Source organism: Chitinophaga sp. MM2321 (assembly GCF_964033635.1).
Taxonomy (GTDB): Bacteria; Bacteroidota; Bacteroidia; order Chitinophagales; family Chitinophagaceae; genus Chitinophaga.
In genome coordinates this window covers 1153427-1211097 of record NZ_OZ035533.1, presented here as the reverse complement: position 1 = coordinate 1211097, position 57671 = coordinate 1153427, and the positions used below count along the sequence as shown (strand labels likewise).

General features: G+C 45.1%; 31 protein-coding genes and 1 CRISPR repeat array (2 of these 32 running past the window's edge). Of the genes, 13 read left to right on the top strand and 18 right to left on the bottom strand.

Annotated elements, in window-relative coordinates:
- Positions 1–5280: a CRISPR direct-repeat array (repeat unit 30 nt; unit sequence ATTTCAATTCCTCTATGGTACGATTAAAAC) (it extends 1573 nt beyond the left edge of the window).
- Between the two features lie 723 nt (positions 5281–6003).
- The 3 genes from ABQ275_RS04545 to ABQ275_RS04535 are packed head-to-tail and all read left to right on the top strand — an operon-like array spanning position 6004 to position 8893.
- A complete protein-coding gene (locus tag ABQ275_RS04545; protein WP_349317089.1) occupies positions 6004–6960 on the top strand; it encodes an ROK family protein in 957 nt (318 codons plus the stop codon).
- Between the two features lie 8 nt (positions 6961–6968).
- Positions 6969–8111, top strand: a complete 1143-nt coding sequence (locus ABQ275_RS04540) for an MFS transporter (protein ID WP_349317088.1) — start codon at positions 6969–6971, stop codon at positions 8109–8111.
- Between the two features lie 20 nt (positions 8112–8131).
- Positions 8132–8893 carry a sugar isomerase domain-containing protein gene (locus ABQ275_RS04535; RefSeq protein ID WP_349317087.1) on the top strand — a complete coding sequence of 254 codons (762 nt, stop codon included), beginning with the start codon at positions 8132–8134 and terminating at the stop codon, positions 8891–8893.
- Positions 8894–8925: 32 nt separating this feature from the next.
- Here ABQ275_RS04535 and ABQ275_RS04530 read toward each other — a convergent pair whose 3' ends face one another.
- The 8 genes from ABQ275_RS04530 to ABQ275_RS04495 all read right to left on the bottom strand — a co-directional run bounded on the left by ABQ275_RS04530 (position 8926) and on the right by ABQ275_RS04495 (position 21417).
- Positions 8926–9696 (bottom strand): cellulase, encoded by a 771-nt coding sequence (locus ABQ275_RS04530; RefSeq protein WP_349317086.1) that lies wholly within the window; start codon positions 9694–9696, stop codon positions 8926–8928.
- A 20-nt stretch (positions 9697–9716) separates the two neighbouring features.
- Positions 9717–12218, bottom strand: a complete 2502-nt coding sequence (locus tag ABQ275_RS04525) for a glycoside hydrolase family 9 protein (RefSeq protein WP_349317085.1) — start codon at positions 12216–12218, stop codon at positions 9717–9719.
- 24 nt (positions 12219–12242) lie between these two features.
- Positions 12243–13349 (bottom strand): N-acetylglucosamine-6-phosphate deacetylase, encoded by a 1107-nt coding sequence (gene nagA, locus ABQ275_RS04520; RefSeq protein ID WP_349317084.1) that lies wholly within the window; start codon positions 13347–13349, stop codon positions 12243–12245.
- Between the two features lie 9 nt (positions 13350–13358).
- Positions 13359–15059 (bottom strand): RagB/SusD family nutrient uptake outer membrane protein, encoded by a 1701-nt coding sequence (locus ABQ275_RS04515; RefSeq protein ID WP_349317083.1) that lies wholly within the window; start codon positions 15057–15059, stop codon positions 13359–13361.
- 18 nt (positions 15060–15077) lie between these two features.
- Positions 15078–18746, bottom strand: a complete 3669-nt coding sequence (locus ABQ275_RS04510) for a TonB-dependent receptor (protein ID WP_349317082.1) — start codon at positions 18744–18746, stop codon at positions 15078–15080.
- A gap of 167 nt (positions 18747–18913) precedes the next feature.
- Positions 18914–19912 (bottom strand): FecR domain-containing protein, encoded by a 999-nt coding sequence (locus tag ABQ275_RS04505; RefSeq protein WP_349317081.1) that lies wholly within the window; start codon positions 19910–19912, stop codon positions 18914–18916.
- An 88-nt stretch (positions 19913–20000) separates the two neighbouring features.
- Positions 20001–20597, bottom strand: coding sequence for an RNA polymerase sigma-70 factor (locus ABQ275_RS04500; protein ID WP_349317080.1), 597 nt, complete (start codon positions 20595–20597; stop codon positions 20001–20003).
- A gap of 157 nt (positions 20598–20754) precedes the next feature.
- Positions 20755–21417: a GntR family transcriptional regulator gene (locus tag ABQ275_RS04495; protein WP_349317079.1), complete on the bottom strand. Its 663-nt coding sequence runs from the start codon at positions 21415–21417 to the stop codon at positions 20755–20757.
- Positions 21418–21731: 314 nt separating this feature from the next.
- Between ABQ275_RS04495 and ABQ275_RS04490 the strand changes: the two genes are divergently transcribed.
- From ABQ275_RS04490 to ABQ275_RS04450, 9 genes are all read left to right on the top strand, one after another.
- Positions 21732–23042, top strand: coding sequence for a GH36-type glycosyl hydrolase domain-containing protein (locus ABQ275_RS04490; RefSeq protein ID WP_349317078.1), 1311 nt, complete (start codon positions 21732–21734; stop codon positions 23040–23042).
- 237 nt (positions 23043–23279) lie between these two features.
- Positions 23280–26354: a TonB-dependent receptor gene (locus ABQ275_RS04485; protein ID WP_349317077.1), complete on the top strand. Its 3075-nt coding sequence runs from the start codon at positions 23280–23282 to the stop codon at positions 26352–26354.
- 56 nt (positions 26355–26410) lie between these two features.
- Positions 26411–27913: a RagB/SusD family nutrient uptake outer membrane protein gene (locus ABQ275_RS04480; protein WP_349317076.1), complete on the top strand. Its 1503-nt coding sequence runs from the start codon at positions 26411–26413 to the stop codon at positions 27911–27913.
- A 187-nt stretch (positions 27914–28100) separates the two neighbouring features.
- Positions 28101–30986 (top strand): glycoside hydrolase family 38 C-terminal domain-containing protein, encoded by a 2886-nt coding sequence (locus tag ABQ275_RS04475; protein WP_349317075.1) that lies wholly within the window; start codon positions 28101–28103, stop codon positions 30984–30986.
- 18 nt (positions 30987–31004) lie between these two features.
- Positions 31005–32879 (top strand): class I mannose-6-phosphate isomerase, encoded by a 1875-nt coding sequence (locus ABQ275_RS04470; RefSeq protein ID WP_349317074.1) that lies wholly within the window; start codon positions 31005–31007, stop codon positions 32877–32879.
- Entirely contained in the window at positions 32860–34179 is a 1320-nt protein-coding gene (locus ABQ275_RS04465) for an MFS transporter (RefSeq protein ID WP_349317073.1), read from the top strand. Before ABQ275_RS04470 ends, ABQ275_RS04465 begins: the two co-directional genes overlap by 20 nt.
- A 33-nt stretch (positions 34180–34212) precedes the next feature.
- Positions 34213–34830 carry a pentapeptide repeat-containing protein gene (locus tag ABQ275_RS04460; RefSeq protein WP_349317072.1) on the top strand — a complete coding sequence of 206 codons (618 nt, stop codon included), beginning with the start codon at positions 34213–34215 and terminating at the stop codon, positions 34828–34830.
- Between the two features lie 116 nt (positions 34831–34946).
- The gene (locus ABQ275_RS04455) at positions 34947–36356 is read left to right on the top strand and encodes a PLP-dependent aminotransferase family protein (protein ID WP_349317071.1); all 1410 of its coding nucleotides are present in this window, start codon (positions 34947–34949) and stop codon (positions 36354–36356) included.
- Between the two features lie 95 nt (positions 36357–36451).
- Positions 36452–36973 carry an N-acetyltransferase gene (locus tag ABQ275_RS04450; RefSeq protein WP_349317070.1) on the top strand — a complete coding sequence of 174 codons (522 nt, stop codon included), beginning with the start codon at positions 36452–36454 and terminating at the stop codon, positions 36971–36973.
- Between the two features lie 246 nt (positions 36974–37219).
- Here ABQ275_RS04450 and ABQ275_RS04445 read toward each other — a convergent pair whose 3' ends face one another.
- The 6 genes from ABQ275_RS04445 to ABQ275_RS04420 all read right to left on the bottom strand — a co-directional run bounded on the left by ABQ275_RS04445 (position 37220) and on the right by ABQ275_RS04420 (position 49868).
- Positions 37220–38944, bottom strand: coding sequence for an FAD-dependent oxidoreductase (locus ABQ275_RS04445; protein ID WP_349317069.1), 1725 nt, complete (start codon positions 38942–38944; stop codon positions 37220–37222).
- A gap of 160 nt (positions 38945–39104) precedes the next feature.
- On the bottom strand, positions 39105–40796 hold the full coding sequence (locus ABQ275_RS04440) for a RagB/SusD family nutrient uptake outer membrane protein (RefSeq protein WP_349317068.1): 1692 nt from the start codon (positions 40794–40796) through the stop codon (positions 39105–39107).
- 3 nt (positions 40797–40799) lie between these two features.
- The gene (locus ABQ275_RS04435) at positions 40800–43865 is read right to left on the bottom strand and encodes a TonB-dependent receptor (RefSeq protein ID WP_349317067.1); all 3066 of its coding nucleotides are present in this window, start codon (positions 43863–43865) and stop codon (positions 40800–40802) included.
- A gap of 108 nt (positions 43866–43973) precedes the next feature.
- Positions 43974–46106, bottom strand: coding sequence for a hypothetical protein (locus tag ABQ275_RS04430; protein ID WP_349317066.1), 2133 nt, complete (start codon positions 46104–46106; stop codon positions 43974–43976).
- 270 nt (positions 46107–46376) lie between these two features.
- The gene (locus ABQ275_RS04425) at positions 46377–47111 is read right to left on the bottom strand and encodes a GDSL-type esterase/lipase family protein (protein ID WP_349317065.1); all 735 of its coding nucleotides are present in this window, start codon (positions 47109–47111) and stop codon (positions 46377–46379) included.
- Between the two features lie 39 nt (positions 47112–47150).
- Positions 47151–49868 (bottom strand): GH116 family glycosyl hydrolase, encoded by a 2718-nt coding sequence (locus ABQ275_RS04420; RefSeq protein ID WP_349317064.1) that lies wholly within the window; start codon positions 49866–49868, stop codon positions 47151–47153.
- A gap of 169 nt (positions 49869–50037) precedes the next feature.
- Between ABQ275_RS04420 and ABQ275_RS04415 the strand changes: the two genes are divergently transcribed.
- Entirely contained in the window at positions 50038–50565 is a 528-nt protein-coding gene (locus ABQ275_RS04415) for a PH domain-containing protein (RefSeq protein ID WP_349317063.1), read from the top strand.
- On the opposite strand, the gene ABQ275_RS04410 is transcribed toward ABQ275_RS04415, so the two are convergent.
- The 4 genes from ABQ275_RS04410 to ABQ275_RS04395 all read right to left on the bottom strand — a co-directional run.
- A complete protein-coding gene (locus tag ABQ275_RS04410; RefSeq protein ID WP_349317062.1) occupies positions 50562–51488 on the bottom strand; it encodes a DNA glycosylase in 927 nt (308 codons plus the stop codon). The genes ABQ275_RS04415 and ABQ275_RS04410 overlap by 4 nt on opposite strands.
- A 57-nt stretch (positions 51489–51545) precedes the next feature.
- Positions 51546–52811: a glycosyl hydrolase gene (locus tag ABQ275_RS04405; protein WP_349317061.1), complete on the bottom strand. Its 1266-nt coding sequence runs from the start codon at positions 52809–52811 to the stop codon at positions 51546–51548.
- Positions 52812–52894: 83 nt separating this feature from the next.
- Positions 52895–57079, bottom strand: a complete 4185-nt coding sequence (locus ABQ275_RS04400; protein ID WP_349317060.1) for a two-component regulator propeller domain-containing protein — start codon at positions 57077–57079, stop codon at positions 52895–52897.
- An 87-nt stretch (positions 57080–57166) separates the two neighbouring features.
- Positions 57167–57671: the 3' portion of a hypothetical protein gene (locus ABQ275_RS04395; protein ID WP_349317059.1), read on the bottom strand. Its footprint extends 98 nt past the window's final position; only the last 505 of its 603 coding nucleotides appear in the window; its start codon lies off the right edge, out of view; it ends in the stop codon at positions 57167–57169.

The following is a 57671-nucleotide window of genomic DNA, read 5'->3' as shown; positions in this document are numbered from 1 at the left end:
AAACCAACCCCAATATTTCAATTCCTCTATGGTACGATTAAAACGAAAATGGAAAGGTGGAAAGATTGCCGGGTTTGTTTTATTTCAATTCCTCTATGGTACGATTAAAACCCTAATGCCATATTAAGAAACCCCATTGGAGATATTCATTTCAATTCCTCTATGGTACGATTAAAACTTTTTTGGGGGAGAGGGAAAGAGTTTAGTTTTATTTAATTTCAATTCCTCTATGGTACGATTAAAACAACTTCAGCTCACTGATCATTTTGGGTTGGAGCATTATTTCAATTCCTCTATGGTACGATTAAAACATGGAATTGCGGTTGTTGCCGGTGATCGGATACTTGATTTCAATTCCTCTATGGTACGATTAAAACCTGAGGTAAAGATATATCCGCTGGCAGATTCATTTTTCATTTCAATTCCTCTATGGTACGATTAAAACGCATATTTGTTCGGTCGATGGATGCCCTAACCAATATATTTCAATTCCTCTATGGTACGATTAAAACTCGGGTCTGTTACTGGTGCTTCTGTTGGCTATACTTATTTCAATTCCTCTATGGTACGATTAAAACTGTGCATCTTCTTTCGAAAGAGGGCGTTTACTGCACAATTTCAATTCCTCTATGGTACGATTAAAACAGGGCTGTACGTTAATGCAGTATCTATGTTTCGCCCATTTCAATTCCTCTATGGTACGATTAAAACTTGTTTAACGTGCATATATGTTTGTAGTTTGAAGTTTATTTCAATTCCTCTATGGTACGATTAAAACCCAGATGGTATTCAGATTTCAATATAAACGCATTAGATTTCAATTCCTCTATGGTACGATTAAAACTAATAATAACTCCGCTTCTCCTGTCCATCCTTATATATTTCAATTCCTCTATGGTACGATTAAAACCATGCTCTTATCTTTAACGCGGATACTACAAGTATATTTCAATTCCTCTATGGTACGATTAAAACACAGGTAAGCAACGGCTCAACGGCCTTAGAAAACCCGATTTCAATTCCTCTATGGTACGATTAAAACCATTGAGAGTAATGTAATATCCTTTGTGCCACACCGATTTCAATTCCTCTATGGTACGATTAAAACTTTGCTCGCAATCAAGCCTTTTTAGTCGAAACAAGATTTCAATTCCTCTATGGTACGATTAAAACTTGTGAATATGCAGAAGCAGGAGAGTACCCGGCCCATTTCAATTCCTCTATGGTACGATTAAAACAAAGGTCCTGCTGTGGATATACCGGTAGGTTCTCTATTTCAATTCCTCTATGGTACGATTAAAACTGCTGCTATGCATGCTCCTAATCTTGCAACCGCTATATTTCAATTCCTCTATGGTACGATTAAAACGAGTGTGTGCCTGGAGATTCTTATTCTCTTAGCTGATTTCAATTCCTCTATGGTACGATTAAAACTTTTCGAAACTACGCCAGCCCTAAATGCAACATTCATATTTCAATTCCTCTATGGTACGATTAAAACCATTTCGGACTTTATAAGCTCCGCGTCTTCGTGTAATTTCAATTCCTCTATGGTACGATTAAAACAGCTAAATTCCGATCGGGACTGGATTACATAATGGTATTTCAATTCCTCTATGGTACGATTAAAACAATGTTCACCTACTTATATCATTCATCTATTGCCGGATTTCAATTCCTCTATGGTACGATTAAAACAATAGCAATATCCTTCCGGTACAGATTTGGGGAATTCCATTTCAATTCCTCTATGGTACGATTAAAACATAAGGTTATCGCCTGCTATATCCGTCTTGTTAGGCAATTTCAATTCCTCTATGGTACGATTAAAACAGCAGGCTTACCGGTTCGGTACGCTCATCGACTGCAATTTCAATTCCTCTATGGTACGATTAAAACGGCGATGGAACTGGATCTAACAGTTTACCTTCCAAGATTTCAATTCCTCTATGGTACGATTAAAACTATGCTGTTGTTATAAGCAAGCGGGCCGAAGAACTACATTTCAATTCCTCTATGGTACGATTAAAACTAAAATTGGCAAGGACAAACTAACAACGATTAACGTATTTCAATTCCTCTATGGTACGATTAAAACTGCACTGATTCTTCTTCTACAACGGATTTAAAAAGATTTCAATTCCTCTATGGTACGATTAAAACTAAAATTGGCAAGGACAAACTAACAACGATTAACGTATTTCAATTCCTCTATGGTACGATTAAAACTGCACTGATTCTTCTTCTACAACGGATTTAAAAAGATTTCAATTCCTCTATGGTACGATTAAAACCCAATAGCGGGCCTGAACATCGAACTCGGAACCTCGATATTTCAATTCCTCTATGGTACGATTAAAACCTCTAACTGCTAAAGGCTTTATGTCTCTAAAAAAATCATTTCAATTCCTCTATGGTACGATTAAAACTTCGATCAAAATGACACGTCCTAAGAAAAACGTGTTATTTCAATTCCTCTATGGTACGATTAAAACGGATTAGTATCCATATTTTGGTCGCGGTAGTAATCTATTTCAATTCCTCTATGGTACGATTAAAACCATTAATTGCAAGCTCTCCCGACGCGTTTATTGTATTATTTCAATTCCTCTATGGTACGATTAAAACTCCCAACGCATCAGCCAACTCCTTAAGTGTATCCATATTTCAATTCCTCTATGGTACGATTAAAACGCCCGCTGTGTCAGCACCCTGGAACAACTAAGTGCTGCATTTCAATTCCTCTATGGTACGATTAAAACAGAAAATGTACGGTCAACAACGTGCTGATGCACAATCATTTCAATTCCTCTATGGTACGATTAAAACTGAAATATAAATCTCCCCGAATAGGCTCTTTCTCCCCATTTCAATTCCTCTATGGTACGATTAAAACCTCGGATAGCTGGATAACAAAAACTTGCCCTGGATCCCATTTCAATTCCTCTATGGTACGATTAAAACTTCAAACCTAAAAGGAACGTTTTTGATCTATCTCAATTTCAATTCCTCTATGGTACGATTAAAACAAAACGATTTCAAGCTCGTCCGCTTCTTCACTTGAAATTTCAATTCCTCTATGGTACGATTAAAACGGCGGTATAAAATGATTCTGCCACACGCGCATCTCATTTCAATTCCTCTATGGTACGATTAAAACATACTACGAGCGTCAACTGGACCAGATGTTAAATAAATTTCAATTCCTCTATGGTACGATTAAAACATTGTTTTGGAGGTTCAAGCAATAGCGCCCAATGGGATTTCAATTCCTCTATGGTACGATTAAAACGCCTTTCCGGAGTGTTCCTTGATGAAATGCCAATACAATTTCAATTCCTCTATGGTACGATTAAAACATGCTACAGAGAAACAAACAAGGCTTAACGAAGAATATTTCAATTCCTCTATGGTACGATTAAAACTCGTTAAGCTTAATGTTAAGGGTATCGACTTCTGCCATTTCAATTCCTCTATGGTACGATTAAAACTTTTTTGGAATAAAAACAAAGAGTTTAGTTTTATTTAATTTCAATTCCTCTATGGTACGATTAAAACGCCTGATCCCGTTGCATCACCTGTTGCCGTTATGGTTATTTCAATTCCTCTATGGTACGATTAAAACCGCATTAAAGCGCATAGCAGGAGTACCTTCAGCCATATTTCAATTCCTCTATGGTACGATTAAAACGTCCCGTCCGGGCAAAAACGTCTTCGACCTAAGTCAATTTCAATTCCTCTATGGTACGATTAAAACAAAGCTATAAAACTGACAGAAAAGGAAAGGGAACTTTTATTTCAATTCCTCTATGGTACGATTAAAACTGCAGCTTATCAAAAAGTCTATCAGGATTATTATCGATTTCAATTCCTCTATGGTACGATTAAAACACCTCTAAAGCTGCTGCTCAAGCTACTTCTATCAAATTTCAATTCCTCTATGGTACGATTAACCCCCCCCACAATTGGGGAAATTAATAGGGGACCTTCTTATTTCAATTCCTCTATGGTACGATTAAAACCAAAAATTGTAGTGAAGCGTAGCGAAACGAAAAAAAATTTCAATTCCTCTATGGTACGATTAAAACCGCTGTAGAGCGAGGCGTCCATTTCAGCTAAGAAGGATTTCAATTCCTCTATGGTACGATTAAAACGTGATATATTTAACGCTTCGGCAATATCTACATCATTTCAATTCCTCTATGGTACGATTAAAACACTGCCACGCCGATAAGCGCCAGTAAAAAAGAACCACATTTCAATTCCTCTATGGTACGATTAAAACTAAGAGTAAGGCAGAAGAAAAGCGTCTGAAGGAGCATTTCAATTCCTCTATGGTACGATTAAAACAGTTACTGTTACCTGGATGCTTGCTAGTTACCTATAATTTCAATTCCTCTATGGTACGATTAAAACGCATTCCACTTTCCACGTACAGTAGTGCCATTGGTCAATTTCAATTCCTCTATGGTACGATTAAAACTATACTGGCAACGCGCTTCTGCGAATTTGTTATATCATTTCAATTCCTCTATGGTACGATTAAAACCGCTCGCTGTAACAATTACCTGCATTGCTTCACCTCTTATTTCAATTCCTCTATGGTACGATTAAAACGCTACGGAGGTCCGCGCTACTGAGGTCCGCGCCCTCTCATTTCAATTCCTCTATGGTACGATTAAAACCTTCCCTGCATGCGGCCCGATCTTCGATTAATATCTATTTCAATTCCTCTATGGTACGATTAAAACAACAAAACTCACTCTATAATTACAAAATATTATCTAATTTCAATTCCTCTATGGTACGATTAAAACCAGCACTATTAACACCAATACCGGCATGGTCGGAAGATTTCAATTCCTCTATGGTACGATTAAAACCATTCCACTTTCCACGTACAGTAGTGCCATTGGTCAATTTCAATTCCTCTATGGTACGATTAAAACGTTGATAGGGCAATCGAATCGCTTGCAAAAGATGGCCATTTCAATTCCTCTATGGTACGATTAAAACCCTGGGTTGCAGCTACGAACATAGTCCCGGAAAACGATTTCAATTCCTCTATGGTACGATTAAAACTCGGCACCGCTATCACCGACGCCGTAGGGATTACCCATTTCAATTCCTCTATGGTACGATTAAAACCCAGTAGACACCGGTTTTTCGTGTCGGTTACCACCGCATTTCAATTCCTCTATGGTACGATTAAAACTCAGAGACGCCGCCAATCGAATCCTTACAGTCCTGATTTCAATTCCTCTATGAAAATCATAATTACCTCTTTCATTTTTAAACCCACAAACAACCGGAGACAGAGGTTGTAATACCAACTTCTGCATACCATCATTATCCTTTGTTTCGGGAATAAAAACAGGTGACAACACCTCTACCCGCGAAACGAAGAATACGGTCCTACTTCGACGATCAGCAATCTCTATTTCCTGATGAAGAAACAACCCCTTTATAAAATTTTCTGCTGCCTGGGGTAAATAGAATGAAATGATCAATTCTGCCTCACAAGACAATAAACATAAGCGATCCCCATTTATTTTAAATGGCGATTTTATATCAGAACAGGAAAACAACTTAAAGGACTTTAATGAATCCGGCTGCGAATATCCTCTGTCATGGAGGAAAGCAGCATATTGCTCATCCGCACGATCCAAAATCTTATAAATAACCGCTGAAAGTGGGTACTGATAATTTATAGGAATCAAATTTCCTGGTTGGGACGTGGTAATTACGATTTTAAACCTCATAGGGATTACTGCTTCATGACGGTATAGGTAACGATCCAAAAAGTAAGAATAATTTCCAATTTATCGAGAAACAAATATAAAACACGTAGAAATACGGTGTATTAAAAGTGTTTATACTTATTAAAGTAAATCAACATGTGCATATAATCCACCTCCCCAACAAACAATTTTAAAAACACCTCCCCACTAGTTATACCACCCCATCACAATTGTATAGATATAACAAACGAACTACCAACATATGGCTGTATTAGCAATGGATCTGGGAGGCACCAAACTGGCCGTGGCTGTCTTCTCCCCAACAGGGATACTGTTATCAAACGAGGTGGTTGAACTGGATAACCGGCAAGGAAATGCTGTAGGGGCGTTGATTACAGGAATGGCGCAGCAGGCGATAGCGGCGCAGCAAGCCACGGATATGCCGGTACAGGCAATCGGGATCTCTGTTCCCGGTATCAATCATCAGAAAGAAGGTACCGTATGGGCTCCGAACATTCCTGGCTGGGATGCGTACCCTTTATTAAAGGAAGTGAAACAGGTAAGCGGAAACATTCCTGTTATTATTGAAAGCGATCGTGCCTGTTATGTATTGGGAGAGCAATGGCAGGGAAATGCGCATGGATGTAAGGATGTTATTTTCCTGGCTGTCGGCACCGGTATAGGTGCTGGTATATTAGTGAATGGAAAGGTATTGCGCGGTGCGCATGATATTGCAGGTGCTATTGGCTGGATGGCACTGCAACAGCCTTTCCGCAGCCAATATGTTGATTGTGGTTGTTTTGAATACCATGCCTCCGGTGAAGGGATAGCAAAAGTAGTGAAGGCGTTGCTGGCAGCGGAGCCTTCCTACAATGGCGTGTTGCGGCAACAGCCAGTTGAACAGATCAGTGCCCGTGACGTATTTGCGGCGTATGATAAAAAAGATGTACTGGCTACTACCGTGATTCAGTCGTGCATAACGTACTGGGGTATGGCAGTCGCCAATCTTGTCAGTCTTTTCAATCCTCAAAAAATAATTTTCGGCGGCGGCGTATTTGGTCCGGCTACTGCATTGATTCCGGCTATTAAAGCAGAAGCATTGAAGTGGGCGCAGCCCATCAGTATGCAACTGGTAAGTGTGGAAGCGACCGCACTCAATGGCAGTGCAGGCATTTATGGCGCAGGATTCCTGGCATTACAAGAAAGCAGACCTTCTTAACGGATACTATGAATAAACATAAAATGGTTTTCGCCGGGGCTTGTGTGGGCATGCTGCTGTTTGGTATAGGGCTCATCACGCTGGGTGCTGTAGTGCCTGAACTCAAAGAAAAGTTTCAGCTGAATGATATGGCTGCCGGTGCCATGTTCTCCATACTCCCGCTGGGTATTTTAACCGGATCGCTCGTATTCGGTCCCTGCTGCGATCTGTACGGCTACAAGCTGATGCTGGTACTTTCCGGTATCCTGATGTTCATTGGTTTTGAAGGTATCGCTTACGCACCAACGTTGCTGCTTTTAAAAGTATGTATTTATCTTTTCGGATTGGGTAGTGGCGCTATCAACGGCGCTACCAATGCAGTAGTGGCAGATATAAGCAGTAAGGACAAAGGTGCTGACCTGAGTTTACTGGGTGTCTTTTTCGGTATTGGTGCGTTGGGTATGCCCGTTGTATTAGGGGTGCTGGAAAACCGTTTTCCTGTTCAAAGTATTGTAGCTGGTGTGGGTGGTCTGGCACTGGCAGCAGCCCTGTTGTTTGCGCTGATCCGTTTCCCGCCACCTAAACAGGCGCAGGGATTTCCAATTGTGCGCAGCCTGCAACTTATTAACGACAAGGTGTTGCTACTCATCGCATTTTTTCTTTTTTGCCAGAGTAGCTTTGAAGCGATCATCAATAACTGGACGACCACCTATCTCATGAAACGGTTATCGGTGGCACCCGGCGAAGCCCTGTATGCGCTCTCCTTATATGTAGCCGGCATGACGGTGATGCGGTTGCTGACAGGCAGTATCTTCCGCACTGTCTCCATAAAAAAAATATTGTTTGCCTCCTTTATCATGCTCTTTTGTGGTAGTGTGTTACTGGCAATGGCGCATTCATTTGTATTGGCTGCAGCCGGGCTAATACTCCTGGGTGCGGGTCTGGCCGGAGGTTTCCCGGTGATGCTGGGTATTGTAGGACACCGGTATACAGATCTCTCTGCGACTGCCTTCAGCTTTGTATTGGTGATTGCCTTACTGGGCAATACACTGGTAAATTACAGCATGGGCGTAATCATACAACACTACGGCATTCAGCAGCTCACCAATGTAGCATTGGGCGAGGTGACCATTATGTTTCTATTAAGTCTGCTTATACTAAAAAAGAAATAACCTCCTAAAACGAATAGCATATGTTAGCAAAACAATGGCTGGATAATGCCAGGAATGTAATGACCCGCATCGAGGAAACACAGATGGATAACATCCGTAAAGCAGCCGAAGTAATGGCGGCGTCCATTGAATGCGGCCGGTGGGTACACACTTTTGGTTGCGGGCATGCCACGCTGCCCATTGAAGAAATGTATCCCCGCATCGGTGGCTTTGTGGGCTTTCATCCCATGATAGAGTTGCCGCTTACTTTCTTTACCCGTATCACCGGGGAAATGGGTGTACATCAGTTTGTATTCCTGGAACGGGTGGAAGGATACGGCGTAGAGATCATGAAGGGATATAATTTCGACAAACGGGATACCATGTGGCTCTTCTCTCATTCCGGTATCAACAACGTGAATATAGATGTAGCTATTGAAGCACGCAAGCACGGAATGAAAGTGATTGCATTCGGATCTGCTGCTGAAGCGCAGGGCAAACAAACCCGTCATTCCAGTGGCAAAACTATTTTTGATGTAGCGGATATTGTGGTAGATACCTGCGCTCCTATCGGGGATGCATCGGTAACGCTGCAACATCACCAGGATAAAATAGGTCCCGTTTCTACTATGGCATTCATTACCTGTGTATGGATGACCGTTACCACAGTGGCAGAAATACTGGCCGACAAAGGCGTTAAACTGCACATCCACCCTTCGCATAATGTACCGGGCGATGATACGGCCAAACAACGGCTGGAAGCTGCCTTGACCGCTTATAAAGAAAGGATTGCAGGCGTATAGTTTATTATTTTGTTGCCCGCGGCAGCAGGCGCTTATTGCAAATGCTGCCGCGCCCAGGCAATCATCAATTCATTTTTGTCAGCATGCCAGGCCTTTTTATATAGTTCTCTCACAACTTCCAGCCACCTGACTTTCTTGTTATCCTTATTTCCCACAGGTTCTTTGCCACCATTGGCTATATAATCTTCGCGGCTGGTGCTCACAATTCTGGCGTACTGCCCTGTCTGCGGTTTGATATCATCGTTCGTCAGGTGCAGGTAGTATTCAACCTGTTCGGGTGTTGCCGTGCTGTTCTTCGCCTGGTAAATGCTGTCACGGATATATACCGTTACGCCATCTTTAAACACATACGGTTCCTGAAAACTAACAGTATACTGATCTTCATATACCAGTCCCATTACCGGGAACTGTGCACCGGAGGCCCGTCTTACTGCATCAAAAAGCTGGTGTGTGTATTGGTAATCTACACTGTTCTTCACGGCCCAGCAGGTGGTCACGATCCACATAGCGAGTTTTTCCGGCGCAGGATTCAGCAGGTATACTTTGGCCGTTTTAGGTGCGTGTGTATAAAGATCATTACCGGTTTTATATTCGTATAGGCGTACGGGATAGCCTTCCCATCCCGGCAGTGAATCGGTTTCGGCTAGTAAGGTCTGTGCCATATAACTATGGGCAAGCAGGTCGGTTGTTTGTTGTACCAGTACCGGCAGACTATCCCGCAGGTAAGCCGCCGGAATTTCATTATCCTGTGCTGCTGCGCTCAAAGGCAGCAACAGTATACATCCGAAGAAAAATATTTTCATATTACAGCTTAAAAGTACTGCTATTGCAGTAACTGGTTAATGCGTACGAAATGATATCCTTTACCTTTCAATGCGGTGATCAGTTCATCCAGGCGATTGTAAAATTTATCGGTACGTTCGGGATCAGTGCCGATATGCAACAGTAACATAAAGCCATTCAATCCGTTTGGATGACTGGTATCATACTGCATAATCGATTGATATATTTCTTCAGAAGAACGATAACTTTTGTTCATAGATGGTGTGGTATAATCCGCATTGGAACGGGTCCCCGGCGTGAAGTTCACGAGTTGCAACCCTTCTTCCTTCGTCCATTTTGCAATGGTGTTGTTATGCCATTCATAAGGTGGTAAAAAATAAGGGGCCGCCGTTTTTTTGATACCAAGTGCTGCCATCTTGCGATAGTTGGCGGCAAGATCGCTGCGGAACTGATCCTGTGTTATCAGCGTGCTGTCGCGGTTTTTCCAGTCGCAATACAAGGGATGCTGATCGGAATGCGGCCCCAGGTAATGCCCGTCTGCTTTCAGTTGTTTGAGCAGCGGTTGAAACCGGGGATTGGCATAAAATTTTCCGGTGAGAAAAAATGCGGCGGGTACTTTTTGCTGCCGCAATACCTGGCGAATGACAGCACCGCCATCACCAAATTCATCACCGGTAAAAACCAGCGTCAGCTCCTTGCGGCTGGTATCACCACGGATCACAGCGCCTTCCACATAAGTACGTGATTTCCCGGAGGTATGTTTACGTCCTTCATTATCTTTTGCTGCCAGCAGGTATACCAGTGAAGCCGTACCATCCATCGTTGGTTCATTGGTACTGTAGTCACCAAAATCATCGTGATATACAGCCAGGTCGCTTTGAAAGTCTGCATAAACATCGGGCTTAGATAAACGGATACCAAGAAGATTATTGTAGATGTTCGTATATACAGGACCGTCTACCAGTCCCCCATCAATCGGGTAGTGTCCCAGGTGGGTGAAAGCCGAATGCGGATCTTCCGGAGTGTCGCCATGAGCGGGCAATCCATATACCATACTGGTACCCCAGGGATTGCAGCCAAACAGCCAGTCGAAATTGGCCTGTTCCAGTTCTGCGTAGGCATTGCTGCCGGTCAGTTGCCGGTACCAGTAGCACTGAATAGCAAAAGAAGTAGTGAGATTATTACTGCACCAGATAAAAGGAATGTAGCGGTAAAATGCATTGGTCTTTGCTTTCTCCCAAACCCGGTCGATACCGGTTTTGTAATAACCGGTAACCGTTTGCCGCTGCGTCTTGTTTAGTTCTTTGGCCAGTTCATAGTGTCCAAGATTGATGAATGGATACCATTGGTAATGATTAGCGGTATCCCTACCGAGCCAGGGTGTTACTTTTTCCTGCGCGGCATAATCCAACGCCTGCTGCCGGTATTTATCGGTACGGGTAGTACGATATAACGATGCTGCCGCCAGCTCCATATCATCTACCCAGTTATCTTCTGCATAAATATAGGGAGAAAGCACAGAGGCCGTCTGGCAAACACCCGGCTGCTTTACGCCCATCGCATACGCCGACAACGCCCTTTCCTGCAAGGTATGTGCATAAGCCGGATCATTCTCTTTCAGCAATGTATATCCCAATGCAAAAGCACTGGAAAATTTACCGGCAGTAGATGCTACCCCGGTAGCTTTGTTCTTGTATTTCCCTAATCCCTGCGGTTGCCCGGTACAGAAATATACCGGTCGCTCAAAACCTTTACCATAAAAATCATCTTCTTTTGGAAGGCGCATTCCGTGATGGTCACGATCATCCGCTATCTGGTTAAACATCCAGTTTTCACGCGGATGCATTTTCAGCAACCAGTCCAGTCCCCAGCGGGCTTCATCCAATACATCTGCTACATGGTTGCTGCCTTCCAGTCCGTTTGCAGCATAGTGATCTGCAAATACACGTGGAAAATCGCGGTAAGCGGCCAGCAGGTGGTAGGTGGCATTGGCGGAAGTGGTGGAATATTGCAGGTAGTCGCTGGCATCATGCCAGCCACCTGCTACGTCTATGTGTGTACTGTCGGGCATAGGGCCATACATCGTATAGCCGTCATGGGTATGACAGGAATCTTTCAGAAACGGGTTAAAGAAGCTGCGTTGCTGCCGCATATACCGCAGGGCAAAATCAGCTGTACCGGCATATACGTCGTCGGCTATACGAAAAACAGGCGATTTCCATTCACCCGTCTGCAAATAATATACACCAGGGCGTTTGAATGCCGTAAAATCAAGCCGCGCCGTCTGATTAAATGGACCATACTTTCCGAATGATTTACCGGTACGACCGGTAAACACCACTTTCGCTGTAGCGGAATCCACCAGTTGAAAAGTGGCAGGAACAGCGGCGTCCTTGCTTCCCCATACAGCTACCTTTATACCGCCGGGCAAGTATCCCAGCTGGTTGATCCTGATCCAGGAAGCAGGCGTAGCAAGGCTTTCAAAAGAACATATCCCCGTGAGCAGCAACGCGCTGAAAATATATCTTAACAGGTATTTCATCTTCATAAAATTTATAACATCCGGTCAGCTCATATGCACACCATCCATATAAACCCCATTGATTTCAAAATTGCGGTTAAAGATGACAAGGTCGCCACGGCATCCCGGCTCAATCTTTCCCCGGTCTTTCATCCCCATAAGGTTAGCCGGATAAGCAGTGGCCATGCGTAACGCCTCATCCAGCGGGATATTGGCGTGTTCCACACAACGCTGCACTGCCCGCAGGAGCGTTAACCGCGATCCCGACAAGGTACCATCCGGTAAAGTAAAACGATCTTTCTGCGCCACATGTATATAAGCGCCTGATGTATTTGTTTCTACAGCATCTGTGATAAGGAACAATCTTTCTCCCAGCAACTTTTTACTGATCATAAGGGTGTTATCATCCACATGAATGCCGTCTGCAATAATACTGGCATATACGGAGGCAGCCCTGAAAGTAGCGCCCGGCAAGCCTGTATCGCGGTGATGTACCGGCGACATAGCATTGAATAAATGCGTCACGGTACGGATGCCATTCATGAAGCCTGCTGCTGCCTGCTCAAAAGTTGCGTTGCTATGCCCCGCAGATACCACCACGCCCCGCTCCTGTAACAACCGGATAATAACCGGATCACACATTTCAGGCGCCACCGTCATCATCTTTACCACGCCATTGGCCGCGGCCAGCAAGGCTTCCACCTCTTCCCGCTTCGGGCGTTTGATATACGCGGGAATATGCGCGCCCTTTTTCTCCGGGTTGATATAAGGCCCTTCCAGGTGCAGTCCCAACAATGCCGGGTGCGGGTTTTCCCGTGCTACCTGTATGGCTTCCATAAATATCTCCATGGAGTTGGTGGCTAATGTCAACAGGAAACCGGTGGTACCACTTTTTATCAACGCCGTTGTCATAGCGGCCAGGGCAGCTGCTGATGGCTTGTTGGAAAACAGGTAACCACCGCCGCCATAGATTTGCAGGTCTATCAATCCGGGTGCAATAAGCAGGTCAGTACAATCTTTTGTTTCCACATCAGCGGGTACATCCGCGGGATCTACCAGCGAATGCACCCGGCCCTGTGCAATCAATAATGTTTTACCGGTAACAACCTGTGCGCCGGTGAAAATAGTTCCGTTTGTGAAGGCAGTGAGCATATGATATTTTTAATTCCACCCCGGGTTCTGTTTCAAGTCTACCCCCTGGTCTTTGTACAGTTTAATCTGATCCAAAGGCAAAGGATCCAGGTACACTTTCGGGTCACTAAAGATACGTTGAGATCCGGCTTGTACCGCCGGCATGATATAACCTTCTGCTGCATTATTTTCCAACACTACGTTCAGCTCCGGTGGATAGTCCGATTTTTTGATCCAGGCGCCCAGGTTGATATCCTTGTTGGCTTTGGTATCGGTGTACGCCAGCTTGCCCCAGCGCCGAAGGTCATCATACCGGATGCCTTCCATCATCATTTCTATGCGGCGTTCCCGGCGGATCTCCCATATCATGGCGGGTACGGCAGGATCGCGGCGCGGATCGTCGTATACCGTTCCGTTTACGGCCGGTAACACGCCCACTACCTGCAACGGCGGAATATTGACTCCCGCCCTGCTTCTCAACTGGTTAATGGAACGGTCCAGATCAGATTGGGTGACCGTACCCAACTCGGCGCAGGCTTCTGCATAATTCAGCAATACTTCTCCATAACGGATCACAGGCGCATCTGTAGGATTCAATAAAGACGTGCCTTCCAGCTTATCCTTGATATCATCATTCAGAAATTTCAACACGGCATAACCGGTAGTAGAAGGCTGGCCAATCAATCCATTCAAACGTAATACCTGCACAAAAGTCCCGTACATACGCGGGTCCCTGTCTGTCATTACATCGGCTATCTGCTTATCTCCTTTGTACAACGGTGATATACCCACCGGCAAACCATCTTTACAGAGATAAGATTCAACGGCATTTTTGCTGGCGCCTGTTTGTCCTTCAGTATTCACATAGCTCATGAGACAATGGGTCAGCAAGCCCGTTTCATACCGGCGATAGAGGATCATTTCAGGATTACCGCCCAGATCCAGGGAGCTGAACAGCGCACGATAATCCGGTCCTACTGCATAGCCTCCATCCGTCATTACTTTATCGGCCGCCCACTTCGCGGCTTCCAGGTATTCCTTTGCTTTGGCGCTATTGTTATCACGGTATTTCATCCAGGTGCCTTCAAATAAAAATACTTTTGACATAAATGCCAGCACCACATATTTATTCACCGTCAATCCTTTTTCGCCATCACTTGCACGCACATTTTCGGCGGCGAATTTAAAATCTGCCAGCACACTATCCATTACTACCGCACGCGGATCCCGCGGACGAAACAACTCCTGCGTATCGTTTTCGTCCAACACCTTTCCATACCAGGGCATATCTCCAAACTTTCTCACCAATGCCGAATATTCCATTCCCCTGAAAAAACGGCCCACTCCTTCCCAGTGTTTGATGGCTTCTTCTTCCATCGGTACCAGGTGAATCCTATCGATGAACAGGTTCGCTTTTCTTACGTTGGTAAAGCTCCAGCCGGTGCTGGTGGCAGGAACATTCTGTGTAAACTGCGAAGGTGCGGTGGGCGCAAAGTCATCATTGAGCGACTGCCCAGAGAAATACTTACCCCACGTCCATCCTGAACCATAACCCGTAAAATAGATCGGGTAAAAACCCCACGCAAATGTTCTTACACTCTGTTCATTGGCCCAGTATTCAGGGTCTGTCATTTTATCGGGCGGAAGCCTCGTCAGAAAATCATCCACCTTGTTCTTACATGCACCTGCCAGCAGTAAGAAGAACAGCAACAAGTATATTTTCTTATCCATCCTGATTTTTTTTAGCTGTTAAAAGGTTACCTGTAAACCACCTGAAAATGTCCGGCGGTAAGGATAAACACGTCCAAATCCGCCGGGGTCATTATCCAGCTGCGACTGACTGAAATCAATTTCCGGATCAATGGGTGCCTTCAGGTGATCAAATTCAAAAAGATTTTCTCCGCTGAAATAGATGCGTACCCGCTCCAGGTGCATCCTGTTGGTCACCTGCTTCGGTAGTGTATACCCTACCGTTATATTCTTCATTCTCAGGTAAGCCATGTTCAGCAAATACCTTGTTTGCGGCTGATAGTTCCACCGGTTGATCGATTCATCATAAGATGCCGGGCGGGGATAAAATGCACCGGTATTTTGCGGGGTCCAGTAGTCCATTCCATTTTTATACCACGCTTCGCTGGCATTAAATCCGGGAAAAACAAGCGGACCACTTCCCCAGAACTCGCGTTTGCCTACGCCCTGGAAAAACAGATCCAGATCAAACCCTTTCCAGTCGGCACTGACACGCAACCCATACATGTAACGGGGCGTTGAATTACCGATGATCCTTTTATCACCCGGATCATCTACTGTATTGGAACCATTGAAGATGACGGAATCACCATTGAGGTCTTTATATTTCACATCTCCGGGACCAAAGAAAAAGGGTGCTTCTTCCATTTTCTTTTGAGAAGCAACGCCGGGTTTATAGATCCAGTGCCCGTTTCCATCCTTGCCCTGGAAATCATCTTCCGTAAATAATCTATCTGTTTCATATCCCCATATCTCTCCTACTGTCATGCCTTCATAGTAAGTACCATTCGCTTCTTCGATGGTACCCGGCAACGACCTTGTTTTGCTGGAAAAGCGGGTGATTTTTTCTTTTACATCAGATAAAGATGCGGTTACACCCAGGTGCAGGCCATTGTTAAAAGTATGATTGAAATCCACTGCCAGTTCCCATCCTGTTCCCTGCATCTCGCCATAATTTCTTACGGGCGAAGTAGCGCCAAAGGAAGAAGGAAGTGTAACACCGGGAGAAATCATATTACTGGTAGTACGTTTGAACCAGTCGAATGTAATCCCTACTTTATCATCCAGCAACCGTGCATCTGCGCCTACATCAATTGTTTTGATGGTTTCCCAGGTAAGCACCGGCGAGAGTACGGTAGGCGTACTTAAAGTAACCTGGTTGCTGGCGGGCAATAACCAGTTGGAATTGGAAGCACTCATGATAGACAGGAAACGGTTAGTACCTACTACCTGGTTACCGATAGCACCATAAGATCCCCTTACTTTAAAGAACGATAATGCAGGACGGATGGCGCGCATAAAAGACTCTTCACTCAACACATAACCTGCGGATACAGATGGAAAGAAACCCCACTGCTGATCACGCGGAAACCGCGATGAGCCATCATACCGGCCGTTTACTTCCAACAGGTATTTATCTTTGTAAGCATAATTCAAACGACCGAAAAACCCAAGGGTAGACCAGGCATTATTGGTGCCATCTACAAACTGGTCGCCGGTAGCTAACTGTAATTCACCTTTATCCGGTGACAACAAGCCCCTGCGTTCGGATGACTGGTCTGTATACTCATACAGCTCTATATCACCACCAGCTATTATTTTAAAGGAATGATCCTGAATATCCTTTTTGTAAGTGGCAAATGCTTTGCCTGTATTCACATTACTCCATGCAGAAAAATACCGTGCCTTGTTATACGAAGTATTCTGGTATTGTGTATACTCCAGGTCTTCGCCATTAAATGCCCAGAAGTTCCAGCCCATGGTGCCGCCGCCTGTCTGATGCAGATGCCTGTTGGTAGAAGAATAAGTGTAGTCTGCATCAATGGTCAATCCGTCTATTACCTTGATAGTACCGCCTACCGATAACCGGGAGAGATTATTTTTATCGCGGTCCAGTTTTGCCTGTTCCACATCGTTGGGTGTACCCCTGAATTTTTTCCCTTCATAGGTACCATAAGGATAGGTAGCGGGCCACCGGTAGAGATAAAACCAGGGACTGTAGGTAGCACTGCCGAAGTTGAACGGGCTCACATTTTCCGAGTTGGAGATCAGTACTTTGCCGCGTATATCCAGCCATTTATTCACGGTAGAATTGATACCGAGGTTCAGGTTATAGCGGGTATATTTATCAGGGTTTACTTTGATCACGCCTTTCTGTCCGAGATAGCCCAGGCCCAGGTTGTAGCTAGTGCTGGCACTGCCGCCGCTTACATTTATATCATGTTTTTGTTGTGGCGACCAGTCGCGCATATACATTTTGCCGGCATCCCAGGGGCGGTAGAAGAAAAGTTTACCACCGAGAATGTCAAAGTCGCGGCCCTTCACCATTTCATCGCCCAGGTCTTGTCCGCCGTATTGTTTTTCCCAGTCTTTTATTTTTTCAATGGATGCTTCGTTATACCACATTCCTAATACACCAAATTGTTTGGCATCAGGATCGGCCCTGCGTAGTGCGGTGAGCGTGGCTTCCGCGCCTTCAGCACCGGAGGCTATTTTTGGCAGCACCGTAGGCTTGGCCCATGAAATATTATTGGAGTAAGTGATGCGGGCGGGCGTTCCTTTTTTACCTGTTTTTGTGGTGATGAGTACTACTCCGAATGCAGCACGTGTACCATAAATAGAAGAAGATGCCGCATCTTTCAGGACGGAGATAGACTCAATATCTTCGGGGTTGATCATCTGTAAACTGGGTATCTCTACGTTATCTACCAGTATCAAAGGTTTGGCGCCGGCGGAACCAGTGTTGAGCGAGCCATGCAATCCTCTCAGCCTGATCCTGGGTTCCTGTCCCAGGTCGCCGGAGATCGTGGTGATCGTTAATCCCGGTACCACACCTTGCAGACCACGCGCCACATCGGTGATAGGCCGCGAGCCCAGGTTTTTTCGTACATCCACGGTCGTTACAGCGCCGGTAAGGTCCATTTTCTTCTGTGTGCCGTAACCTACCACCACAATGTCATTCAGACCGGTCACATCTACCTGCAGGATGATATTGAGCGATGACTCACCGGTTACCCGTACTTCCTGTGTTTGAAAACCTAAAGAAGAAAAGAGGAGCACCGCCCCCTTTTCCACTGTGATGGTATAGTTGCCTTCCGCATCAGTAGATGTGCCTTTATTACTGCCTTTAATACGCACATTCACACCGGGTAAACCTTCTCCGCTTTTCGCGGTGACCTTACCTGAAACCGGTAACGGTTTTGATTGTTCCCGGTCTACCAGCGGTAATGCCGGGGTTTTCAGTGCAGGCGGGTTATTGTTTTTTAACAGGATGATATGGAGGTCATTCTGTTTGAACAGAATTTGCCGGGCATCGAGCAAGTGGTGTAAAATTTTATCTACCGATGTTTCTCTCACCTTTACGGTGACCCGTTCACCGAGCCATAGCTGGTCGGGGTTGTAGACAAAATTAAACCGGGTAGCTGCTTCAATTTTCTTCAGTACCTCTTTTACAGGTTCGTTCTCTACGGCAAGGCTGATCCTGACATCCTTCAGCGTTTGCGCATGGGATGTATGTGCTTCCAGGGTGGCAGAAAGCAGGCAGACGAACAGGGTAACCAGAGATGAGTAGCGCATAAGCTTTAGCAGGATTCGGAGAGAGGACTGTCTGAAAGGCATGAACGCCGCATGCCTGCCGGGCATACGCTCCCCTTTTGTAAAAATTTGCATAGTTTTACATGGGTTTTATTATTTTTTGGAAGATAGAACTCGCCTGAACCGCCCTGTTACAGCAGGACGGTTCTTTTTATTTCGCCTGATTATAAACATGTGAATGATCAGCGCCCATCATGGCGGCTTAGCAGGAAGCAGTAACATAGTATATCTCTTTTGGTTGTTTAATGACTATTGTCCGGGCAGCCTTTTCCGGTAAGCGTAACGGTGGTTTGTTTTTCGTTGATGGTATACCGTATATTATTCACCGTGCAGATTACATCCAGCAGTTTTTCCAGGCTGGTGTTGTCATCAAAGCTGGCGGTGTAGCGGCAATTGCACAGGGCATCATCTTTGAACAGGAATTGTACACCGTACCAGCGTTCCAGCTCTTCTGCTATTGCCGACATTTTTTCTTCGTCAAATTTTATCTTACCGGTTGTCCAGGCTACGCAGGCAGTGGTGTCTACCACTGTTTTGGCAAATGCCTGCCGGCGTTTATTATAGTTGATCTGCTGTGCCGGCAGCAAAACGTCCAGTACTTTCAGTGAGTCGGTTACCCTTACGCTGCCGCTTATAACGGTAACGGCTATATGTTCCGCATCGTCGTAAGCGTCAATATTGAAAGAAGTTCCCAATACGGTGGTGGTTAATCCGCCGCTGTGTACCAGGAATGGTTTTCCTGCATCGGGATGGATCTCAAAGAAAGCTTTTCCTTCCAGGAAAACTTCCCTGTTTTTTCCGTCAAATTTCTCCGGGTAACGGAGCTTGCTGGCTGCATGTAACCATACAACGGAGCTGTCCGGCAACGTAACCTTTACCTGTTGGCGGATGGCGGTTGTTTTTTCCAGGAATGCCAGCGGTTGTACACGCGACTGCTGCCAGCCATAGGCCAGTAATGCTATGCCTGTTATGAGAGCTGCGGCCAGTTTCCACCATTGGTAACGCCGCCGTAACGGTATCACGGGGGTGGTTGCTTCACTTGGGAAATAGAGCGGCGTGTGTGCATCACCGGTATCCGGCTGCCACTCTGCCTCTTCCCAGCTGCGCGACAACAGTGATCTGATCTGCGCTTCGTCGGGAAGCGTATTCACCAGGGTAAAAAATGCCTGTAGCTCTTCCCTGCTGCTTTGATTGCGCAGGTAACGCCCATACAGGTATTTCAGTTGTTCGTTGTCTTCCAAGGGCAGGTAATTAGATGATCATAAAAGCAATACCATATATAGCTATACAACGGCCGGAAGGGATATAACTAGTTGGCGGACATTTTTTTCAAAACCATTCCGCAATCAACAGGGCAATGAGGAAGCTGGCCAGATCGGCATGGGTGTGAATATAGTTACGTACAAGGCGGAGCGCCTCTACGAGGTGATTGTTCACGGTATATTTGGAGATTTTTAATCGTTGGGCAATTTCTTCATGTGTCAGTTCATCATGACGGCTTAAACAATAGATCAGTTTTTTTTGTGGCGGCAATTTTTCAATAGCGGCCCGGTACACCTGTTGCAGTTCTTTCAGCAGCAGTTCTTCTTCCGTCGTGTTCCGCATGGCTTCCATGCGCTGGTACACGTTTTCCTGCAATTGCTGTTCCCGCGCAGTTTTCTTTATAAAATTCAATACATGGTGCAGGGTAGCCTTTTTGATGTAGGCGCCGAAGTGCAGATCAGGATTAATCTGTTCTCTCTTCAACCATAAACGAATAAATACCATTTGCACGATCTCGTGCGCTGTTTCCTTTGATTTTGTAAGATTACAGGCATACGAAAAGATATTGCCCCGGTAGTGATCATAGATCTCCCGGAAAGCATCTTTATCTCCTTTTATCACTCTTCTGATGAGATCGGGTTCGTTTGGTACAGCGTACTCCATCCTCGGATATATTGATGTGTTATGAGAAAACAAAAAGATTATGGTATGGCGGTCGGAATCTCTGATTACAGGCTTGGAAGTGAAAAATAGGAAAAGATTTGCAAAATGCAAAGAGATAGGTTAACAACAACAGGGGGAGGATATTAAAACGCACCCCCTACTCTCTTCTGCTTTCTACCGTATATACGAAACTATCGGCCCGGTAATAGCCCACGTTGTATTCGATGGGGCGCTCACCCTGATCGTATACAAACCGTTTTCTGAAAAGGATAGGACTACCCGGTTCCAGTTCCAGTTTGGCGGCAATAAATTTATCCGCTGTTTTAGCACTGATTTCTTCTTTGGATAAAGTAGCGATTACCATGTAATCTTTTTCGAGGATATCATATAGCTGCCGTTTAAAATCCTCTTCTCCTGTAAGTCCTACCCGTGGATGGAAATAGGAAATAAAATAAACGAACGGGCCTTCTGTCTTGCCCCGCAGCCTTTCCAGTTTCAGGATCTTTTTAGTAGGACTGATCTCAAAAAAATTGGCAATGTTTTCATCGGGTGTTACCCAGGTAACATGCAATTCAAAATTTTTAATCGCGATACCGCGTGCATTCATTTCCTGCGTGAAGCTGAGCCAGTTTTTTGATTTTGAACTGATGGTGGGTGCAGCCACTTTTGTACCTACGCCTTTTTTTCTGACCAGCAATCCTTCGTACACCAGTTTATTTAATGCATGCCGCAAAGTAGACCTGGATATCGCCAGCTGTTTTGCTAACTGTACTTCATTCGGCAAAAATTTTCCATCGGCATACTGTTGGTCCTTAATCATGGAACGCAACAGGTTTTCCGCCTGAACATGCAGTGGCAGGGGATTTTTATGATCTATGCTAAAATACATGTGTGCAAAGCAACTGGAAAAATATCAAAAAAAGCATTTTACAGCCGCATTTTTTAAAGTATGTATAATCAAACACAGCGGAAAGCAGACAAGAATATTTTATATATCAATAAAAAATATTTTTAAAAGAGATGTATATCAGATATTAATAAAAAAACAAATCCTTTATTTACCGTCCAAAAACATTTTTTGCTAATATAGCCACATGTTTATATGTTTGTACATATTACCCAGTCAACCAGCATATGAAAAAGACCTTACTCATCACCGTGATAACCGTTTTGCTGACACCCGTCATCTTTTCTCTGCAAACACACGCACAAACGAAGGATCCTGGTACGCTGGCAAAATCTATATTGGCAGACAGCCGGCTTGATACCATACAAGCCCGCGCCCTGCAATTACTCACTGGTCTTTCCGCTGGCACCTCCTACGGAGAAGTATGGATCAGGGATCTCAACACTTTTATCAAAGGCTCCCTACAGGTACTTCCCAAAGAAAAAGTAAAAGAGATGTTGCTGTTATTCTTCAAAATGCAGGGCAGCAACGGCGATATCGTAGATGGTTTTATCGATAAAAAAAAGGCTTACGTTGGCTATGAATACCGTTACTCCGACCTGGCGCCGGAATGGGCTGCGCATAAAAACACCGTGGAAACAGACCAGGAATCATCCCTGATACAGGCCATCAGAAAATATATTGACATTACCGGCGACCAATCCATTCTGACGGAAGAAGTAGCCGGCAAAACAGTATTGCAACGGATGGACAACGCGCTGTCATACCTGCTGAAAGAAAGATGGTCTGCCAAATACGGGCTGATCACCGGCGCTACTACTGTCGACTGGGGCGATGTACAACCGGAAACAGGCTGGGGAGTACGCATAAACGATAAAACAAAATGGGCGATTGATATCTACGACAACGCCATGTTTGTCATCGCCATCAAAGATTTTCTTGCCATAAAACCCGATAACTATACATCTACAAAGAACTGGGGAGAAGTGGCCGCCGGTATCCGGAAAAATGTCCGCAAATATTTATGGCAACCTGCTGCCCAAAAATATATTCCACATCTCTATTTAAACGGCAGCCCGTTTTCAAAAACATTCAACGAAGCAGCGATTTTATATACAGGCGGCTCTACCTGCGCTATCCTGGCCGGTTTTCATAATAAGGAAGAAATAGCTGCCATTAACAGGCAGATGGTACAGGCGGCAGCAAAAGAAAAATACGCCACTATCGGCATAACGGTATATCCACCATACCCCGCTGCGGAATTTCCCAATATGCATCCTTATGTGTATCAGAATGCCGGCGACTGGACCTGGTTTGGCGGACGCATGATCCAGGCACTGATTGCGAATGGATTTATAAATGAAGCGGTTGATGAACTCAATCCCATGATAGAACGGGTTATCGCACACAAAGGCTTTTATGAATGGTATGATGTTCAAACAGGCGCAGCCAAAGGATCGGGCGATTTCCGGGGAGAAGCCGGCGTGCTCTATGATGCCATCACACTTTTGAAACATTGGGCTACAAACCATCAGTAAAAATAAACAAATACAACACTAGCATTGTTAGGATTTACAACCAGAAACCATTTCGCTAAACCAATTTGCTAAATCGATTAAATAACAATAAAACCCAGGTATTTCTCAATCAGACTATTCATTCATTTGTTTAGTATCCTATCATTATAGCGTACAGGGCCGTACCCTGCAGTCATACTGTCGTAACGCAGATACAGTCTTGCCATTCAAGTATTCCATCATCTTTAAAGACTTGTTATGAAAAGAAAATTATTCTACTCCTACTTGCTTGCATGTATTTTCTTCTCTCTACATGCAACGGCTCAGCTTAAAGTAAGCGGCAGGGTCACCAATGCAACAGACGCGACGCCACTACCCAATGTAACAATTGCGATCAAGGGCACAGCCAGTGGTACCATTACGAATGTCGATGGCGCTTTTACTATCGAGGTACCCAACGCTAACGCCGTCCTCAGCTTTTCGTTCACCGGGTTTGCCACCCAAGACATCAGGGTCGGCAATCAAACTACCCTGAACGTCGCTTTGCAAGAGCAGATCAGTAATTTAACCGACGTTGTGGTAATAGGTTATGGTACCGTGAAAAAAAGTGACCTGACCGGTGCAGTTACCACTATCAAGGCTGAACAACTGATGGACAAACCAGTCCCCAATGTTTCACAGGCATTACAAGGTAAAATAGCCGGTGTGGATGTAAACATTAACAGCAGCGCCCCGGGGCAGGCTGCAAAAGTTCGTGTACGCGGTATCGGTTCCATCAACTCCAACGTTGATCCGTTGTATGTAGTAGATGGTGTAATCGGGATAGATGGTAACTCCATCAACCCGAATGATATTGCTTCCCTGGAAGTATTGAAAGATGCTTCCTCCACTGCTATCTTCGGGGCCAGGGGCGCCAACGGCGTCATCCTGATCACCACCAAGCGGGGAAAGATCGGTCCAACAGAAGTAACCTACCAGGGCGATGTAAACGTAAGCACCCTGGCTTCACATCTGCGCACCTTAAACTCGGACGAATTTGTAAAAGTATATAACGAGGCATTTGTCAATGCCACCAAGTTTGATCCGTTGGGTGGAACATGGGCGCCGCCGGCAGCACTCAACCATACCAACTTCCCGCTGTTGTTTGATGCGAACGACAAACCACTTTACAACACCAACTGGGAAAAAGAAGTATACAAGCCAGCAGTATCCAACAGCCACCAGCTGAATGTGCAGGGGGGTAATGAGAAAACACTCTACAGCCTGTCACTCGGCTATCTCGATCAGAATGGTCTGATGATGGAGTCCTGGTTCAAAAGATATTCCGCCAGGCTTACTTTCGACAGTGATGTAACAAAATGGTTGAAAATAGGTGGAAACATTTCCTATGTTTCCAGTAAACAAAGAGTGGTATCAGATGGTAATGGTTCATTGAATGTACCGCGCATGGTGACAGAAGAAGTGCCCATTGTACCCATCCGCTATCCTGATGGCAGCTGGGCAGGAAACAATGATATTGCCGGACTGGAAGGCGGCCCTAACCCGGTGCATATTGCCCAGAACAGGTACACCCTGAATAATACGTCACAAACATCGGGGGATGCTTACCTGCTGTTTCATATCACCAAAGACCTGGACTTCAAAACGGATTTTGGTTATTTCCTGAATGATCAGAAAAATAACTTTTATTCTGCCGGTGATTTGCCGCACTTATCACAGGATCAGGGTGGTGTTGCCCGTATTTCTACCTACACCAATAAATACTGGCAATCTGAAAACTACCTGACCTACACAAAAAAATTCAATGAAAATAACAGCATGACCGCCTTACTGGGTATGTCTTTCCAGGAATTCAAACAGGAATATGCCAATGTGGAAACACAGAATTTCATTGATGACTTCTTCCAGTGGGACTTCCTCGCAGCAGGATCTGTACGTTCCACCTCAGAATCCCAGGATTACAGATGGGCCATGAACTCTTACTTCGCCCGTGTTACGTATAACCTGATGGACAAATACCTGTTTACCGCAACTGGTAGATATGATGGTTCCTCAAAATTCGGTGCAAATAATAAATACGCCTTCTTCCCTTCAGTAGGTGCTGCATGGCGTGTATCACAGGAAGAATTCCTGAAAGGTAGTAGTACCATCAACAATTTAAAGCTCCGCGCCAGCTATGGTGTTTCCGGTAACCAGGAAATTGGTCAGTACCAGAGCATTGCCCAGATCCAGCCCAACCAGGTTGTACTGGCCGGTGCCAACCAATCCAGCCTGTTACCCAGCTACATCGGTAACGCGAATCTTAAATGGGAACGTTCACTACAGTTTGATGCCGGTCTGGAACTGATGATGCTGGATAACCGCATTAACCTGAATGTGGATTTCTACACGCGTACTACAAAAGACCTCTTACTGGCAGCGCCTATTCCATGGTCTGCCGGTATGGCAACAGCCAATGTGTACAAGAACGTGGGTTCCGTTAGAAATACCGGTCTGGAAGTAAACTTACAGACCATGAATATTAAAACACCCAACTTCACCTGGTCTACCAACTTCATTTTTGCGACCAATAAAAATGAAATACTTAAACTCAATAACGGGAACGCAGATATTTTCCCCGGCCCTAATTTCCTGGGTCAGACAAATGTGCTGCGTGTAGGCTCACCAATTGGATCATTCTACGGTATGACAAGACTGGGTACCTATAGCTCAGACGAAGGCGCAGAAGCCGCCAAGTACAGCTTGAAACCCGGCGACCGGAAATATATCTATAATGCAGACGGCAGCCCTTATTACAGTATTATCGGCCGCGCTTATCCAAGATGGACAGGTACTTTCAGCAGTACGTTTAAATACAGACAACTTGATTTCACCTTTGACATCCGGTTTGTACAGGGTGTAAACACAGCCGCTACCTTCAAACATTCAACAGAAGACCGTCAAACCCTGTCCAATAGCCTTGCAACAGTACTGGATGGCTGGACACCGGACCATCAGAATACTTCCATAGCACAGGTACGTAGCTATAAATTCACACAGGACTCCCATTTTGATACCTGGTGGGTAGAAGACGGTTCTTATATCCGTGGGCAGAACTTTACACTCGGTTATACTTTTCCGCCATCATTTACAGAAAGAACCAAGATCAACCGCTTCCGTATCTACGCCAGTGTACAAAACCTTTTCCTGATCACCAAGTATACAGGCTATGACCCTGAAGTAGACACGTTTAACTCAGGTTATGGCGCCAATACCGCCTTTTCTCAAAACATCGACTTCTTCCCCTATCCACACCCACGTGTATGGAACCTGGGCGTAAATGTCGGTTTTTAAGAAAACACCGTGTAACCGTTAACGTGATATTTTTCGTTGTACAAAAAAATTAGCATATGAAAACGACTAAACATATATTCTTAGCATTGGTGGTGTTGATGAGTTTTTCCTGCAAAAAATTCCTGGAGGAAAAGCCTACTAATTTCATCTCCCCCGATGCTAACCTCACCAGCGCCAAAGTAGCCACGGCTTATGCCAATGGCTGTTATCAGAACCTCCAGGGTTTACTAAACGGACAGTCTGGCTCCTATGGTGGTAATACCTACAACCTGATGGAGTTCATGACGGGGAAAGCTAACAGTGACCTGGGACAAACAGGCTATGTAAATTTCCAGAATCTTACTTATAACATTACCTCATTTTATGTGGACACCTGGTGGCAGCATTTATACCTGGGTGTAGGGGCATGTAACCTGGCCCTGGAAAAGCTTCCGACTTTTACCACCCTGACAGATGAAGCTAAAACGAATATGCTGGCAGAAGCACATACACTGCGTGCATTCTATTATTTTCACCTGGTAAGGATGTACGGTGCAGTGCCAAAAGTAACCACTGTTCCAACTGACCTGAACCTGAACCTGCCACGCTCAGATGCAAAAGCGATCTATGACAGTATTATCATCCCCGATCTGGAAACAGCTGTAAAATCAACACTGCCCTGGAAAGACGCAAGTGGCAAAGTATCCATGGGATTCGTTCAATCACTGCTGGCAGATGTATACCTTACCTACGCAGGTGCTGCCATCAATGGTGGCAACCAGTACTATGCACTTTCTGCACAACATTCCAAAGAAGTGATAGACAAAGGCGGGTATACTCTTTTTCCTGAATACACAGATATGATCAACCCGGCAAATAAAAATACCAAAGAATTTATTTTCCAGGTACAGTACGCCGCAGCGGTGCCTTCCAGCAACCCGCTCACGCCACTTACTATTCCAAACTTCTCCGGCATATCCAAATATGCGGATGAATACGGCTCCGTATATCCGACCCCGCAGTTTATCAAATCATACCCTGCAGGCGATAAAAGAGTACAGGAAAAACAGTTTTTCTATACCAATTATAAGAAGGTAAATAGTCCTGATATTGTTACTTTTTCCAATCACTACATTTACAAATTTTTTGATGTAAATGCCGTTACCAACACCGCCAAATCAGATCTTAACTATACGCTCTACCGGTTGGCAGATGTGTACCTGTTGTATGCGGAAGCATCTAACCGCGCAGAAGGTACACCTAATCCCAGTGCTATTAGTTATGTAAACGCCATCCGTCAGCGGGCCAAATTAGCCCCTATTGGTGCTTTATCACAGGATGCATTTGAAAAGGAAGTGTGGTTACAACGTTACGATGAACTGTGCTTCGAAAATAAAATGTGGTTCGATATGATACGTACCCGTAAAGTACATAACGACGTGACCGGCAACTGGGATAATTTCATTGGACACACCACCGTTTTTGGCGCCACCTTCGCAGAAAAACAATTACTGTTCCCTGTTCCGAAACAGGAGATAGATGTGAACCCAAATCTGTTACCTAATAATCCCGGCTTCTGACCAGGATTATATGGATTTAAAAGGATTAACCTGATTGATAAGGGAGATTATATAGGTTTTAAAACGATTAACCTGATGGATAGATAAATAAATAGATAAATAGATAGATAGCGGAGCAGGATAAATTATTACATCTGATCTCCGCTACCCATCAGGTTAATCCTTTAAATCATTATAATCTTGGTCTATGACACAAAAGCTATTAAAATTACTGGTGTGCTGCTGTTTCCCCGGCATGGTCAGCATAGCGCAGCAAAAGCACCAACCCTTTACAGGCGTGGAATTGCAGCCTACTGTTGCTTACCTGAAAAATGCCGGCCCCCCCAGCAGGATGGTAAGGCTGGTATTTCATGGCGGACTTAACTATGAAGCAGGCACGCTTCACCTCGCTTTTAATGGAAAACAGGACAGTCTGACTATAGCTACCAACCCCGAAGGCATAGCTTATTATGAAATACCGCTCCCCGGAGAACCGGTAAAAGAGGATACGCAACTATTCATAAAATACCTGGCAAACGGGCAAACCTACACGGCGCGTTGTATGGTATCCCCTACCCGGAAATGGGATGTGTACATCCTGCCGCACTCACATGTAGACATAGGCTATACGAATGTGCAGGCCAAAGTACTGACCATTCATATGAACAACATTGATGAAGCCATTAAAATAGCCCGGAAGTCGGCCGATTACCCCGCAGAAGCCCGTTTCAAGTGGAATACGGAAGCACTTTGGGTGGTAGATCATTATCTCGCAGCAGCAGATGAAGCAAAGAAAACAGCCTTCTGGGAGGCTGTGAAAAAAGGATGGATCAACCTCGACGGTGCTTATGCCAATACCAACACCAGTGCTACCAGCTCCGCCCAATTACTGCACCTCTTTGAAACCGGTGTACAACTCGCCAGCGATCACGGCATCGGCATTCATACCATGTTCCAGGGCGACGTACCCGGCGCCTCATGGGGACTGTCGGCCCAGGCAGACATCACCGGTATCAGGTATTTTCTCAGTGCCCCCAACGCATCAGACCGGATAGGGACCTCCTATGAGTGGCGCGACAAGCCCTTCTATTGGCAATCGCCCTCCGGTGGTCAACGCCTGCTTTTCTGGCAATGCTCTCCCTACTCCATCGGCTATATGTTGAAGGGAAGCAAGATCCCTAATTTTTTTACGGTTGAAGATCCTAAGCCATACTATACCGGTAAACCAAGTGAAAATTTTCTGAATCCTTTTCTCTTTGATTATCTGTCAAAACTCGAACAACAAAACTTTCCCTATAACATGACCCTTCTCACCTGGGCCATGAGTGATAATGCACCATTAGACCCTGAACTGCCCGATGCAGTAAAAGCATGGAATGAACGGTATGCTTCGCCCAGGCTCATCATCACCGCAGTACCGCAGTTTTTCCATGACTTCGAATCGGCTTACAAAGACAAGATCCCGGTCATGTCCGGCGATTATACAGAGTACTGGACAGACGGCATCGCATCCGGCGCACGCGAAACGGCTATCAACAGGAACGCGTCTGACCGGTTGCAACAGGCAGGCGCTATCTGGGCGCTAAGGGGCAAACAAAATTATCCGGTGACGGCATTTAACCAGGCATGGACCAACCTCATCCTATTTAATGAACATACCTGGGGAGCCCATAACAGTGTATCACATCCCGAAGATCCAAAAGCCATCTCACAATGGAAATACAAGCAGGCATTTGCATTGAATGCACAGTTGCAGGCGCAAACATTGCTCGACAGCAGCACAGCGGGCGCCCTCACAAGAACCGGTGAAATAGATGTGTATAACACACTCGCAAAACAACGTACCGGGTTAGTAACCGTGCCGGCTAACATGAGCAGTAACGGTGATCTTGTGAAAGACAACAATGGTAAGAAAGTTCCTTCCCAGCGTCTCAGCACAGGAGAACTGGTTTTTCTTGCTACCGCACTTCCTCCCTTTTCAAAACAACGCTTCACCATCTATCCCGGTGCAGCATATGTATCAAAACGCGCTACCATAAAGGGAAACAGCCTGCAAAACGGCATCTATTCCATTGAAGTGGATGGACAGACCGGCAATATCATCAAATTACAAAAGAGCGGGAGTCCTCAAAACTTCGCTGATTCCGCCGGCCTCAATCAATATAATTACCTGCCGGGCGACTCAGTAGAGAAACTGCAACATGCCGGTAAGGCTACAATCACTATAAAGGAGAAAGGGCCGCTGGTAGTAAGTCTGCTCATAGCAACGCCTGCACCCGGCGCCAATTATCTGAACAGGGAAATAAAACTGGTAGCAGGAACAGACCAGGTAGAACTGATCAATACCATTGATAAAAAAGCAGTAGCTACCAAAGAAAGCGTACACTTTGTATTTCCCTTTCATATCCCCGGCGGACAGGTGAGATACAGCATTCCATGGGGAAGTATTACTGCAGAAGCAGACCAGATAGCACATGCTAACAGGAACTGGTATACGATGCAACGTTGGGTAGATGTGTCCAATAAAGAAGTGGGTGTTACCTGGTCCAGCCCCGATGCCCCCCTGTTTGAAATAGGTCAGTACCCAACCGCAGGGCTGATCGGCGGACTGCATAACTTTCCCGGATGGATCGGGTATACCGAACAGCAGCCCGTCATTTCTTCCTGGGTAATGAATAATTTATGGCATACTAACTTCCGGAGAGAACAGGAAGGCATCACTACTTTTCACTATTACCTGCAGGTACATAACGCTTACGATGCAACGGCCGCCAACTGGTATGGCCTGGAAAATCACCAGCCACTGGTAGTTGCACCGGCAACGGGCGCAGCTACCGCATCGCTCTTTTTTAATATCGCAGGCAAAGATGTGTATGTGGAAAATATTTATCCCGCCAGCAATGGAAAAGGGGTGCTGCTACAACTGGTAAACGCCGCTGAAACACCCACACAGGTGACACTTTCCCCCAAAAACAAAACGGCTGTATTGCAGGTATGGCAAAGCAACTTACTGGAAGAATATAAAGGCACGCCGGGTACTACTTTCACCATACCTGCAAAAGGCGTGATCATGATACGTGTAGAAACGAAATAATAAATATTGATAAGAACAATGAATAAAATGATCGATTCACCTGATAAAACTGGCGCTAACAATACGCATATGACAGGACGAGATGAAACACAACCTTTGCTGCCAATACATATGACAGAGAAGAAGGAAGATGGGTATGACATCTATCCTTTTCATCCGCTTGGCAACAACCAGATACATACCGGCTACCCCTCACTGGCCGCATGGATGGCCACGCAAAAGCTGGTCCTGATAGATGGTTATGTGGGTATATACTGGCATACCGTTCAGGCGTCGCTGGCGCAGCAATTCAACCTGCTGGGATTAAAAGTTACCTGGCACTACACAGCAGCGTTACAAAAAGACGCAGCGTCCATACAACAGCTGGTAGCGCCATTTACAGGCAGTGAAGGAGATGTGTGGGGCACAAAGTGCACATTGGATATAACGGCCTTTTTCGACATGGAAAAGCTGTCTTCCCTCCCATTTGACCAAACAGCTGACCTTAACATTGTAATAGGCACAGGTGCCACACTTACACATCCGCATGCCCCCCTGGTATATCTTGATATACCCAAAAACGAACTGCAATACCGGATGCGCGCAGGCACTGCAAACAACTTCGGCAGCAACAGAAAAGATACTGCAACGGCCACGTATAAACGCTTTTATTTCGTAGACTGGGTTGTACTGAATGCATACAAGCAAACATTGCTGCACAGGATCACGGTGATGGCGGATACCCAATGGCCCGAAAACGTTTCCTGGATGTTCAGCACAGATCTGCTTGCAGGAATAGACCGCATCAGTCACTCCTCCTTCCGCGTGCGGCCCTGGTTTGAACCGGGCGCCTGGGGCGGACAATGGATGAAAGAACATATCGCCGGACTGGACAAATCGGCTGTTAATTATGCCTGGTCGTTTGAAATGATTGTTCCTGAAAATGGCGTGTTGTTGGAAAGCAGCGGCAACATACTGGAGATCCCTTTTGAATGGCTGATGTACTACCGACATGAAGCCATCCTGGGACGGCACGCAACTATTTTCCGGTACGAGTTTCCGATACGGTTCGATTTCCTGGATACTTTTGATGGCGGCAACCTCTCTATTCAATGCCACCCCACCCTGGATTATATCCGGAAAAACTTTGGTGAAACCATTACCCAGGATGAAACATATTATATCCTGGATTGCAAAGATGATGCGGTAGTATATCTTGGCTTCCAGGAAGGAATTGATACCGGCGATCTCAGAACAAAATTGGAAAACAGCCGGGACGAAGGTATACCGCTGGAAGTAGATACCTACATACAGCCACACAAAGCCCGGAAGCATGAACTTTTTCTCATTCCCAATGGCACGGTGCATAGCGCAGGCGCCAATAACATGGTATTGGAGATCAGCGCCACCCCGTACATTTTTACTTTCAAAATGTATGACTGGCTGCGGCCGGGTCTTGATGGTAAATTAAGAGCCATCAACATCGGCCATGCATTTAATAACCTCGACTTCAGCAGACAGGGCGCGGCTGTTAGTGCGCAATTAATATCCCTGCCCACTATTTCGGAGCAGGGTAAAGACTGGCAGTTAATACATCTGCCCACGCATGCCGATCATTTTTACGACGTCCACAGACTGGAGTTTGACACCACCATTACCATCGATACAAAAGGCTGTTGTCTTGTTCTGATGTTGGTGGAAGGCACTTCCATTACGGTAACCGTTGGCAATGAACCGCCGGTGGTATATCATTATGCAGAAACATTTGTATTGCCGGCAGCGGCAGGAATATGTAGTATAAAGAATAACGGAGAGAAAAGGGTGAAGGTGATTAAGGCATTCTTAAAGGAGGAACATCCTGTTTTCAGTAAAATAACTTCCATTCCTATTTCATATGCAGCAACCCAACAATAACCTGGCGCTTACCACGCTGGTCGCCTCTCTTGGCGGTTTCCTTTTTGGATTTGATATGGCGGTAGTATCCGGCATATTGCCTTTCGTGCAGCAACAGTTTGCGTTGTCAGCATCACAGGAAGGTTGGTTTGTATCTTCCGCGTTGGCAGGTTGTATTGCAGGCGTGATCTTCGCCAGTGATATCAGCGACAGGCTGGGCCGAAAGAAACTGTTGTTTCTTTCGGCATTGCTTTTCCTTCTGGCAGCAGTGGGATGTACCTTCATCCGTTCTTTTTCCTGGCTGATCACGGCACGTATCGCCGCCGGTATCGCCGTTGGTATTGCTTCCAGTGTTGTGCCGCTGTACCTCTCTGAAATAGCGCCTGATCATCAGCGGGGGCGATTGGTGACCTTTTATCAACTGGCGGTTACAATCGGAATATTCAGTGCGTATCTGAGTAATGCTTTACTCTTGCAATATGCACCCGGGCATCCGTCATCACCCCATGATTCCTGGTCAGGTATTATTGCCGGGCTGGAAGTATGGCGGAAGATGTTTGGGGTAGGTGTATTTCCCGCAGCCATGTTCCTGTTCGGTATTTTATGGATCCCTGAAAGTCCGCGCTGGTTGAAGCGGCAGCCGGGAGCCCCCGTCACTTCAGCAACAACGGAAGGGAGTTACCGGCAACTGTTTGCACCCCAATATCGCAGGCCCTTACTGATAGCTATATTATTGCCCTTATTTTCCCAGTTCAGTGGTATTAATGCCATCATTTACTACGGCCCGACTATTTTACATAATGCAGGTATCACCCTTAATAATTCTTTATTAAGTCAACTTTTCTTTGGGGCAGCAAATGTTCTTTTTACTTTCATCGCCATCTGGAAAGTAGATAGTCTTGGCAGAAGGCCGTTATATCTTTGGGGAACAGCCGGTGCTACTATCAGCTTAATACTCACGGGTATCTGTTTCTATACCAGCAACACCGGCGGTCTTTATTTACTGCTTTGTGTACTGGCATTCCTGGCCTTCTTTGCCTTCTCCATCGGGCCTTTAAAGTTTGTGATAGCCGCTGAAATTTTTCCGGATGGTATCCGCGCAAAGGCGTTGTCATTAAGTATTATGGTGATGTGGATAGCCGACACAATAGTAGGACAGCTGACGCCTATGCTGTTGCATGCTGCCGGTACCGCACAAACATTCTGGTTTTTCGCCCTCTTCTGCCTGCTGGCATTTATAACGGTGTATAAGCTGATTCCGGAAACAAAAGGACTCTCTATGGAGCAAATCCAGCAACACTGGAATAAAATAATGCATTAAAAAATGACAGGTAAATGAGATGCTCTTCCCCGTATGCCATCCTCAAAAAATACTACCTTCGCTACCACGAAAAGAATGGATAAGGCGATGACACATCTTGATAAGACATTTGAAGAAATAACTTATACCGGAAAAGTAATTGAGGACAGAGAGTTTGAAAATTGTACGTTTAAGAAATGTGATTTCTCTGACAGCGAATTCCCCAATAACAGATTCATAGATTGCACGTTTGAAGCATGCAATCTTTCCATGATGAAATTAAACGGCACCACGCTGAATAATGCGGTATTCACACACTGTAAGATCCTGGGTGTCATCTTTACCGACTGTCACGACTTCCTCTTCAGCGTACGGTTTGAAAACTGTGTATTGGACTATGCTTCTTTCATGAGAAAAAAGATGTTAAAAACGCACTTCATCCACTCTTCTTTAAAAGAAGTAAATTTTAGCCAGGCTAACCTTAGCAATGCCGTTTTTGACGGAACAGATCTGTCGGGCGCGCTTTTCAATACAACCAATCTTACCGGCGCCAACTTTGTTACAGCTTTCAACTATGCCATTGATCCCGAATTAAACACTATTAAAAAAGCCAGTTTTGCTATGCAGGGTCTTCCCGGTCTTTTATTGCGTCATCAGCTAAAAATAGTGTAGCCGTTGCCGTTTCCCCGGCTGTAAGCCCGTTCCCACTATGTTTGTGTTTTCCTGTGATTTGCCTAGATTTGCCATACAGGCAGCTGATATTTACATTTAATCAGTACAGTTTAATTATGAAGCGATACAGGTATGAAGCATTTGCCGCCGTGATCGAAAAAAATATCCGGGAAGGCGTTTATAAACCGGGGCAAAAACTCCCATCAGTAAGGATCTTAAAAGAAAAATACAAAACCAGTATCAGTACCATTCAAAATGGCTATGAGCATCTTATTTTCAAAGGGCTGGTAGACAGTATTCCAAAATCAGGTTACTATGTAAGTAATAACCCGGTGCATGCAGGAAAAATGAAGATAGTTCGGAAAGCGCCTGTGGTGCGGGATGCAGTGTTTCAAAATAACCTGGCACTCACCACATCGCTTAGTTCCGGCAGGAATACCTTATCGGAATTTAATGTAGCTGCACCGGGCGATCTTTTAGTGCCGCAAAAACTTTTATTGCGGACCATGCAACAGGTGATCCGGGAACACGGGGCAAGTCTTTTAAGGTACTATCCATCTAATGGTGCAGTGGCATTAAAAGATAACATCGTTAAGCGCGCCGCCGGTTACAATACTATTTTTAATGCAGGCGAATTGATCATAACAGATGGCGCCTTGCAGGCGTTGTATATTGCGCTGGCTGCTGTTTGCATACCAGGTGATGTAATTGCCGTGGAAAGCCCCTGCGTATTTTCAGCACTTGAAGTAATCAGGATGTTAAGATTAAAGGTGATAGAAATACCGACGGATCATCATACCGGATTTGATATTGATTATTTAAAAAGGGCCTGCGAAAAAACCAGTATTAAAGCCATATTAGTCACCCCCAATTTTCAAAATCCTACGGGCATTCTTCTTTCGGAAGATCAAAAGAAACAGTTACTGGGAATAGCAATGCATTACGGGATTCCCCTGATTGAGAATGATGTGTATGGAGATTTAAACTTCAGCGGGCAGCGGCCTTGTAATATCAAGGCATTTGATGATAGTGGGCTGGTGATGACCTATACATCCTATTCAAAAACTTTAGCACCGGGTATCCGTTTGGGCTGGCTCTCTCCCGGCAAATTTTTCCGGCAGGCGGAACAGATCAAATTTTCTCTGGGCAGCACGGTTTCTCCAGTATACCAGGAAACCGTCAACCGGCTACTGGATTCCAGCAGTTATGACCGGCACATAAGAGCGTTCAGGATGCAACTGGCTAAAAATGCTTACCATACCATTCATCTTTTGTCTGCTTATTTCCCCGCAGGCACCACTGTGATAACGCCGGACGGCGGTTACAATATCTGGGCGCAAATGCCTGAAAAGACAGATATGGAAAGCTTTTACCGTCACTGTGAAAAAGTCGGGGTAAGATTTACGCCCGGATATACTTTTACATTCTCCCATGCATTCAACAGGTCATTCCGGATTGTATTTGCTGATAAATACTCTCCTAAAAGAGAGAAAGCCATTAAACAGGCCGGGCAAAAGGCGCAATGACCGGGTATTCATCTGTACTGGTTAGTTTTTACTAAAGTGTATCTGTATCCTTATAAGATCCGGGGTACCTTTAGTATTAACAAAAGCAGCGGATAATGGATAGAAAAATCATAACGAAGTTCACGGTAGTAACAGAACAGGGTATTGAGGACTTGTCGTACCTCACTAAAACTTTAGCCCTCGAAAAATTTACAGGTATCCTCCCGGAAAATATTATAGCCTCCTATATAGCCGATAATTTTAGTAAAGAACGGTTGATCAATGATGTGAACAGCTTCTCCAATCAATGGCTGATTGTATATATTGATGAAGAGGCGGCAGGCTATGCCCGCATTACATCCCAGGGCAAGCGACCGGATGTCCTGGCGGGCAAAAGAGCGATCCGCATGGCTGATTTTGGCATCTTAAAAAAGCACTCAGCTACAGCAGGCACGCAATCACTCTTTGAGAAATGCCTGGTGGCAGGTAAAGCCTACGATGCCATATGGTTGAATGAATACAGCGGTCATCCCTTCCTCGCTTTTTTTGAGGAGCAGGGGTTCAACATCCAGGACCAGGTAGCGGAATCAGATGGGCTTCCGGTTCCCTCTGTGTATATGATAAGGATGGCGCAATAAAGGTATTACATTACCAGCGTTCCAGATCGCCGGATTGGCCATAGTAGCCGATATGGGAAGATATTTTCGCCTGATGATCCAAATTTCCTCCTAATTGCTCCTAATTTTGCAAGAATTAGGAGCAATTAGGAGGAATTAGCTGTTTTGCTCCTGATTTTCCCAATACCCCAAAAAAATATGATGATACAGCAGCCAATGGCTACTGCATCATCATATCATCCTTTATAACGTTAACGGTTATACGCCTTACTTTTTAGGCCAGGCAGTTTCCACGCCCTGTGCGCGGATGAATTGCTGAAAGTCCTGCAACAATTCCTGCTTTTCGCGTACCTGTTTAGGCGCTACATTTTTATTGCGTGCATAAGCGACCAGTAATCCTACTGCTTCGCCGATACTCCACTCTACCGGATGTAACCGGAAACACCCGTTGGTAATATGGGTGGTACCAATGTTCTTATTTGCCGGAAGCAGGTTTTCCATCCGTTGCGGCAATAAGGCGCCCAGTGGAATCTGAAACGGCAGCGACCCAAAATCAACATAATTGACACCGGTACTGCTTGGATGAAGATCGATATGATAGTACCCTACGCCAACGCTGTCATAAAATTCGGCCGCTGTATTGCCCTTTTCCTTCCCTGTTTTCAGGGCGCGGTTCTCTGCGCCTACATGCTCTTCCAGCACGGTAAATACCGCCTTAATACGCCTGGATTCACGGATATACGGATACTTGGCCAGGCCATCTTCTGTACCCATGATATCTTTACGCAGCCGGATACCCTGCCAGCCTTTGCCGCCATCAGGGCGCGGGGCTTCGGTTTGCAGCCAGTAAAGCAGGGAGAGACTCAACTGCTTAGCCCTTTCCACATGGTGTTCAAACATATCCTGGCTGGCCCCTATCAGGTTACCAAGCATGTAGTCATTCTGCGGCCAGTTCACGATGGTAATATCACCGGCGAAAGTGCCCTTCTCAAAATTTTCCTTGTTAATGATCCTGCGGTAGTTCCATAGGTTCAGCTTATCACCGGTTTTAATTCCTTCCGGATGAAAGCCGAGTTCTTTTGGTTGCAGCGTACGCGGATCAGAATAATGCAGATCCAGCAGCCTGCCCGACCATGCCGGTGTAAGCGCCGGTACATGATTGCGCCAGAAATCATATTCCTCTGGTTTATCGATCACATGATTCTCTCCGGGAACATAGTCTATGGCGAAGCACATCGTGAAAGCCTGGTTGTTTTCAGGATTCCCTTTTTCCGGTGCATGCAATTCTCCGGTCTGACTGCGTGATTCTGTACCCGTAACAAATTCAGTACCTGTTAAAGGAAGCAGGTCGCCCATTTCGGTGGCATCTGCAAAGTAGCTGCCTTTCAATATTTTTTCACGCTGATCACGGAGGTCCACCGCCTTCAGCGCCTGGACTTTGTTGCCGCTTACTTCAGCGCCCTTGATCCTGTGTTCAAGCAGGATTGTTAGTTTACCATTGCTGACAAACGGCGCCAGCATTTCATTCAATGCGGCCAGTGCAACCCTTGGTTCATGACAAAGTTTCGATACGCTGCCATCACCCGGATTCAGGTAAGGACGTTTCTTCGCGTCTTCCGTAAGTGGATAATTACGCACATAATATGCACGGATGCGGTCCCGCAACTCACGATAATGCGCGGGTGCACCATGCGTTTCTATCCAGGTATGTTCATCAGGCGGTACTCCCTGCTGGGTGAGCTGCCCACCTATCCAATCCGTTTCTTCGGTGAGTATTACCGACTGATTATTGTGCAGCGCAGCCAGGGCAGCGGCAACGCCGCCTAGTCCACCACCGGCTACAATCAGATCGGCGGTAAGCGTCTGCGTTTTCTTCTTACTCTTTTTCTTCTTCGTTTGCCCGTTCCCGGGAGCCGCCCATCCGATAGCCGGTTTGGTAACTACTGCACCACTGGTCAGTGCAAGCATACCTAGGAAATTTCTTCTTTTCATTACCTTAAATTAAGATTCATATGATGCAAAAGGCAGTGCACGGCCTGATAATGCCGGTGCACTGCTTTTTCTTCAAAATAATCAATCGCTTATATCTTCTCACAAAAAAATTACGCGCTGCTATCTTCTCACAAATCTATCACCCGTAATTTCCTTATTCCTACCATTCCGGATTCTGTGTTAATCCGGGATTAATATCCCTTTCTGCCTGCGGTACCGGTAACAGGGCCAGTTTCGGGAACCAGAAACGTGTTTCTCTTGTATAACGGAGATCCAGCTGACCTGTATAATCCGGAATACTATTCAGATCATGTATGGTAGATGTTTTATAGTTCGGCACAGGAGGCATATTGGTTTGGCTTTTGGAAATACCTACTACTTTTCCCGGCATCACTAGTTCTGCAATACCCCAACGACGGATATCAAACCAGCGGAAACCTTCTACGGCCAGTTCCACGGTACGTTCCCGACGGATCAATTTACGCAGTTCCTGCTGATTGTTTTCATTGACAGTAGCTACATCCGGTTGTCCTGCTCTCTGCCGCACCTTGTTGATAGCAGCGATCACCGTACCATCCAGTTCATTTAATTCGATCTTTGCTTCCGCATACGTCAGCAACACTTCTGCATAACGCATCAGGATAAAACTTACTCTTGACAGAAAAGCATTTTCATCTGTCATCGTGTATTTAGACCAGAGATAACCTACGCCACTTTTAGCGGGACCAAATGCATTATCAAAATCAGCATTGGATTTAACAGTCCAGCTACCATCTGCATTTTTGAAAGACGTTGTGTTTTTATAGATGTCGTACACGAATGTAACGAGGTTCATACTCACAGTATCACCAGGTAAGGCAACCGTGTATTTCAGGCGCAGGTCACGGTTTTCGCGTGGCTTCGCCGGATCATATAGTGCCGATTCATCGATCCGTTTTCCGTCTTTCGCCTCAAACATATCTACCAGTCGTTGTCCCGGGAAACGGCCTGACTGGCCGCCTGCTGCACGGGAGGCATTACCCAAAGGCAGGTTGGTACGTGAAGTTGCCAATGCATCCGTGTAAAGGATTTCGAGCATAATTTCATTGCCCGCATTAGGTTTCTGACCAGTCCTGGTAAACAGGTCCCCAAATTTCGGATTCAGGGAGAGTCCTGCATTATCTATAACAGATTTAGCTGCTGCTGCCGCAATATCGTAGTCTTTGTTATTGAGTGCAGTACGCGCTTTGAGCCCCATCGCTACGGATTTGCTCACACGGCCTCTTTCAAAAGGCATCCAGTTAAGTGATGCTGCCGCTTCATCCAGTTCATCATACACGAACTTTATGATGTCTGCTTTCGGTGCACGCACCTGGTTATAAAATTCAGTTGGCAGCAATGGCTTTGTAATCAGCGGAGCATCGCCAAACATAAAGGCGAGGTAGTGATATGCCCAGGCGCGCAAAACTCTTGCTTCCGCTTCCAGGCGATTGTAGGTAGCCGGCGCTACTTTATCCTTCGCTTTGGTCATCCCGTCCAGCAAAGTATTGGCGCGCTGAATGGTGATATAAGCCGATTTCCAGATATTGGCAGGATGTGCATCATAGGTATCAAACGTTCCTTCTCCCAGATCGTTTGCACGGAGGATGGCCAGATCGGTCCAGGCATCCGTTGCAGACTGATAAGGCACCAGGCCAAAGTCCCAGTTAATGGAAGTATATACCGCCGTAAGGGATACATTGATTTCCGTTTCATTATTCAGGAAGCTTCCGGTAGCAGGCGAGCTAAGCGGCACCCTGTCGAGGAATTTATTACATCCTGACATGGATACAAGCAAAAAGCAAAATCCTATTTTATAGATTATTTTCTTCATTACTTAAAAGTTTACATTAAGACCAACAGTGTAGGTTTTCATAATCGGGTAGAATTCACCAGCGGTATTTGTTTGTTCAACATCAAATCCCGGGAAGAATTTATCCCATGTAAACAGATTCTGTCCGCTTACATACAGTCTTACTGATTTAATTTTGGCCTTACTGGTTAAAGATTTTGGCAGGGTATATCCCAGTACAACGTTCTTCAAACGCGCGTAGGCGCCGGATTTCATCCAGAAGGAAGAAGCTACGTAGTTGTTGGTGATACTGTTGGCAGTCAGGCGCGGATAAGCAGCATCTGTATTTTCAGGAGACCAGGCATCACGTTGATGTTCGAAAATAGTTCCCTGGAAGCTCGCAGAATAAAATGGCTGCGCACCGGTGCCGGACATATAGTTATTACGTTTGCCTACACCCTGTAAAAATACATTGACATCAAATCCTTTGTACTGGCCACCGAGGCTCAGGCTATACTCATACCTGGGGAATGAGTTATCCAGCACCACGCGGTCGTAAGCATCTATCTTGCCATCAGGAGTACCGGCAGCACCACTTATATCACGGTATTGGATATCACCTGGTTTTGTGTTGGCAAAATGGAAAGGCGCCTTGTCAATTTCTTCCTGTGACTGGAACAAACCCATTGCTTCATAACCATAATAGGAATTCAATGCATATCCTTCCTTCGTGATCAGCGCACCACTGATGTATTCTTTTCCACCCAGGTTAGTAACTTCGTTTCTAACATCAGAGATATTAAACTGCACATTGTAAGAAAATTCATTTACCCTGTCTTTCCATCCCAGACCGAGTTCCCATCCGGTATTACGCATAGAACCAATGTTGATGAACGGTGCACCAAGTCCCACGTAGGTAGGTACCCCATCCAGTTGCAACATGTCTGTGATTTCACGTTTGAAATAATCAGCGGTCACACTCAGGCGGTTGTTTAAAGTATAGAAGTCAGCGCCTATATCAAGGATCTTAGATGTTTCCCATTTAATGAAAGGGTTAGCTGCGGTGCTGACTGCATAACCTGCATTGATGGCGTTATTGAAATAGTAATTATACGCACTGCCTGAGCTATACAAAGCATAGGTAGGGTAATAGCTGGACAGGTTCTGATTTCCCAATGAACCATAGGAAGCCCTGATCTTTGCATTGGTGATGATATTGCTGATCGGTTTCCAGAAATTTTCTTCGGAAATGCGCCATCCTGCAGACACAGAAGGGAACAGTTTCCACCAGTTTTCTTTTCTGAAACGGGAAGAAGCATCGAAACGGCCATTTACTTCCAGCAGGTATTTTTCTTTATAGTTATAGTTGATCCTGGAGTAAGCAGAAGCCATGGCATATTCGCTTTCAGAACCGGAAAGTGTTTGTCCCAAAGGATCTGCGGCATCCAGGTAAGGCAATGATTCGGAGATCAGGTTCTGACGATACGTATTTACAAAACTGGTATTAAAAAGCTCTGTAGAGAATCCACCCAGTACGGTGAATGCGTGATCGCCCATGTTCCAGTTGTAGCTGGCCTGGGTTCTGAATACGTTGCGTTTTGTTTGCGCGTTGTTGTCATAGATCGCGTTGAAGTTTGGCCAGGGGCGTGCAAAATCCAGTTTATTATTGGCTACATCAGCAGTATAGATCTGATATTGTCCTTGTAATTTTCTGCCGCGATCCACCAGGAAATTCGAGCTATAGCTTGCCAGGATTTCCATGCCTTTGATAGGCTTATAGGTAAGTGTTCCCGTGAGGATACGCGTATCAGAAATCAGCTTATCAAATCCGCCGTCTTTAGCTTGTGCAGCGGGGTTGGTGTTAGACCATCCTTCGCCCCATTCACCGGTATCATATTGACCCGGTGCTGTTGCAGGTAAGCCCAGCATATAACGGATAATTGACTGCGGGTTAGAGTTGCCCGGCCAGTTGCGTTCAGACCTGTTTACCACTACATCTACGGAAGCGCCCAGTTTACTCGTGAGGGCGATGTCTGTATTAAAGCGGAGGTCAATACGGTTAAAGTCTGTGTTGGCAGTCAGACCATTCTGACCCAGATAGCTACCGGAACCAAAAACTTTGATCTTGTCATTACCGGCAGATACATTGATGTTGTGGTTATGCATCAAACCATTGTTTACCAATACGAGATCTTTCCAGTTTGTATTGAACCTGGAAAAATTATCGGGTCCGAGTTTTTCATAATCTGCGATCTGTTGTGTGAAAGCAGGTGGCAGGCCACTGTTGACCTGTGCCACGTCCCACAGTTTCATGTGGTCGAGTGCACTTACTTTAACCGGCAGGTCGGTAGGTGTTTGTTTGGTGAGATAACCGTTGTAGCTAACGTTCACACCATTTGTTCCTCTTTTGGTTGTGATGAGGATAACACCATTTGCAGCGCGGGAACCATAGATGGCCGCAGCAGCAGCGTCTTTCAGTACAGAGATGCTCGCGATGTTGTTGGGATCGATTGCATCCATACTCATTTCAATATTATCTATCAATACCAGTGGATTTTGCCCGGCGTTGATAGAGCCGATACCGCGGATACGGATGGTACCACCATCGCCACCAGGTACGCCTGATTGCTGGGTAACCGTAACGCCTGGTGCAGCGCCTTGCAATGCCAGTGATGCAGAAGCAACGGATCTGTTGTTCATTGTTTTACCATCGATAACAGAAACAGCGCCGGTCAGGTTAATTTTCTTCTGTGTACCATAACCTATTACCACTACTTCGCCCATTTGTTTGTTGGATGATTGCAGGAACACATTTACTTCCTGCTGACTGCTGGCTTCTACTTCTTTTGAATCGTAGCCAACAAATGAGAAAACAAGTGTAGCCGTAGCCGTAGTACCTGAAAACTGGAAGTCACCCGAACCATTTGTGGTGGCACCTTTGGTGGTTCCTTTCATCACTACGTTTACACCAGGTAAAGGTGTGCCGTCCACATCTTTAACCTTTCCTTTAAATAAATGACCGCTTTGCCCAAAGGCATCTGGTTGTTGAAAAATGGCCAGGAGCAAAATAAGGATAATGCCCAATCGCCTGTGGAGTGTAATTTTCCCCATAGATAACAGAATTTGATTGATGAATGGTATGAGTATACGAAACCTGTGTGGTTACGCACAGGTTTCGCGGATATACAGATTTTATTGCACGGTACAGTTGTTACATTTTTATTCGCTGAACAGCTGTTTTATCACAGGTGCCATGTTTTCTTTAACGGTTGATTGTTTGGTGAGATCCCAGAAATTCTGTTGATCTGCTGTCAGCACTTGTGTGGCTACTATCCAGCTTTGTGTCCAGCCGGTAAGTGTGCCCCAGGCGCCCCAGCCAGCATCTGCATTGGATGCCCAGTATTCCCAGCGGTTGTATTCGAATGCCCTGAACCAGGCGCCGTCGAGATCTTTAAATTTATCGCTCTTCACTTGGATACGTGTCATGAAATCAGCGAGGCGGTTTACAGCGTTTTTGTATTGTTGATTACCGGTTGCCTGAGCAGCTTCGTTCAAACTAAAGAAAGCAAAGTTGCTGGTGTAGAGCATGTCAGCAATCTGATCACCATTTGTGAAGATGAGTGGTGCTTCATGCAGGCCATATTCTTTATTAGAAGCGGTGCGGCCAAATTTACCTTTACCGGCGCCGAGTTCTTCGCGGATAGCACCGGAAGCGTCCTGGTTCTCTAATATTTTCTGCACAATCACATCGAGCCATTGGCGATGTTCAGGCGTGTCTTCCACACGTACCAGCCAGGCCAGTGGCAGCACCATCCTGGCTCTTTCCTGCTGGATACCGTTGGTCCATTTCCATTTATCAGGATAGTCCTGCATGGTGATGCGTATAGCTGTTTTGGCTTTATCCAGCAAAGGCTGATAACCGGTTTTTTCGTATAGCCACAGGTAGAGTGCCCACATCCATGATTCAAAATGAGGAGCAGGATTTACCACATCTCTATCCCAATAATATTTCCAGCCATTCTTCTGAAGATCTTTGTCTTCGATGCGATCACTTCTGAAACCATTTTTACCGGTAGTACGGAAATTGGCGATGATACATTCTACAATCTGCTGGTTCCATTTGTCGGTGCCCAGGTAAGCGGAAGCGCCCAGCATACCGAGTATTGCGCGTGCATTGTCATCACCATAATACACATATGGATGGGTGTTTGACCAGCCGATAAGTCCATAGCTCGGACTTTTCAAATTATTCCTTTCACCGGCCCGCAGGTTGGAAACAGAGAAAACAAAATCGATGAGATTTTTTGCTCTGTCCTGATAGTCTGCATTGTTAAGGTATTTACCGGCAGCAGCTAATGCATAGGCAGCTTCGCCCTGTACATCTGCACGGAGCCAGTAGCGGTATTGTTGTTTGCCGTCGTAATAGATTTTAGAAGCATGGCCTTCGAGTAATCCGAGCAACCCGTTTCCGTTTGCATGACCCGGTGAAAGTGGTGCAGCAACGGGCATTGTGCCGTCTCCCTGGTATTTAATCCATTCATCTTTCCAGTCAGGATGAATATAGAAAGGTCCTTTTGAAAACCACTCTACGCCTTTCTGAATGCTGACAGCTTTCGCTGTTGTAGGCAGTACAGCATCTTTACTATACATAGGTACAACGTACGCCGGCCATGAGTGAAAACCGTCGATCTTTTTACCAGTCATCCATGTGAGGATATAGGACCAGATTGTTTTCCAGGCGTCATCCGGACCGTAACGGCCCGTAGCGAAATTGGTCATTTTGGTAGTAGCCAGCATCATGTTGCCTTGTGTAAAAAGCAGCGGATATTGTGGTACATCATCGATGCCATATTCGGCTTTGTCGAGTCCGGCCACTTTGGCCAGTATAATGAGTGGATCTTTTACTTTAACAGGTATGGCGTAGCAGTCATTGATACCCAGGATGCTCATGGGTTTGAGCCGATCACCAAATACGGTGCTGGTTACAACGCCGCGTTCCAGTTGTGTATGGAGGGTATCGCCGGTGAGGTCGAGTCCCGGAATGGCAGCAGGGTATTCGATATAAATTTTTAGTTTTTTACTTTGCGCCGTTTGTAGCAAAGCCGGGGAGATGTTTACCCTTGTAGCCGGGTAGCCATCTGCTACAATGATCAGTGCATCGCCTTTTGCGGCGGCTTTGACACCTTCTTCCGGTGTGTTGAATCGTTTCAGTGGAAGGTTTTCTTTTTCGAGAAGAAGGTATAAATCGTTAGTGGCGCTTCCGCAGAATATTAAGCGTATTTCTCCGGCTAAGGCGTTTTTCGCCAATGCCAGCAACATAAATAAAGAAGTGATGAATAGCTTTATTCTCATATGGCACATTTTAACTAACGCAGTGATTTTGGTTGTGGTATTTAGTAAATTATATTTCTAAATCAATCTTTATTTATAAATTAATTCTGCATTAAAGGCTAAATTATATAAATTATTTTAAAAAACAAGGTTTGTATTGTTTTAATATTTTAAACCACTGATATATGGAGAGATATTTATCTGTTGAGGATGATTTTTGCCGGGGTTTCAACAAAACACTATCTGCCCCGGAGGGGTGAAGCATCATTTTCACTATATATGGTATTATATCTATTTTCCGTTGAGGCGTTTTTTGAGCAACGCAGGATAGGTATCACCGGTTGTTGTACCTGCACCATCCATAAAAGCACCATAGGTAATGCTATCACCGAAACAAATCAGTTTATGTTTTTTGCGCAGGAGTCGATGTTTCTTCAGATAGTTATAGATCACCGTCGTCATAAACTGGTATCCTTCTTTAGTGGGATGAACACCATCCTCTTTTCCCATATTGGCTGCATTTACAATCAGGGAATGAGCGCCCCTACCGGGTTCTCCACGGTCTTTAAAGATGCGGTTAAGATCTATAAAACCAAGATGTTGTTCTGCTGCAATATTCTTCACTATCGTTGTAACTGAATCCAGCTTGCTATTAGGGTCCTGCTGGAAAAGCGCCCGCTCATGCCGTTGGAAAAGATACCCGGAATCAACCGGCAAAGGACTCATTAGTACTAAGGCTATTCCTTTATCTTTTATACTTTTTATCAACGCACGGTAATTATTATCAAACTGCTGATAACTGACAAACTTATGCGAGTTGATCATATCATTTGCACCCACCAGTAATATCACCAGATCAGGCTGTTCGTTTAACACATCTGCGCTTACCCGCTTCATCAGATCATTGGTATTATTACCCGCTATACCCTTATTGAGTACGGTATAGGGCCGGTTTTCCACAATAGCCCTATGACTGGAACAGGCAGCAAAAAAGATACATAGCAATAATAAAATACCGATTTTCATGGAGGCAAGATAATACATGAATCATTTAAATGTACTTCTTCATGCAATCATGATTTCAAGCGTTTCATTCGCCTGTATCGTTAATTTCTTCGCAAGTGAAATATATATTTTGTTACCTGCTGTTTTAAAACGCAAAGGCCGGTTGGTACCATTTAATTTTACCATCACCTTTACTGTCTGTTGCCCACCCATCCGCTCAAAAGCCATTTCTTTCACACGCAATGAACCATATACAGGCTTTATGGCGTGTTGTTGACCATGCTCCTCTTTCCACTGGCTATACGTGCCCCAGCCTTCCGCAGCAGTGAATGCCGCTTTAAATTTTTCCGGCTGTATCCGCGGGGCAAATGCGATGTAACCTTTGGGGCCATGGTATTCAAATCCGCAGGCATTGATAAAGGTACCATAGGAAGCCATTGCACGGGCATAATGATCACTGCATTCAATTTCATTAAAAGGATTTCTTTTAGCAGGATGATAGCGGTCGTGGATAACACGTGTAAGCACCAGGCTTTCATCCACCATTCCTTCGGCCATCAGGTGCGCTGCTACCTGGTGTTCAAAACCACTCATACACTCGTGGAAATAACCGAGTTGCCAGGTTGTACGATCACCATAAGGCGCCGGCTCATTATGCGGATTGGTGTTCATGATCATTCCGCCTTCTCCCGCCAATGCATAGGGGCGTCCTCCTGTATGCGTTTTAATATAAGGCCCTACATCCATCGTGAAATTATACTTCCACAATGCTTTTAAAGCAGTTACTGTTTTTTCTTTATCAAGGACCCTCGGCAGACCTACCTGGAAAGCCCAGCTTTGTCCCAACACCTGATCAATATGACAAGTATTATAGGCCCCCAGCTTCGCTCTTCCCAAAACGGCGTCAGGCCGGTGAATAAAATATTCTCCGTTAAAGAGCATTGTTTCCATGTTCCTGCGGCCCTTTTCCACATAGGTGGCGCAGGTACCAGCAAAGGCATGATCACCCGCTTCTGTTGCCATTGCCTGTGCCGCACCGGCTGCGGCGATACAGAGTCCGGCAATCCAAGCAATTTCTCCTTCCCAAACGGCGTCGAGTGTATTTTGCATCGGGGTATCTGTGAGGCCGTCGCCGTTACTGTCCTGTGCCAGCATAAACCCGATGGCCTTTTTCATCTTCGGCCAGTTGGTGCGGAGAAAGGTATCATCCTTACTCATCTGATGCTCCCGGTAAAAGCGGAGGATCGTGCCGGCCTGCCCATCGATGGCTGGCCGTTTTTCAGTTTCACCCCTGAAAAGAATAGCACCGCTATCTTCCTTAAACCCGGTACCCAGATCTACCCGCGCCCGGAGGTCACGCTCCAGTTCCGGAAAGATACGCGCTACACTTTGCGCATAATGCCATACATGCGTACACGTACCCCGGCACGCGCCTACACCCTCCCATCCCCAGAAACGACCATCCGAAAAACGATACGTATTGGCAGTAGCAAGGGTGCCTATATTTATAAAGGTGCGTTGCAGGAACCAATCCGGCAACGTACCACCATACCAGGTTTGCTGCCACAGATCCGTTGTGGTTGTGAGCTTATTAAAATCAGCCGCAAGATATTTACTCACCGCCAACGCATCTTTAAACTTTGCCGCATAATAATAACCGTCCTTTGCATCTGCCACCAGCTCTTTTAGTTTGGGATGCAGCTGATTAAAATACCAGGTGACAGAGAAATCAGCTTTCAATGCCTGCCCGGCGGCAATGCGTTCTGCTACAACGATACCACCCACTAATTTATCCGGCGCATCCTGCGTGGCAACAGCAGTTGATACTTCCTCAAAACAGGCCGTTGTTACAGGCCATGGCTGTAGTGAAGTATTGGCTTTACCTCCGGCGCCATGGAGTGTTAAGCACATGTTTCCACTATCCGTAGCCGTTAACGATGCAGCGTCTTGTGTGTCGTAATCAAAAAATAAGCTGGTCCTGCCGGCAGCTGTATCCACCTGGTTACGCCGCTTTCCTTTTCCGGTTTTGGCAGTAAGCTTATTAGCGCCGTTTTCCAACCATCCCAACAAGGAAATATCCATGGCGGCATCGGAAGTATTCTTTACTTCGAGGCGCAGTATAGTAGCCGGCAGTGAAGAGTTATCCGCATCCAGCGGAATGAAAGGCGCATAAGCTTTCAACTGCACCGTTACCGGGAAATCTTTACTGCTGTAGGTGACCAACGCCGTTGGATAAGCAGGTTCAAAACTTATCTCGTCCCAGTGTTCCTCATTCAGTTCCTTGATCCATGTTGTGCCGTCCCGGATAATTTGGATAGCGAAGCCCTGATCCAGTATCCGCCTGTTATCCGCAATAGCCGGTTCTATATAGGCCGAGCCATCACGTGAACGTATTTTCCGCATCGTGTTACCATCGTTCCAGTTGACCGTTTTTGGATCGATACCTTCATGCGTGGGTTCCATTGTTTCATTATAGATCTGCCAAAGCCATAAGCGGCCATCACCACCCAAATAAACGGTACCTGCATGGAGTCCACCTACGGGCATACCTATATATTTTAATTCATTCCGGCTCTTCAGCCAGGAAGTAGTATTACCTTGCTCATAAAGTGATTTCAGCCACGCGGTATCAATGCCTTTGTTGAAAGGAATATTATGTACGGGCATACCAGGAGCCCATGGACTCCTGGCCCATAAAGGGAAACGAATGGCTACCACACCGGCTGCCAGCAAACTTGCATTTCTCAGAAAACTTCTTCTCGGTATTTGGTTATTCATAATATCGCGTGAAAAATCAGGGTGACCATAAAAATATATGGTGCAATCAATATACAAAATATCTGATTATCTGTTTGTAATATAAACGGATAAAAATGTAATGACGGGCTATTTTATACAATGATTATCTTTATACTTGTGTTACATTCTATTTATCAATCAGGATATTATGAAGTACAGTGCAGAACATGATACCTTCTCAAAAATAATTACCCATTTAATTATTATCATCGGGTTATTGATGCTCATGGCATTCAGCACTGCTATACCGGGCGCCAAAGCCCCCGGCAGTATAGCTATCCTGGTATTATTCATCGCTATATTTATTACCTGGGGATTCAGTCCAAGATACTATCAGATCACACATGATGGCATCCTTATCAGACGTCCTTTTTCAAATATCTTCCTGCCCTTTGAAGACATGAAAGCGGCCGACATTATCGACAATACCACCCTCAGGGGAAGCATCCGGCTATTTGGCTCCGGTGGCCTGTTTGGTTATTTAGGCATCTACAAATCCGCTTACATGGGCAACTACCAGATGTGGTGTACCAACAGGTCATCGCTCGTACTGATCGTATGTAATTACAAAAAGATCATTATCAGTCCATCAGATAATCTTGCATTTATGATTGAATTAAATGATAAAAGAAGCAGACAAAAAAAAACAGCAAGTATTATTAAACAGTCACGCTAGCTTTTACCATGTATCACTTGCGCCTGGCTGCCGGCAAGGCTTCGCCAACAATAAAATGCCAGGTAACTCTCCCACCCCACGAATTGCTGAAAGAAAAGCGTCATAGCCGCCTGCTCCTTTTTATCCCGGATGATGCCATGTTTTATCAATGCATTTAACAAACCTGCATCACCATAAGGGATACCCGAAGGTTCCCGCAAACTTTTCATTAAAACATAATTGGCCGTCCAGATACCAATGCCTTTGATACGGATCAGCGCCTGTTGTCTCGCACTGAAATCAGGTAAATTTCTGATCATTTCTTTACTGAGTGTCCCATTTGAAAAAGCCTTCGCCACCGTGACCAGGTATTCCACCTTGCGTGCAGAAAACTGCATTGCCCGCAAATCCTCCATGGTAGCTAATTGCAGCACTGTACTATCCGGGAATATATAATGAACCGTATCACCATAAATGACTTTAGTGCCATACTTCTCCGCCAATCTTCTTTTTATCTTATAAGCAAAAACAAGATTGATCTGTTGCCCGATGATACACCAGCAGATTGCTTCAAATAAATCAGGGATACCTATCAGCCGTAGTCCCGCGAAATCTTTTGCCATATAAGACAATCGTTTATCCTGCCGCAATAATTTATAGAACGGCTTTATGTCACGGTCCATATCGAACCATTCTGCTATGTAGCACCGGATAGCTGCTTTAATAGCCACTGTCACCGGGCCTTCCAGGATCGTTACTATTAAATGCGCGCTATCAGCATCAATACGGAATAAAACAGGTTGCTGATCTATGATCAATGCTTTCTCTATATACGTATCATTTACCCGATGCAAACAATCGTCATAATTTCTGTTTAAGAACCACAGGCATTCTCTGAAATTAAAAGAAGGATCAAACGGTATCCGGATCAAATTTTTATCCATCCCGCAAAATTAATTGCCTGGTACTCTTATCCAACCCGGTTCTTGCGATAATGTGCTTTACCTGATGGTATAAACATCCGGCAATTTATCTCCAAAGATCAGATAAGGATCATGCTTGAATTTTGTGAAGTCTGCAGCAGCCGGGTGCGCTGGATAAGGTGTAAAATAGGCATTGGTCCTGTTTGCCCATAACAGTACATAGGCCAGTTCTACCTGTTGTTGCTTCAGTACTTTTAAAAGTGTTTGTGTATACCAGTCGTTTTTTGTTGGGTTGGCCTTTAGCTCCAGGCCTGTTTCTGTGAGGGCAGCAAGCTTGTTTTTCGCTTTGGCATAATCCGACACAATTTTAAGTTTGGAAGCAGCTAATATAATATCTGCTCCATTGGCGCGCAGGTCCCAGTAGTTGTCGCAGCCCACGAGATCCACATATTCGTCGCCGGGATAACGTTCCAGGTATTGTGTTTCCGTCGTAAAATTGCGGTCGGGAGAAAAGGCGTACAGGAAGTTATTTACATGCAGCGAATCGCGGAGATAAGTTACTGTAAAGCGGTACAGGTCTTTGTACTCTGCAGCCGTGCAATGCGCTTTCCCCCACCAGAACCAGTCGCCATCAAATTCATGAAAAGGACGGAAAATAACAGGAACGGATTTACCATCGCTGATCAGCGACTTAGCGAAATCTGCTACCCGTTTTAAGGAAGCCTTGAATACGGCATGATGTGTGCCGCCGGGTAAAATTTGTTGTACTGCAGGAACGGGAGAATTATCCCAGTAGAAATCGCCGTTAACACCTTCATTCCAATCAGTAGCCACTACGCTGGACACCGGATTCCAGTAATGCCAGCAGAAGGTATTAATACCCCCTCTTTTATAGGCTGCAATGGCTTGTGCCTTCGTTATCTGCGCCTGATTATCGAACCAGCTGTTGCGTTGAAAAGAAGCGATAAAAAGAAAGTCTGAACCATATACCGCCGGATAGGCGCCTGTTACTGCTTTCACATCACTGGTGCCGGAAGCATCACCCCAACCATAGCCTTGTTCGGTATCAGCCTGATGACCAAAAAGGATATTCGTTTTAGCTAGCTGTTGCAGGTTATAAAAAAGCGCCGCGGTTTCGGCGGTTGCGTTTTTATCCGTTAGCCAGGAGCGGATCGTAGGGAGGTCCGGCGCCACGTCTTCCGCCGGTGGCGGCGTTGTCACAGGCACATTGTCTTGTTTGCAGGAAGAAGTCAGGGAAGAAGTAAAACAAGTCAGCAGAAGTATAACCTTCCTGAAATTGAATCGCATCAACAGCGATGCCGTATTTAAAAAAAAGTGTGTCATGCGATGAATATAGTATAATGGCGGCAGGACAGATACCACTATTCCAAAAGAATATAAAACGAATGTTAAGGCGCTGCAATGCGCTATGGCGCCGTCTTTTCCGCGTCCTTTTCTTCACGGAACTGCTTCACATATACGGAAGGAAGCACATCAAACTCCGCTTTAAAGGATTTCGCAAAATAATGCGGGGTATTAAAACCTACTTCGTAGGAGATCTCTGCTATACTAAGCTGACTTTTCTCCAGCATTTGCGCCGCTTTCCTCAACCTGATCGATCTGATAAAATCAACCGGCGTTTTACCGGTCAGTGTCAACATCTTTTTATACAGCGATACGCGGCTCATACACATATGCTTGCTGAGTTCCTCCACCGTAAGATTTGAATGTTGCAGGTTTTCTTCAATATAAGTGAGCACATTCGCCATAAACTTTTCATCCACCGACTGTATAGGCACATCAGACAACTGAACATCCACCTGTTTGGTATACACGTTTTTAATAGTCGTCTGCAACGTGAGCAGGTTCCTGATCCTGGAAAGCAGCACCTCAAAATTAAATGGCTTGGTCAGGTAGTCGTTGGCGCCTGTTTCCAATCCCTTCATCTGGTACTCTTCTCCCATCAGCGCAGTCAGTAATATAATGGGGATGTGAGAAGTTCTGCTGTCATTTTTTATTTTGGCACACAATTCCAGTCCGTTCATTTCCGGCATGCTGATGTCGCTTACTATCAGGTCAGGATGCAGTGCCAGCGCCTTTTGCCAGCCTTCCTTCCCATTTACGGCTTCCAGCATATTGAAGGTTTCGCGTAAATTATCTTTCAGATAAAACCTGAAATCTTCATTATCTTCTACCAGCAGCACAATTGGTTTTTTATGTTGTAGTTTACCCGGCCTGCAAACTTTAGACATTTCTCCGGGTATTAAACCAGGTGTTTCTTCCGTCGTAGCCGGTACTTCATTCAACACCGGCAAAGGCAACTCCACGATAAAACAACTTCCTCCTGTGGGGATCTGTTCAATCGTTATTTTACCCTGATGCATTTTAACAAATTCCTTTGTGATAGCAAGTCCGATACCACTGCCCTGATTGATCAGGGAAGTGGGTATATCATGCTGGTAAAAACGTTCAAATACTTTATTCATCTTATCAGCAGGAATACCGATACCAGTATCCATTACATTTATTTTCAGCAGCTTGATACCTGGTTCCACTTCTTCTTCCAGGCAATTCAGCAACACGCTTACATCGCCACCGGGTGGCGTAAATTTAAATGCATTGGACAACAGGTTAAAGAGGACACGCTCTATTTTATCATGATCAAAAGTGGTATCCAGTTGTTCCGTATCTGTATCAAACGTAAAGCGGATCCGGTTTTGATCAGCGATATCCATAAAAGAAAAAGAAACGTCTTTGATGAATTTGATGATATCGCCGGTATTTAAATCCAGTTTCAATTCATGGACCTCCATCTTTCTGAAATCGAGCAACTGGTTTACGAGATTTAACAGCCGCCGGGCATTCCGTTTAATCAGGTTCATCTGTCCGATGTGTTCCGCCAGCTGCGGGTGTTGCAGCATTTTATCTACCGGCGCCATGATCAGGGAAAGCGGTGTTCTGAATTCATGGCTTACATTCGTCAGGAATTTTATTTTCAGTCTGTCCAGTTCGTGCATCCGTTTTGCTTCCTGCCATTTCTGATCCTGGATACGTTGCGCTTCCTGCTTTTCCTGCTCCTGTAAAAACTGGATACGTATTTTCCTGATGCCCCGATAGCGCAAATAAAACAAGCCGGCGAGGAAGCCAACAGCATAGCAAACATATGCCAGTGTTGTTTTCCAGAAAGGGGGTAAGATCTGTATGTTCAGGCTCAGTTCTTTTTCGTTCCAGGAAGCATGATCAGAAGATGCTCTCACTTTAAAAACATAATTGCCCGGATCTAAATTAGTATAGGTGGCTTTCCGGATCTTATTATCCGAAGTCACCCAGTTTTCATCCAGTCCTTCCATCATATACTGGTACCGGACCTTATCCGGATTCAGAAAATCCAGTGCGGCAAATTCTATTGAGAAGAAGTTCTGATTATATTTTAAAACAATAGATTTTGCCCTGGTAATAGATTCCGCAAGGATTACCTGTCCATTCATTTTTTCACCCGGCTTAACCGTGTGATTAAACATCTGAAAATCTGTAAAAACCAATACCGGTTTAATTCTGTTCATCTTTATCATGGCCGGATCAAACAGGTTAAATCCATTACCACCTGCAAATATCATCTCACCTGCGCGTGTCATGAAGGAAGCATCTTCATTATATAGCTTCCCCTGTAATCCGTCTTTTTCATCATAGTTGATGAAGTTCAGTTTATAGCCATTTTTTCCGTTAGATATAATTACGTTGGAGATACCGTTCGCGGTACTCACCCAAAGGTTATGTTGCCGGTCTTCCTGGATAGCCAGAATATTATTATCGGGTAAACCATCTTCTGTGCGGTAAAGACTAAATTTATTGGTCCGGGGATCTAAAATATTCAGTCCTTCGCGGGTACCGATACAGATATTCCCCCGGCTGTCTTCTATCAGTGAAAAGACATTGTTGTTCACCAGGCTGTTGGCATCTGTATTTTCATGTTGATAATGCAAAAACTCACCGGTTTCCTTTTGTAATACATCTATTCCATCTGAAGTACCGATCCAGATATTTTTTTTCTTGTCTTCAAACAGGGAAAACACATAATCAGAATGAATAGAACCCGGTCTGTAGGCGCGGTAATTTTTGAAAGTCTTTTTATTCCGGTCAAACATATTAAGTCCGCCCGACAGGGTTGCCACCCATATATTATGATCTGAATCTTCCATTATTTCGTAGATCCTGTTATCAGAAATACTATTGGTATCTGCGTCATGATGCCGGTAATGTGTAAATGTTTTACCGTCATAGCAATCCAGGCCGCCAAAGTAGGTGCCGATCCATAACTTTTGTTCATGATCCACACAAAGGCTTACAATGACGTTATTGCTTAAACTGTTCGTATTTGCTTTATTGTTGAGATAAGGCGTGAAGCTGCCTGTTTGCCGGTTGAAATAAATCAGTCCACCGCCATTGGTACCAATCCATAAATTGCCTTTGGCATCTTCGGCAAAAGCATTGATATCGTTATACCCCAGGCTTCCCGGCTGTAAAGCGTTGTGGCTAAACAAGGGAAATTTCCGGATACTGGGATGGTAATAGTCAATACCTGTTTTATAGGTTCCCAACCATATCATACCCGATGGATCATTATACAAAGTAGTAACGCTATTCTGTCGGATACTCCTGTTATCATTTTCCTTCTTCAATAAATACTGAATACTGAAATCTTTTTTATCAAGCAGATTTATCCCGCCCTGATCTGTTCCGATCCATATCTTTCCTTCATTATCCTGGATAACAGCATTCACGATATAGGTATTCAACCTGCTTCCTTCCGAATCTTTGTGAATATGCCTGACTGTTTGCTGAAAAGGATTGATGTAATACACGCCTATCCCTACTTTTGAATACAACCATATATCATCATCCCGGTCAATAAATAAATTATAACGGTCTGCTTTTTTCTCAGCTGCCAGCCGTTCAATAGCAGGTGTATGGTAAACAACTTTATTCGTCCGGGTATCAAACATTTCGATCCAGCCGTCCTGGTAGGCGATCCATAAATTTCCTTTGGAATCTTCTGCCATGTCTGCTACATTCACACCATGCAGGGAGGTAGCATCTCCCCGGATAGCAATATAATTTTTAACTTTCCCGGTGAGATGATTTAGTATAAAAAGTCCGCTGGTGGCGTGCAGAAAATAGAAATCACCATTCTTTGCTTTCAGGATCTTCTCTACCTGGTAATCCGGGATGCCCAATGGTTTCAACAGTTTCATCACATCCTCATCAAAACTGTCTGTTATAGGATCATAAATTGAATACCAGGATTGTGTTTTTATCCAGAACTTATTGTCCGGTGCATCATAAATACTGGTGATAAAATTATCGCTGAGAGAGGCACTATCGTGTAACTGGTGCTTGTATACCTTAAACCTGGACCCATCATACCTATTTAATCCATTGGAAGTACCAAACCATAAAAAGCCCTTGGAATCCTTTATAATGCAGGTGATACCGTTATGAGACAGGCCCGCGTTAACATCCAGGTGCGAAAAAGTATATTGGCCTTCCTGGGCGAAAACAGTCGTACAACAAAGTAGTAAAACAGACAGGTATCGAATACAAGTTAATTTCATTTGGTTGAGTGGTGTGCGGTTAATCAAAGTACGAAAAAAAATGTAAATGATGGCCGCCCGGAAGTTTGGTGGCGGCCATCATTCCTTTTATTGCACTACCAGCTCTTCTTCTGTTTCCACCGTAACCGGTTCCGTACCGCCTACTGCAAATGACAGTGTTCCGGTGACTGCATCAGCAGGCACTTTCACGACCAGCTCAGTAACGGATTGACTTACAAACTCAGTAACAGCGATATCGTTGGAAAACCACATCCCGGTTATCCAGTTCATATTTTCGCCTTTGATGGTGATCGTTTCCCCTACGTGTGTGGTAGCCGGTATGGATATTATGGTCACCACTACTTCCAGGTTTAAAGGTGTCTTTGAGACAATATCTCCCTCCGGCACCTTCAGCGTTACGGGGCCTTTCTCTGTTTCCGACGGTACCGTTATGACGATGAGTTCCGCGCTTTGTTCTACAAATGCAGCAGCAGCCACTGTAGCGCCGGCCAGTTCTATAGCGGTTACTTTATCCAGGTGCTTGCCGATAAAACTGATCTTTTCTCCATGCTTTACACCGGAAGGACCGAAGCTCAGTAATTCCACGATACCG

What these genes read in the sequence shown, in the direction of transcription:
- ABQ275_RS04420 (WP_349317064.1), bottom strand. Translation starts at nt 49,868, where the DNA reads ATGAATAACCAAATACCGAGAAGAAGTTTTCTGAGAAATGCAAGTTTG.
- ABQ275_RS04475 (WP_349317075.1), top strand. Translation starts at nt 28,101, where the DNA reads ATGACACAAAAGCTATTAAAATTACTGGTGTGCTGCTGTTTCCCCGGC.
- ABQ275_RS04545 (WP_349317089.1), top strand. Translation starts at nt 6,004, where the DNA reads ATGGCTGTATTAGCAATGGATCTGGGAGGCACCAAACTGGCCGTGGCT.
- ABQ275_RS04510 (WP_349317082.1), bottom strand. Translation starts at nt 18,746, where the DNA reads ATGCAAATTTTTACAAAAGGGGAGCGTATGCCCGGCAGGCATGCGGCG.
- ABQ275_RS04410 (WP_349317062.1), bottom strand. Translation starts at nt 51,488, where the DNA reads ATGGATAAAAATTTGATCCGGATACCGTTTGATCCTTCTTTTAATTTC.
- ABQ275_RS04500 (WP_349317080.1), bottom strand. Translation starts at nt 20,597, where the DNA reads ATGGAGTACGCTGTACCAAACGAACCCGATCTCATCAGAAGAGTGATA.
- ABQ275_RS04425 (WP_349317065.1), bottom strand. Translation starts at nt 47,111, where the DNA reads ATGAAAATCGGTATTTTATTATTGCTATGTATCTTTTTTGCTGCCTGT.
- ABQ275_RS04445 (WP_349317069.1), bottom strand. Translation starts at nt 38,944, where the DNA reads ATGAAAAGAAGAAATTTCCTAGGTATGCTTGCACTGACCAGTGGTGCA.
- ABQ275_RS04460 (WP_349317072.1), top strand. Translation starts at nt 34,213, where the DNA reads ATGCCATCCTCAAAAAATACTACCTTCGCTACCACGAAAAGAATGGAT.
- ABQ275_RS04455 (WP_349317071.1), top strand. Translation starts at nt 34,947, where the DNA reads ATGAAGCGATACAGGTATGAAGCATTTGCCGCCGTGATCGAAAAAAAT.
- nagA (WP_349317084.1), bottom strand. Translation starts at nt 13,349, where the DNA reads ATGCTCACTGCCTTCACAAACGGAACTATTTTCACCGGCGCACAGGTT.
- ABQ275_RS04515 (WP_349317083.1), bottom strand. Translation starts at nt 15,059, where the DNA reads ATGGATAAGAAAATATACTTGTTGCTGTTCTTCTTACTGCTGGCAGGT.
- ABQ275_RS04435 (WP_349317067.1), bottom strand. Translation starts at nt 43,865, where the DNA reads ATGGGGAAAATTACACTCCACAGGCGATTGGGCATTATCCTTATTTTG.
- ABQ275_RS04490 (WP_349317078.1), top strand. Translation starts at nt 21,732, where the DNA reads ATGAAAAAGACCTTACTCATCACCGTGATAACCGTTTTGCTGACACCC.
- ABQ275_RS04485 (WP_349317077.1), top strand. Translation starts at nt 23,280, where the DNA reads ATGAAAAGAAAATTATTCTACTCCTACTTGCTTGCATGTATTTTCTTC.
- ABQ275_RS04495 (WP_349317079.1), bottom strand. Translation starts at nt 21,417, where the DNA reads ATGATTAAGGACCAACAGTATGCCGATGGAAAATTTTTGCCGAATGAA.
- ABQ275_RS04540 (WP_349317088.1), top strand. Translation starts at nt 6,969, where the DNA reads ATGAATAAACATAAAATGGTTTTCGCCGGGGCTTGTGTGGGCATGCTG.
- ABQ275_RS04465 (WP_349317073.1), top strand. Translation starts at nt 32,860, where the DNA reads ATGCAGCAACCCAACAATAACCTGGCGCTTACCACGCTGGTCGCCTCT.
- ABQ275_RS04480 (WP_349317076.1), top strand. Translation starts at nt 26,411, where the DNA reads ATGAAAACGACTAAACATATATTCTTAGCATTGGTGGTGTTGATGAGT.
- ABQ275_RS04400 (WP_349317060.1), bottom strand. Translation starts at nt 57,079, where the DNA reads ATGAAATTAACTTGTATTCGATACCTGTCTGTTTTACTACTTTGTTGT.
- ABQ275_RS04440 (WP_349317068.1), bottom strand. Translation starts at nt 40,796, where the DNA reads ATGAAGAAAATAATCTATAAAATAGGATTTTGCTTTTTGCTTGTATCC.
- ABQ275_RS04525 (WP_349317085.1), bottom strand. Translation starts at nt 12,218, where the DNA reads ATGAAATACCTGTTAAGATATATTTTCAGCGCGTTGCTGCTCACGGGG.
- ABQ275_RS04450 (WP_349317070.1), top strand. Translation starts at nt 36,452, where the DNA reads ATGGATAGAAAAATCATAACGAAGTTCACGGTAGTAACAGAACAGGGT.
- ABQ275_RS04405 (WP_349317061.1), bottom strand. Translation starts at nt 52,811, where the DNA reads ATGACACACTTTTTTTTAAATACGGCATCGCTGTTGATGCGATTCAAT.
- ABQ275_RS04530 (WP_349317086.1), bottom strand. Translation starts at nt 9,696, where the DNA reads ATGAAAATATTTTTCTTCGGATGTATACTGTTGCTGCCTTTGAGCGCA.
- ABQ275_RS04470 (WP_349317074.1), top strand. Translation starts at nt 31,005, where the DNA reads ATGAATAAAATGATCGATTCACCTGATAAAACTGGCGCTAACAATACG.
- ABQ275_RS04535 (WP_349317087.1), top strand. Translation starts at nt 8,132, where the DNA reads ATGTTAGCAAAACAATGGCTGGATAATGCCAGGAATGTAATGACCCGC.
- ABQ275_RS04430 (WP_349317066.1), bottom strand. Translation starts at nt 46,106, where the DNA reads ATGAGAATAAAGCTATTCATCACTTCTTTATTTATGTTGCTGGCATTG.
- ABQ275_RS04415 (WP_349317063.1), top strand. Translation starts at nt 50,038, where the DNA reads ATGAAGTACAGTGCAGAACATGATACCTTCTCAAAAATAATTACCCAT.